Annotated in this window: 60 protein-coding genes and 1 pseudogene (2 of these 61 running past the window's edge); 31 read left to right on the plus strand and 30 right to left on the minus strand. The window is 62.7% G+C overall.

Annotated features, from left to right (window positions below; genetic code table 11):
* The 3 genes in view from NKG60_RS13510 to NKG60_RS13520 are tightly spaced (at most 59 nt apart) and all read left to right on the plus strand, a layout consistent with a single transcriptional unit that may run on beyond the window.
* Positions 1-291, plus strand: the 3' portion of a protein-coding gene (locus NKG60_RS13510; RefSeq protein ID WP_352865921.1) for a hypothetical protein. It extends 210 nt beyond the left edge of the window; only the last 291 of its 501 coding nucleotides appear in the window; the start codon falls outside the window, past its left edge; it ends in the stop codon at positions 289-291.
* Positions 292-350: 59 nt separating this feature from the next.
* A complete protein-coding gene (gene purB / locus NKG60_RS13515; protein ID WP_352865800.1) occupies positions 351-1,658 on the plus strand; it encodes an adenylosuccinate lyase in 1,308 nt (435 codons plus the stop codon).
* Positions 1,658-2,230, plus strand: coding sequence for an alpha/beta hydrolase (locus NKG60_RS13520; protein ID WP_352974998.1), 573 nt, complete (start codon positions 1,658-1,660; stop codon positions 2,228-2,230). The genes purB and NKG60_RS13520 overlap by 1 nt, the downstream gene beginning before the upstream one ends.
* Positions 2,231-2,300: 70 nt before the next feature.
* Here NKG60_RS13520 and NKG60_RS13525 read toward each other — a convergent pair whose 3' ends face one another.
* Positions 2,301-3,113: a VOC family protein gene (locus NKG60_RS13525; RefSeq protein WP_352865794.1), complete on the minus strand. Its 813-nt coding sequence runs from the start codon at positions 3,111-3,113 to the stop codon at positions 2,301-2,303.
* 271 nt (positions 3,114-3,384) lie between these two features.
* Here NKG60_RS13525 and NKG60_RS13530 point away from each other — a divergent pair, with 271 nt between their 5' ends.
* Entirely contained in the window at positions 3,385-3,933 is a 549-nt protein-coding gene (locus tag NKG60_RS13530) for an RBBP9/YdeN family alpha/beta hydrolase (RefSeq protein ID WP_352663339.1), read from the plus strand.
* Here NKG60_RS13530 and NKG60_RS13535 read toward each other — a convergent pair.
* The gene (locus NKG60_RS13535) at positions 3,930-4,703 is read right to left on the minus strand and encodes an HpcH/HpaI aldolase family protein (RefSeq protein WP_352662523.1); all 774 of its coding nucleotides are present in this window, start codon (positions 4,701-4,703) and stop codon (positions 3,930-3,932) included. The genes NKG60_RS13530 and NKG60_RS13535 overlap by 4 nt on opposite strands.
* 120 nt (positions 4,704-4,823) lie before the next feature.
* Complete coding sequence (locus NKG60_RS13540) at positions 4,824-5,144, minus strand: DUF1476 domain-containing protein (protein ID WP_023674726.1); 321 nt, start codon at positions 5,142-5,144, stop codon at positions 4,824-4,826.
* A 269-nt stretch (positions 5,145-5,413) separates the two neighbouring features.
* On the opposite strand from NKG60_RS13540, the gene purC reads away from it, so the two are divergent.
* The 7 genes and pseudogenes from purC (at position 5,414) to NKG60_RS13575 (ending at position 9,190) form a co-directional block, all read left to right on the plus strand.
* Complete coding sequence (gene purC, locus NKG60_RS13545; RefSeq protein WP_023674725.1) at positions 5,414-6,208, plus strand: phosphoribosylaminoimidazolesuccinocarboxamide synthase; 795 nt, start codon at positions 5,414-5,416, stop codon at positions 6,206-6,208.
* Between the two features lie 40 nt (positions 6,209-6,248).
* A complete protein-coding gene (purS, locus tag NKG60_RS13550) occupies positions 6,249-6,491 on the plus strand; it encodes a phosphoribosylformylglycinamidine synthase subunit PurS (RefSeq protein WP_352865917.1) in 243 nt (80 codons plus the stop codon).
* A gap of 18 nt (positions 6,492-6,509) precedes the next feature.
* Positions 6,510-6,764, plus strand: coding sequence for a hypothetical protein (locus NKG60_RS13555; RefSeq protein ID WP_352492450.1), 255 nt, complete (start codon positions 6,510-6,512; stop codon positions 6,762-6,764).
* A complete protein-coding gene (gene purQ / locus NKG60_RS13560; RefSeq protein ID WP_352662532.1) occupies positions 6,761-7,429 on the plus strand; it encodes a phosphoribosylformylglycinamidine synthase subunit PurQ in 669 nt (222 codons plus the stop codon). The genes NKG60_RS13555 and purQ overlap by 4 nt, the downstream gene beginning before the upstream one ends.
* Before the next feature lie 31 nt (positions 7,430-7,460).
* Positions 7,461-8,126 (plus strand): glutathione S-transferase family protein, encoded by a 666-nt coding sequence (locus tag NKG60_RS13565; protein ID WP_352662535.1) that lies wholly within the window; start codon positions 7,461-7,463, stop codon positions 8,124-8,126.
* Positions 8,127-8,128: 2 nt separating this feature from the next.
* Positions 8,129-8,539, plus strand: coding sequence for a hypothetical protein (locus NKG60_RS13570; RefSeq protein ID WP_352662538.1), 411 nt, complete (start codon positions 8,129-8,131; stop codon positions 8,537-8,539).
* Between the two features lie 4 nt (positions 8,540-8,543).
* Positions 8,544-9,190: pseudogene (locus NKG60_RS13575) on the plus strand (Pr6Pr family membrane protein).
* 22 nt (positions 9,191-9,212) lie between these two features.
* On the opposite strand, the gene NKG60_RS13580 reads toward NKG60_RS13575, so the two are convergent.
* From NKG60_RS13580 to NKG60_RS13590, 3 genes are all read right to left on the minus strand, one after another.
* Positions 9,213-9,620 carry a hypothetical protein gene (locus NKG60_RS13580; protein ID WP_352662544.1) on the minus strand — a complete coding sequence of 136 codons (408 nt, stop codon included), beginning with the start codon at positions 9,618-9,620 and terminating at the stop codon, positions 9,213-9,215.
* The gene (locus tag NKG60_RS13585) at positions 9,613-9,864 is read right to left on the minus strand and encodes a type II toxin-antitoxin system prevent-host-death family antitoxin (protein ID WP_352662547.1); all 252 of its coding nucleotides are present in this window, start codon (positions 9,862-9,864) and stop codon (positions 9,613-9,615) included. Before NKG60_RS13585 ends, NKG60_RS13580 begins: the two co-directional genes overlap by 8 nt.
* A 135-nt stretch (positions 9,865-9,999) precedes the next feature.
* On the minus strand, positions 10,000-10,245 hold the full coding sequence (locus NKG60_RS13590; protein WP_352467262.1) for a DUF1127 domain-containing protein: 246 nt from the start codon (positions 10,243-10,245) through the stop codon (positions 10,000-10,002).
* Positions 10,246-10,338: 93 nt separating this feature from the next.
* Here NKG60_RS13590 and NKG60_RS13595 point away from each other — a divergent pair, with 93 nt between their 5' ends.
* From NKG60_RS13595 to NKG60_RS13610, 4 genes are all read left to right on the plus strand, one after another.
* Entirely contained in the window at positions 10,339-11,751 is a 1,413-nt protein-coding gene (locus NKG60_RS13595; protein WP_352865789.1) for an aminotransferase-like domain-containing protein, read from the plus strand.
* Positions 11,752-11,900: 149 nt separating this feature from the next.
* Positions 11,901-14,138 carry a phosphoribosylformylglycinamidine synthase subunit PurL gene (gene purL / locus NKG60_RS13600; RefSeq protein WP_352865915.1) on the plus strand — a complete coding sequence of 746 codons (2,238 nt, stop codon included), beginning with the start codon at positions 11,901-11,903 and terminating at the stop codon, positions 14,136-14,138.
* Positions 14,139-14,224: 86 nt separating this feature from the next.
* Positions 14,225-14,458, plus strand: a complete 234-nt coding sequence (locus tag NKG60_RS13605) for a BolA/IbaG family iron-sulfur metabolism protein (RefSeq protein ID WP_023674714.1) — start codon at positions 14,225-14,227, stop codon at positions 14,456-14,458.
* Positions 14,459-14,478: 20 nt separating this feature from the next.
* Positions 14,479-15,213, plus strand: coding sequence for a class I SAM-dependent methyltransferase (locus tag NKG60_RS13610; RefSeq protein ID WP_352865787.1), 735 nt, complete (start codon positions 14,479-14,481; stop codon positions 15,211-15,213).
* 7 nt (positions 15,214-15,220) lie between these two features.
* Here the strand turns inward: NKG60_RS13610 and NKG60_RS13615 are convergent, their stop codons facing one another.
* The gene (locus NKG60_RS13615) at positions 15,221-16,015 is read right to left on the minus strand and encodes a phosphodiester glycosidase family protein (protein ID WP_352865785.1); all 795 of its coding nucleotides are present in this window, start codon (positions 16,013-16,015) and stop codon (positions 15,221-15,223) included.
* Between the two features lie 162 nt (positions 16,016-16,177).
* On the opposite strand from NKG60_RS13615, the gene grxD reads away from it, so the two are divergent.
* Positions 16,178-16,513, plus strand: coding sequence for a Grx4 family monothiol glutaredoxin (gene grxD, locus NKG60_RS13620; protein ID WP_023674712.1), 336 nt, complete (start codon positions 16,178-16,180; stop codon positions 16,511-16,513).
* Positions 16,514-16,713: 200 nt separating this feature from the next.
* Positions 16,714-17,913, plus strand: a complete 1,200-nt coding sequence (locus tag NKG60_RS13625) for a multidrug effflux MFS transporter (protein WP_502911895.1) — start codon at positions 16,714-16,716, stop codon at positions 17,911-17,913.
* Positions 17,914-17,932: 19 nt separating this feature from the next.
* Here the strand turns inward: NKG60_RS13625 and NKG60_RS13630 are convergent, their stop codons facing one another.
* From NKG60_RS13630 to rpsD, 4 genes are all read right to left on the minus strand, one after another.
* On the minus strand, positions 17,933-18,340 hold the full coding sequence (locus NKG60_RS13630; protein WP_352865780.1) for a UCP034077 family protein: 408 nt from the start codon (positions 18,338-18,340) through the stop codon (positions 17,933-17,935).
* Between the two features lie 50 nt (positions 18,341-18,390).
* Positions 18,391-19,218 (minus strand): inositol monophosphatase family protein, encoded by an 828-nt coding sequence (locus NKG60_RS13635; RefSeq protein ID WP_352662567.1) that lies wholly within the window; start codon positions 19,216-19,218, stop codon positions 18,391-18,393.
* Positions 19,208-20,089 carry a tRNA 2-thiocytidine(32) synthetase TtcA gene (ttcA, locus tag NKG60_RS13640; protein WP_352662570.1) on the minus strand — a complete coding sequence of 294 codons (882 nt, stop codon included), beginning with the start codon at positions 20,087-20,089 and terminating at the stop codon, positions 19,208-19,210. Before ttcA ends, NKG60_RS13635 begins: the two co-directional genes overlap by 11 nt.
* A 137-nt stretch (positions 20,090-20,226) precedes the next feature.
* Entirely contained in the window at positions 20,227-20,844 is a 618-nt protein-coding gene (rpsD, locus tag NKG60_RS13645; protein WP_352865777.1) for a 30S ribosomal protein S4, read from the minus strand.
* Between the two features lie 378 nt (positions 20,845-21,222).
* Here rpsD and NKG60_RS13650 point away from each other — a divergent pair, with 378 nt between their 5' ends.
* A complete protein-coding gene (locus NKG60_RS13650) occupies positions 21,223-21,435 on the plus strand; it encodes a hypothetical protein (protein WP_023674706.1) in 213 nt (70 codons plus the stop codon).
* A gap of 87 nt (positions 21,436-21,522) precedes the next feature.
* On the opposite strand, the gene NKG60_RS13655 is transcribed toward NKG60_RS13650, so the two are convergent.
* From NKG60_RS13655 to NKG60_RS13670, 4 genes are all read right to left on the minus strand, one after another.
* Entirely contained in the window at positions 21,523-21,711 is a 189-nt protein-coding gene (locus NKG60_RS13655; protein WP_023674705.1) for a DUF3008 family protein, read from the minus strand.
* A gap of 76 nt (positions 21,712-21,787) precedes the next feature.
* The gene (gene murI / locus NKG60_RS13660) at positions 21,788-22,600 is read right to left on the minus strand and encodes a glutamate racemase (RefSeq protein ID WP_352865774.1); all 813 of its coding nucleotides are present in this window, start codon (positions 22,598-22,600) and stop codon (positions 21,788-21,790) included.
* 156 nt (positions 22,601-22,756) lie between these two features.
* On the minus strand, positions 22,757-23,401 hold the full coding sequence (locus NKG60_RS13665) for a DUF805 domain-containing protein (protein ID WP_352865771.1): 645 nt from the start codon (positions 23,399-23,401) through the stop codon (positions 22,757-22,759).
* Positions 23,402-23,480: 79 nt separating this feature from the next.
* Positions 23,481-24,347 (minus strand): RNA methyltransferase, encoded by an 867-nt coding sequence (locus tag NKG60_RS13670; RefSeq protein WP_352865769.1) that lies wholly within the window; start codon positions 24,345-24,347, stop codon positions 23,481-23,483.
* A gap of 206 nt (positions 24,348-24,553) precedes the next feature.
* Here NKG60_RS13670 and NKG60_RS13675 point away from each other — a divergent pair, with 206 nt between their 5' ends.
* Entirely contained in the window at positions 24,554-25,765 is a 1,212-nt protein-coding gene (locus tag NKG60_RS13675) for an NADP-dependent isocitrate dehydrogenase (RefSeq protein ID WP_352975000.1), read from the plus strand.
* Positions 25,766-25,776: 11 nt separating this feature from the next.
* Entirely contained in the window at positions 25,777-26,403 is a 627-nt protein-coding gene (locus tag NKG60_RS13680; protein WP_352865766.1) for a glutathione S-transferase family protein, read from the plus strand.
* 279 nt (positions 26,404-26,682) lie between these two features.
* Here NKG60_RS13680 and NKG60_RS13685 read toward each other — a convergent pair whose 3' ends face one another.
* The 3 genes from NKG60_RS13685 to recA all read right to left on the minus strand — a co-directional run bounded on the left by NKG60_RS13685 (position 26,683) and on the right by recA (position 31,564).
* Positions 26,683-27,477: a PhzF family phenazine biosynthesis protein gene (locus NKG60_RS13685; protein ID WP_352662585.1), complete on the minus strand. Its 795-nt coding sequence runs from the start codon at positions 27,475-27,477 to the stop codon at positions 26,683-26,685.
* A gap of 63 nt (positions 27,478-27,540) precedes the next feature.
* On the minus strand, positions 27,541-30,207 hold the full coding sequence (gene alaS / locus NKG60_RS13690; protein WP_352865913.1) for an alanine--tRNA ligase: 2,667 nt from the start codon (positions 30,205-30,207) through the stop codon (positions 27,541-27,543).
* A gap of 259 nt (positions 30,208-30,466) precedes the next feature.
* Complete coding sequence (gene recA, locus NKG60_RS13695) at positions 30,467-31,564, minus strand: recombinase RecA (RefSeq protein ID WP_023674696.1); 1,098 nt, start codon at positions 31,562-31,564, stop codon at positions 30,467-30,469.
* Between the two features lie 277 nt (positions 31,565-31,841).
* On the opposite strand from recA, the gene NKG60_RS13700 reads away from it, so the two are divergent.
* The gene (locus NKG60_RS13700) at positions 31,842-32,774 is read left to right on the plus strand and encodes a PfkB family carbohydrate kinase (protein ID WP_352865762.1); all 933 of its coding nucleotides are present in this window, start codon (positions 31,842-31,844) and stop codon (positions 32,772-32,774) included.
* 34 nt (positions 32,775-32,808) lie between these two features.
* Here the strand turns inward: NKG60_RS13700 and NKG60_RS13705 are convergent, their stop codons facing one another.
* Complete coding sequence (locus NKG60_RS13705) at positions 32,809-33,132, minus strand: TfoX/Sxy family protein (protein WP_023717364.1); 324 nt, start codon at positions 33,130-33,132, stop codon at positions 32,809-32,811.
* A gap of 91 nt (positions 33,133-33,223) precedes the next feature.
* Here NKG60_RS13705 and NKG60_RS13710 point away from each other — a divergent pair, with 91 nt between their 5' ends.
* Positions 33,224-33,721, plus strand: coding sequence for a GFA family protein (locus NKG60_RS13710; protein ID WP_352865759.1), 498 nt, complete (start codon positions 33,224-33,226; stop codon positions 33,719-33,721).
* 232 nt (positions 33,722-33,953) lie between these two features.
* On the opposite strand, the gene sufA is transcribed toward NKG60_RS13710, so the two are convergent.
* The 7 genes from sufA to NKG60_RS13745 all read right to left on the minus strand — a co-directional run bounded on the left by sufA (position 33,954) and on the right by NKG60_RS13745 (position 41,175).
* Positions 33,954-34,334 carry a Fe-S cluster assembly scaffold SufA gene (gene sufA, locus NKG60_RS13715; RefSeq protein ID WP_006206001.1) on the minus strand — a complete coding sequence of 127 codons (381 nt, stop codon included), beginning with the start codon at positions 34,332-34,334 and terminating at the stop codon, positions 33,954-33,956.
* Positions 34,335-34,445: 111 nt separating this feature from the next.
* The gene (locus NKG60_RS13720; RefSeq protein WP_292663164.1) at positions 34,446-34,838 is read right to left on the minus strand and encodes an SUF system Fe-S cluster assembly protein; all 393 of its coding nucleotides are present in this window, start codon (positions 34,836-34,838) and stop codon (positions 34,446-34,448) included.
* Between the two features lie 5 nt (positions 34,839-34,843).
* Positions 34,844-36,085 (minus strand): cysteine desulfurase, encoded by a 1,242-nt coding sequence (locus NKG60_RS13725; RefSeq protein WP_352975012.1) that lies wholly within the window; start codon positions 36,083-36,085, stop codon positions 34,844-34,846.
* 123 nt (positions 36,086-36,208) lie between these two features.
* Positions 36,209-37,477: a Fe-S cluster assembly protein SufD gene (sufD, locus tag NKG60_RS13730; protein WP_352662594.1), complete on the minus strand. Its 1,269-nt coding sequence runs from the start codon at positions 37,475-37,477 to the stop codon at positions 36,209-36,211.
* A gap of 43 nt (positions 37,478-37,520) precedes the next feature.
* A complete protein-coding gene (gene sufC / locus NKG60_RS13735; RefSeq protein ID WP_023674687.1) occupies positions 37,521-38,276 on the minus strand; it encodes a Fe-S cluster assembly ATPase SufC in 756 nt (251 codons plus the stop codon).
* Positions 38,277-38,305: 29 nt separating this feature from the next.
* Positions 38,306-39,823 (minus strand): Fe-S cluster assembly protein SufB, encoded by a 1,518-nt coding sequence (sufB, locus tag NKG60_RS13740; protein ID WP_352662597.1) that lies wholly within the window; start codon positions 39,821-39,823, stop codon positions 38,306-38,308.
* 188 nt (positions 39,824-40,011) lie between these two features.
* The gene (locus NKG60_RS13745) at positions 40,012-41,175 is read right to left on the minus strand and encodes a cysteine desulfurase family protein (protein ID WP_352662600.1); all 1,164 of its coding nucleotides are present in this window, start codon (positions 41,173-41,175) and stop codon (positions 40,012-40,014) included.
* Positions 41,176-41,412: 237 nt separating this feature from the next.
* Here NKG60_RS13745 and NKG60_RS13750 point away from each other — a divergent pair, with 237 nt between their 5' ends.
* Both NKG60_RS13750 and NKG60_RS13755 read left to right on the plus strand, forming a co-directional pair.
* Complete coding sequence (locus tag NKG60_RS13750) at positions 41,413-42,087, plus strand: alpha/beta hydrolase (protein WP_023674683.1); 675 nt, start codon at positions 41,413-41,415, stop codon at positions 42,085-42,087.
* 6 nt (positions 42,088-42,093) lie between these two features.
* The gene (locus NKG60_RS13755; RefSeq protein WP_352865754.1) at positions 42,094-42,762 is read left to right on the plus strand and encodes an FMN-binding negative transcriptional regulator; all 669 of its coding nucleotides are present in this window, start codon (positions 42,094-42,096) and stop codon (positions 42,760-42,762) included.
* Positions 42,763-42,803: 41 nt separating this feature from the next.
* On the opposite strand, the gene NKG60_RS13760 is transcribed toward NKG60_RS13755, so the two are convergent.
* From NKG60_RS13760 to NKG60_RS13770, 3 genes are all read right to left on the minus strand, one after another.
* Entirely contained in the window at positions 42,804-43,136 is a 333-nt protein-coding gene (locus tag NKG60_RS13760; RefSeq protein WP_023674681.1) for a lipid-A-disaccharide synthase N-terminal domain-containing protein, read from the minus strand.
* A complete protein-coding gene (locus NKG60_RS13765) occupies positions 43,129-43,857 on the minus strand; it encodes a glycosyltransferase family 2 protein (RefSeq protein WP_352662606.1) in 729 nt (242 codons plus the stop codon). The genes NKG60_RS13760 and NKG60_RS13765 overlap by 8 nt, the downstream gene beginning before the upstream one ends.
* 78 nt (positions 43,858-43,935) lie before the next feature.
* The gene (locus NKG60_RS13770; protein ID WP_352865751.1) at positions 43,936-44,160 is read right to left on the minus strand and encodes a hypothetical protein; all 225 of its coding nucleotides are present in this window, start codon (positions 44,158-44,160) and stop codon (positions 43,936-43,938) included.
* On the opposite strand from NKG60_RS13770, the gene tyrS reads away from it, so the two are divergent.
* Positions 44,147-45,400: a tyrosine--tRNA ligase gene (tyrS, locus tag NKG60_RS13775; protein WP_352865749.1), complete on the plus strand. Its 1,254-nt coding sequence runs from the start codon at positions 44,147-44,149 to the stop codon at positions 45,398-45,400. The genes NKG60_RS13770 and tyrS overlap by 14 nt on opposite strands.
* A 77-nt stretch (positions 45,401-45,477) precedes the next feature.
* Here tyrS and NKG60_RS13780 read toward each other — a convergent pair whose 3' ends face one another.
* The gene (locus tag NKG60_RS13780) at positions 45,478-48,855 is read right to left on the minus strand and encodes a hypothetical protein (RefSeq protein ID WP_352865746.1); all 3,378 of its coding nucleotides are present in this window, start codon (positions 48,853-48,855) and stop codon (positions 45,478-45,480) included.
* A gap of 96 nt (positions 48,856-48,951) precedes the next feature.
* On the opposite strand from NKG60_RS13780, the gene NKG60_RS13785 reads away from it, so the two are divergent.
* The 6 genes from NKG60_RS13785 to NKG60_RS13810 all read left to right on the plus strand — a co-directional run.
* Positions 48,952-49,419 carry a peroxiredoxin gene (locus NKG60_RS13785; protein WP_352566127.1) on the plus strand — a complete coding sequence of 156 codons (468 nt, stop codon included), beginning with the start codon at positions 48,952-48,954 and terminating at the stop codon, positions 49,417-49,419.
* Positions 49,420-49,534: 115 nt separating this feature from the next.
* A complete protein-coding gene (locus NKG60_RS13790; RefSeq protein WP_352865743.1) occupies positions 49,535-50,827 on the plus strand; it encodes a M23 family metallopeptidase in 1,293 nt (430 codons plus the stop codon).
* A 222-nt stretch (positions 50,828-51,049) separates the two neighbouring features.
* On the plus strand, positions 51,050-52,486 hold the full coding sequence (locus NKG60_RS13795; RefSeq protein WP_352865740.1) for an FAD-binding oxidoreductase: 1,437 nt from the start codon (positions 51,050-51,052) through the stop codon (positions 52,484-52,486).
* The gene (locus NKG60_RS13800; protein ID WP_352865737.1) at positions 52,483-53,223 is read left to right on the plus strand and encodes a FadR/GntR family transcriptional regulator; all 741 of its coding nucleotides are present in this window, start codon (positions 52,483-52,485) and stop codon (positions 53,221-53,223) included. Before NKG60_RS13795 ends, NKG60_RS13800 begins: the two co-directional genes overlap by 4 nt.
* A 2-nt stretch (positions 53,224-53,225) precedes the next feature.
* Positions 53,226-53,663, plus strand: coding sequence for a VOC family protein (locus tag NKG60_RS13805; RefSeq protein ID WP_352865735.1), 438 nt, complete (start codon positions 53,226-53,228; stop codon positions 53,661-53,663).
* Positions 53,664-53,742: 79 nt separating this feature from the next.
* On the plus strand, positions 53,743-54,524 hold the 5' portion of the coding sequence (locus NKG60_RS13810) for an ABC transporter substrate-binding protein (RefSeq protein ID WP_352865911.1). 247 nt of this gene lie beyond the right edge of the window; 782 of the gene's 1,029 nt are visible here — the first part of the coding sequence; the start codon lies at positions 53,743-53,745; its stop codon lies beyond the right edge, outside the window.

Raw genomic sequence — 54,524 nt, forward strand, 5'->3', positions numbered from 1 at the left:
GCGCGGCTCGTCTCGCTCGGACGCCACTGGGAGATCGCCCTCGCGGCCGCCTTCGTCTGCTTTCTCGCAGCGACGATCGCCGTCACCGGCGGCCTGTTTGGGCTGCAATACCGCTCCTACTACGTCCAATGGCATGCACCCGCGCTTACCATCACCTGGGTTTTCCAGTTCGTGTTCACGATGTTGACGGCACTCTATCAGTTTGTCGTCCTCGGCATCCGGCTGTATTTTCCGCTAGGTTTCATCGCGCTCGCAATTGCCAGCATCTGGTTTGCGCGCCAGCAGCGTTGAGCATTCCATCTCGCTCTGTTAGGACGCTGGCGAACGCTCCCGCAAGTCAGGACTGACCGATGATCCCTCGCTACTCCCGGCCGGAAATGGTGGCCATCTGGTCGCCCGAAACCCGGTTCCGCATCTGGTTCGAGATCGAGGCCTACGCCTGCGACGCATTGGCCGAGCTCGGCGTCATCCCGAAGGGGGCCGCCAAGACCATCTGGGAGAAAGGTGGGGCGGCGAAGTTCGATGTCCAAGCGATCGACGAGATCGAGCGCGTCACCAAGCACGACGTCATCGCCTTTCTCACGCATCTTGCCGAATTCGTCGGGCCGGATGCCCGCTTCATCCACCAGGGCATGACATCGTCCGATGTTCTCGACACCTGTTTTGCCGTGCAGCTCACCCGGGCCAGCGACATCCTGCTGGCCGACATTGACGGGCTGCTTGCGGCGCTCAAGCGCCGCGCGTTCGAGCACAAGGACACCATCACCATCGGCCGCAGCCACGGCATCCATGCCGAGCCGACCACCTTCGGCATCAAGCTGGCACAGGCCTATGCCGAATTCTCGCGTTGCCGCGAGCGGCTGGTGCACGCACGCGAGGACATCGCCACCTGCGCCATCTCGGGTGCGGTCGGCACCTTCGCCAATATCGATCCTTATGTCGAAGAATACGTGGCCAAGAAACTCGGACTGAAGCCCGAGCCGGTGTCGACGCAGGTGATTCCGCGCGACCGCCATGCGATGTTCTTCGCCACGCTCGGCGTCATCGCCTCGTCGATCGAGCGGCTGGCGATCGAGGTGCGCCATCTGCAGCGCACCGAGGTACTTGAAGCAGAAGAGTACTTTTCACCCGGACAGAAGGGCTCGTCGGCGATGCCGCACAAGCGCAACCCTGTGCTGACCGAGAACCTCACCGGCCTTGCCCGCATGGTGCGCTCCTTCGCATTGCCGGCAATGGAGAATGTGGCGCTCTGGCACGAGCGCGACATCTCGCATTCCTCGGTCGAGCGCATGATCGGGCCCGACGCGACGGTGACGCTCGATTTCGCGCTCTCACGGCTGACCAGCGTCGTCGACAAACTGCTCGTCTACCCCGACAACATGCTGAAGAACATGAACAAATTCCGCGGCCTTGTGCATTCGCAGCGCGTGCTGCTAGCGCTGACGCAAGCCGGCGTTTCGCGCGAGGACGCCTACCGGCTGGTGCAGCGCAATGCGATGAAGGTGTGGGAGCAAGGCGCTGATTTTCTTGAGGAACTTCTGGCCGACAAGGACGTTGTCGCAGCCTTGCCCGAGGCCGAGATCCGCGAGAAATTCGACTTGGGCTACCATACCAAGCACGTCGATACGATCTTCAGCCGAGTGTTCGGAGAAGCCTGATGATTTCGTCGGCCGGAGATTTCGATTTCCTTGCCCTGCCCGGGCGCGGCAATTCCGGGCCGGATCATTGGATGTCGCATTGGTGCCGGGTGTTCCCCAATTCGAGCCGCGTGCTGCAGGCTGAGTGGGACCGGCCGAAGCCTGAAGACTGGATCGGCCAGGTGGATGCCGCGGTGGCCGCCGCACCCCGCCGCATCGTGCTGCTTGCGCATTCGCTGGCGGTGGCGACGGCGGTGAAGTGGGCTGCCGGCGCCAGTCAAAGCCAACTCGACAAGGTCGCGGCGGCACTCCTGGTTGCCGCGACCAATGTCGAGGATGCCGATCCCTCATTCGACGCGGTGCGCCCGTTCGCGCCGATGCCGCTGAAGCGCCTGCCCTTCCCAACATTGGTGGTGGCGAGCCGCAGCGACCCCCGCGTCACCTTCGACAAGGCGACCGCTTTTGCCGCCGCCTGGGGCGCGGATTTCGCCGATGCCGGCGATCTTGGCCATATGGGGAACGAGGCCGGCCTGGGCGTATGGCCAGCGGGCCTGCTCATGCTTGGACGCCTGCTTGAGAAGGCGAACCTCTAATCTATATTCTTGTTTTTATGCATGTCGTTATCGCAAAACCGCTGCACACTTTTGCGCGACATGCATTGGCCTACGCCTTGCCGGGAACCGTCCTTATCACTGTGCCCCACGGGTCCTCGCGGGTGGTCTCGCTTGCGGCATTGTCCGAACGCATCTCGACCCAGGCCAAGCCGGAGCGGGAGGGATCTCGGCGACCGGCGCCCGCGCTCTGCCACGCATTTGCGCCAATGTGGTGATGATAGCCGCCGGACGACAGGAACACCGCCGCGCCGCCGTACTTTGCCACGGTGTCGAAACCGAACTCCTGATGCCACCATGCTTCGGCTTCTTCCGGCCTGCCGACCCGCAAATGGGCGTGACCGATAATGCTGTTTTCCGGCGCGCCCTGCCAGCCGGTGTCGCCGGCCGGCACTTCGGCAACGACCGACTGAATGTTCAGCCGCTCCGTCGCCATCGCGATCTTGTCCCCGTTCCATTTCCAGTCCTGCGGACGGCGGTCGGCATAGATCTCGATGCCGTTGCCTTCCGGATCGGTTAGATAAAGCGCCTCGCTGACCAGATGATCGGATGCACCCTCGATGCCGATCTTGCCGGCGATGGCGTGATTGATCCAGCGGCCGAGATCGGCCCGACTGGGTAGCAGGAAGGCGGTGTGGAAAAGACCGGCGCTGCGCGGGTCATCGGGTTTCGCGGCCGGATCCGCTTCGATGTCGAGCAAAGGGCGATTGACTGCGCCGAGCGTAATCGTGCCGCCGGCGCGGCTCAGTTCCTGCAAACCGACGACTTTGCGATAGTAGGCAGCGAGATTTTCTGCTTCGCGCGCCCGCAAGCCGACGCGGGCAACGCTGACCGGGGTCGTCGCGGCAAAAGGCAGTTCGCTCATCAAAGTGCTCCGTTCAAGCGGCGCTCGACAAGCTTCCAATGGAGGAACCCGGCGCCATCAATCATTCTACGCCGTGTCCGTGCCAAAATCTCGGAACAGCCATTCTTTCCCGGCGACAGATCATCGATCGCGATCGTTCACACAAGAGTGCAAGAAGCGAACATGGTGTTCACAATAACGAGCAGAACCGGGCTCGTGAGAGACCGTTTGCGTGTCGCTGTTGAGTTTATACCCGGTTGCACCCGACAGCGCCTCTCGCTACATGCGCGCCATGAAAGTCAGGGAAGCAGATATTCTCATCGTGCCGGGCTACACAAATTCCGGCCCCGATCATTGGCAGAGCCGCTGGCAGTCGAAACTGTCGACAGCGCGCCGCGTCGAACAGACGGAATGGTCGAAGCCGGTGCGCGAGGATTGGACGGCCGGTGTCGCCAAGGCGGTCAACGAGGCCGAGCGGCCGGTCGTCATCGTCGCTCATTCGCTTGGCGTCGCCGCGGTCATCCAGGCCTTGCCTCGGTTTGAGCGGCAGGTCGCCGGCGCCTTCTTCGTGGCGCCGCCCGATGTCGCCAATCCAAAGATAAAGCCCAGGCACCTGATGACCTTCGGCCCCTATCCGCGCGACCCGCTGCCGTTTCCGTCGGTGGTGATCGCCAGCCGCAACGACCCGTTCTGCGCCTTCGGCGTCGCCGAGGACATTGCCGCGGCGTGGGGCTCGCTGTTCATCGACGCCGGCGATGCCGGCCATCTCAACGCAGATTCCGGCTTCGGCCCTTGGCCCGAAGGATCGATGACCTTCGCGAAATTCCTGACGGATCTCTAGGAAGCGATTGAGCCCCTGACGCTGTTCAGCAGGGTCTTTGCCCCAAGCGAAATCAGCGAATGCTCGGAACCCATCGCCAGCAGCCGGTAGCCCATCGACACCACGCGACCGGCAATGGCCGGTTCCATCACATAGATCGCCGCATGCTTCCCGGCTTTACGGGTGCGCTCGGCGATCGAGGCGACGGTCTCCATCATGCTCTCCAGCGTCGAACTGACGGTGGTCCCCTTCGACCAGGCGATCGAGAAATCCGAAGGGCCTAGGAAGATACCGTCGATGCCCGGCGTGTCGAGGATGCCGTCGAGTGCCTCAAGCGCGGCGCGCGTTTCGACCATGGCGAACGCCATGGTGCGCTGGTTGCTGTCGCGCAGCCAGTCGGCATGATCGCCCTTGCCATGGCGCGGAAAGGCATAGGTGGGGCCCCAGGAGCGCTCGCCGAGCGGCGGGTATTTCATGGCGGCGGCAAACAGCTTTGCGTCCGCCACTGAATTCACCATCGGCGCGATCACCGCCTCGGCGCCGAAGTCGAGCGCGCGGCTGGCCATGTCGAAGCGGCCGACCGGAATGCGCACCAAAGCCGGCTTGTTGGCGGCCAGCACCGGCACAAGCCCGCGCAGTACGCTGTCCTCGTGATGGCCACCATGCTGCATGTCGAGCGTAACCGCGTCGAACCCTTGCCTGGCCAGTATCTCGACCGTCAAAGCATCCGGCACGCCGGACCATGCGGTGAACAGCGTCTCGTCGGCCGCAAGGCGTGACTTCAGGGACATTGGCGATTTCCTCTTTGCTTGCAGCAATTCAGCCGGAAACGACCGCAAAGGCAAAGAAAAACCGCCCGGCTGGGCCGGGCGGTCGATTGGTCCAGCATTCTATCGATACCGGCGGAAAGATCAGGTGTTCTTGATCTGCTCGATCGCCTGCGCCATCAATTCATCCATGGTGCGGCGGATCTGATGGTCCGACTGGTCGATGCCGGCCGCATCGAAATCCTTGCGTATCTTGCGGAAAACGTCGTGATCGCCGGCTTCCTCGATGTCGCTGACGACCACTTCCCTGGCATAAGCGTCGGCGTCGGCGCCTGACTTGCCTAGCTTTTCGGCAGCCCACAGGCCGAGCGCTCTGTTGCGGCGTGCCGCGGCCTTGAACCGAAGTTCCTCGTCGAATGCGAATTTGCGCTCAAAGCCTTCTTCGCGGTCTTTCATGCTGCTCATGGCATCCCTCCGTGAAATCCGATTCGTTGCGCCAATATGTGTTGCCGGAGCACAAACCAAAAGGGCGCCGGCCGGTCAATATGCTACATTGGTTGCTGCGCTGCGGCATTTCGGTCCCCGAAAGCGGTTGATTGAAAGGATTTGCCGATTGAGCAAACAGTGCGATTGGGATAGACACCGGCATTGAACCCCACCGTCGCCATCTTATTTTAGGCAGACGGACAGTACTGGTCGCTTGCCGCCTGCCCGCAAATCCAGAGAAAAATCAGATGAAAAATCGCCGCCGCATTTATGAAGGCAAGGCCAAGATCCTTTATGAGGGACCGGAGCCTGGCACGCTGATCCAGTTCTTCAAGGACGACGCTACCGCTTTCAACAAGAAGAAGCATGAAATCGTCGATGGCAAAGGCGTGCTCAACAACCGCATTTCCGAGCACATCTTCAATCATCTCAACCGGATGGGCATTCCGACCCACTTCATCCGCCGGCTCAACATGCGCGAGCAGCTGATCAAGGAAGTCGAGATCATACCGCTCGAAGTGGTGGTGCGCAACGTCGCCGCCGGCTCGCTGGCCAAGCGCCTGGGCATCGAGGAAGGCACCGTGCTGCCGCGCTCGATCATCGAATTCTATTACAAGGCCGATGCGCTCGACGATCCGATGGTATCGGAAGAGCACATCACCGCCTTCGGCTGGGCGAGCCCGCAGGAGATCGACGACGTCATGGCGCTGGCCATTCGCGTCAACGACTTCCTTTCCGGCCTGTTCATGGGGGTCGGCATCCAGCTCGTCGACTTCAAGATCGAATGCGGCCGCCTGTTCGAAGGCGATATGATGCGCATCGTCGTCGCCGACGAGATTTCGCCGGACTCATGCCGGCTGTGGGACGTGGCGACCCAGGACAAGCTCGACAAGGACCGCTTCCGCCGCGACATGGGCGGGCTCGTCGAAGCTTATCAGGAAGTTGCCCGCCGCCTCGGCATCATGAACGAGAACGAGCCGCCGCGTCCGGCCGGACCGGTGCTCGTCGCATCGACCGACGGCGTCAAAGGCAAGCCGCACTGACGGCTTGCCCGCTCAACAGGTGAACAGGAGCATGTCCAGCGTGATCAAGGCCCGCATTACCGTAACCCTCAAGAACGGCGTGCTCGATCCACAAGGCAAGGCAATCGAGCATGCGCTGTCCGCAATGGGTTTCGGCGGCGTTGGCCAGGTGCGGCAAGGCAAGGTTTTCGATGTCGAGCTTGCCGAGGGCGACAAGGCCAAGGCCGAGGCCGATCTGAAAGCCATGTGTGACAAGCTTCTGGCGAATACGGTGATTGAGAACTATAGTGTGGCCATTACCTGAGGTTGTACCGGAGGGCAGATGACGGAAGCCACGAATGAGTTGATGTATGAGCTCCTCAAGCGTGTGCATCACGAAGTCGCTGAACTTCGCCAAGATGTTTCCGAAGTGAAGCGGGAGTTGAACGTAGTTCGGGGTCACATGGTCGCAACGCAAAGCGACATTCACAACATCTATGGCATTCTCGGCCGTCAAGACGATCGCCTTGAGCGCATAGAACGCCGCCTAGAATTGCGCGAACTCGCCGAAGCCCAGAGGCCCTACGAACCAAAATGAAATCAGCCGTCGTCCTGCTCCCCGGCCTCAATCGCGACCGCGACATGATCGCGGCGCTGACCAAGATTTCCGGCACGCCGCCGGTCACCGTCTGGCAGACCGACACCGAAATTCCCGATGTCGACCTGATCGCCATTCCCGGCGGCTTTTCCTTTGGCGATTATCTGCGCTGCGGTGCCATTGCCGCGCGCATGCCGGTGATGCGGGCTGTGGCCGAAAAGGCGGCCAGGGGCGTCACGGTCATCGGCGTCTGCAACGGTTTCCAGATCCTGGTCGAGGCAGGCTTGCTGCCGGGCGCATTGATGCGCAACACCTCGCTGAAATTCGTCTGCCGGCAAGTCAAGCTGCAGATTGCTAATGCCAACACGATGTTTACCCGCCGCTATCAGCCGGGCCAGGTCATCCGCGCGCCGGTGGCGCATCATGACGGCAATTATTTTGCCGACGTGGAAACGCTGGCTCGCCTCGAGGGCGAAGGCCAGGTGGTGTTCCGCTATGCCGAAGGCACCAATCCCAACGGCTCGATCAACGACATTGCCGGCATCGTCAACGGCCGCGGTAACGTGCTCGGCCTGATGCCGCATCCGGAAAACCTGATCGAAGCGGCGCATGGCGGCAGCGACGGCCGGGCGCTGTTCGAAAGCGCGCTGGGCATCGCCGCTTGATGCCTTCAATTTTCCTCCTGGAGCGACGGTCATGAAACTCTATTCGCGGCCGTTGTCGCCCTATTCGTCGATCGTGCGGGCGCTGGCCTATATCAAGAACGTGCCGCTCAAGGTCATTGCACCACCGCCGGGGTTTCCCATCCCCGAAGCCTTTCGTGCCATCTCGCCGCTCAACCGGATTCCGGTGCTGATCACCGGCTCGGGCGAAACGATCGTCGAATCGGTGGTCATTGCCGAATATCTGGAGGAGCGCTTTCCCGAGCCTGCATTGCTGCCCAAGGATTCGAAAGACCGGGCGCTGGTGCGCATGTTCGCCCGCATCACCGACCTCGACGTGCTCGCGCCGATGATGAAGCTGTTCGAGCTCTATTTCGTGCCGCAGCGCAATGAGGCGGAGATCAAGGCCCAGTTCGCCCGATTGCATCACGGGCTTGCTGCAATCGAGACCCGCATGGCGCATGGCCCGTTCGCGCTCGGCGACGACATCTCCTTCGCCGATGCCTGGCTGACGCCGACCCGCTTCATCTTCAACAATTTCAGGACAACGATCGGCCGCCCCGACCTGCTTGACGCCTATCCGAAATTCGATGCCTACGAGCAAATCGCCTTGCAGCATCCGGCGCTGTCGCGCGTCTGGGGTGAGATGACAGACGGTCTGAAGATCTTTCTGTCCGAACTCGAGATGGGCGCCGCTTGAACATGAGACTGACGACCACGCGCCTCGCCGTCGCTACTGTCGCCGGGCTTGTACTCGCCTCATGCCAGTCAGGCCCGAAGAGCACGCCGGCGCCGGCGGGCAAGAGCGCGTCACTGCTTGCCATGGAACAGGTGGCAATCGCTGCCCACAAATGCTGGATCGCCAGCAAGGACCCTGCCTTCAAATCTTACCAGATGGCCAACGAACTGAATTCGTTTAGCGGCACGCCCCGCTTCCTGCTGGTGCCGGCCAAGCATTATGGCGGAAAGCCGCTGCTGGTCGTGCAGGCGCAAGGCAATTCGAGCCGCGTCGACGTGTTCGGCCCGCTGATGGCGGAACCGCTCGGCGCGCGCATCGGCTCGGACATTGCCCGCTGGCAGGCGGGCAATCCGGCCTGCGGCGCTGCTGCCTAGCCCAGTGGGTCGCTTGCTGCAGATCACCGGTCTGGTTATCGGCCTGGCCGGACTCGTCCTGCAGATCTGCATCACCGTCCCGGCATCAATGGCGGCCGGCCGCGGCTTTGTCGGCTCGCTGGTCTTCTATTTCAGCTTCTTCACCGTCCTGACCAACATCGGCGCGGTGCTTGTCCATGCCTCGTTGCTGTCATCGACGGGTTACGCCTGGTTTCCGGCCTTTGCCGGGCCACGGATGCGAGCGGGCGTAGCCGTCGCCATACGCTGGTTCTCATCGTTTATGCAACGGTCCTGGCGCAGCTCTGGCAGCCGCAAGGGCTGTTCCTGCTCTGCGACGTTCTTCTGCACTATGTGACGCCGGTGCTGTTTGTGCTGTGGTGGCTTGTGGCGGGAGCTGACGGCTCGACGCGGTGGCGCGACATCTCCTGGTGGATGATCTATCCGATCGCCTACCTGGCCTACGCGCTGCTACGGGCGCCGATTGCCGGTGAAGTGCCCTACCCGTTCCTCGATCTCGCTAAGAACGGTGCGACCAGCGTCGCCGTCTCAGCTCTGGCCATCACCGGGCTTTTTCTGATGCTGTGCATTGTGGCGGTGCTTGTGGACCACGGTGTCACGCGGATCAGGGCGGAACGCATGCATCCGCGATGACGTTCTCCCGCCCTGGCTGCCTTTAGCGTCTTGGCACGGTTCGCGCGGCGCCTGCACGGATCGCCGCAGCAGCTTCACCGGCGATCCGTGACATGAACTTGCGCGTGAATTGGCCAAGCGGCTTGGCATCCTCGAGCGCCCAGCTCGTCGCGAGATCATCGGTGTTGAACTCATCGACGATAACCCAGGCTGGCGTATAGAGCGTGGCGCGACGGGCCTCCGTCTCAGGAACCTCGACATAGTACGCGTCAGGGCGTGGCGGCTGACTCGTGACCGGAAAGAGCAGCGCCTGCTTGCGGCCATTCTTACCGGCAACGATCAGCATGACGCAAGCCGGCCGCGCCTTGCGTCCGCTCTCCTCGCCGCGGTCATATTCCCTTGCCCACAGATAGGAGTAGAGAATGATCTGTCCGTGACCAAGCTCAGTCATCCCGGACATCATCTCGCGCAATTGCGTCGAGGCCGGCCAGAAGCTCGTCGCGTTCCTCGGCCGACAGATCCTCAACGCGGTGTGCCCGCTGAGCGCTGCGGCCGGTGATGCGGTCAAACTGCTCCGCCGTGAGGAGCACGAACTTTCGCTTGCCGCGCTTGGTGATGTCGACGGGACCACGGAACGCAGCCTCGACGACCTCGCCAGACTTATTGCCGAGATCTGTGAGCGTGAAACTCGCCATGGTAATCTCCTTCACGCCGGAAAATAGGTGAAATAGCTGTTTTCAGCAATACCCCTATTTATCGGAGGCGTCGCAGGTGAGAATCCTGTGAAGGCAAGAAGGAGGTCGCATCTCCGCGATGACCAGCGTGGCGGCTCAGTCCCAGAACGGCCTCAGACCCTCACGATGGGCATCGCAGCGCGAAATGCCGATATCCTTGAGCTGGGCGTCGGTCATCTCGAGCAGAACTAGCCGACTGCGTCGGCGATCCAGCAGGCTGTCGATCCATCGGACGAATGACGTGACCACTTGCACAAGCCGGCGAACATAGGATCTCCGGCCCGACGAGCGGCTTCCGGTCAATTCAACTGCCGCGTAGCGGATTGTCTCTATTGTACCCATTTTCTTTCTGCCAAGATTGCAATTGTGCCGTTTTGGACGGCTTGCTTCATATGTATTGACTCCCAAATCGGTGCAATGTACAAAATTGTCACCATGACAACTTGGCTTCCAGACCTTACCGCCGGCACCGGCCCGCTCTATCAGCGGCTTGCCGATTCCATCGAGACGGACATCGACCGCGGCCTGATCGGTGCAGGGGCAAAGCTGCCGCCGCAGCGCGATCTGGCATACGACATCGGCACGACCGTCGGCACGGTCGGCAGGGCCTATCAACTGCTGCGCGAGCGGGGATTGGTCAGCGGCGAGGTCGGCCGCGGGACCTATGTTCTCGCTCAACAGTCGGAGAGCGCGAAGCCGGAGTTCCTGGGGCCGGTCGAACAAGGCACGCGCTATATGGATGCGCCCGGCGACAAGCTGCGCTTCGATAGCACGGCCGCACCGGATGTCGGCCAGGGTGCCATCGTCGCCGATGTGTTGACACGCACGGCGCAAGACCATCCGCATGAGATTTCAAGCTATACTCGTGATTTCCCGGACCGCTGGTTCGAAGCCGGCAGGCGCTGGCTGTCACGCAATTCCTTTCGCCCAGCCGCAGATGCGATCGTACCCACGCTCGGCACCCACGCCGCGGTGATGGCAACCATTGCGGGGCTCACCGCCCCAGGCGACTATGTCGTCTTCGAGCACCTCACCTATTCGCAGATTTCCCGCAGCGCCGGCCTTATCGGTCGCCGGACCGCATTGGTGGCGGCTGACGACGAGGGCATCGATCCCGAGGATTTCGAACGCGTCTGTGCACAAAAGCATCCGAAGATGATGTTTTTGATGCCGACGGCCAAAAATCCGACGCTGACAACGCTGTCGGCCTCGCGCCGCGAGGCAATCGCGCAAGTCGCCCGTCAATACAACGTCGTCCTGATCGAGGACGATCTCTATGGCGGACTGACCGATGATCCGACACCTTTATTGGCCGAATATGCTCCCGAACGGACCATCGTTGCCGGCGGCCTGTCGAAATCGGTCGCGGCGGGTGTTCGCGGCGGTTGGCTCGCCTGCCCGCCGGCCTATCGTCATCGCATCCGGGTCGCCCACAAGATGATGACGGGCGGCCTGCCCTTCCTGCTGGCGGAGGTGGGCAGCCGACTGGTGCTGTCCGGTCAGGCCGCCGAGATGCGCAAGCGCAGCATTGGCGAGATCGGTGCGCGCATTGCGATCGTGCGCGAGACACTCGACGGATTCGACTTCAAGGCGCTGGATAATGTGCCCTTCGTCTGGCTCACTTTGCCGGACCCATGGCTTTCCGGCACTTTCAAACAGGCTTGCCTCGAACATGGCGTGCTCATCGACGACGAGGACGAGTTCAAGGCGGGACGTTCCGAACAGGCCTTTCACGGCGTGCGGTTTGGCATCTCGCAGCCGCGACAGCGGGGCGATATCGCGCACGGCGTCGCGGTGATCCGGCGGCTTCTGGACGAAGGCCGCGCCGGCTATGACAGCTTTTCCTGAACCGGCTTGAAACCGGCGGGTCGAGTGGCGATCTTTCGCTACTTGCGGCCAGCTGTTGCTTTCCGTTGTTTTAGTCATCGGACGGGGTGTATCGGCTGCAAAGCTTGCGATAAGACGGGACTCGATCCCAAGGACACAAATTGCCGACCATGACCATTTCCAATTCCGTGCCGATCACTCCGGAACTCATTGCCGCGCACGGGCTGAAGCCCGACGAGTACCTGCGCATCCTCGACCTGGTCGGGCGCGAACCGAGCTTTACCGAACTCGGTATTTTTTCCGCGATGTGGAACGAGCATTGTTCCTATAAATCCTCGAAGAAGTGGCTGCGCACGCTGCCGACCACCGGGCCGCAAGTCATCCAGGGCCCGGGCGAGAATGCCGGCGTGGTCGACATCGGAGATGGCGACTGCGTCGTCTTCAAGATGGAGAGCCATAACCATCCCTCCTACATCGAGCCTTATCAGGGAGCGGCGACCGGCGTCGGCGGCATCCTGCGCGATGTCTTCACCATGGGCGCGCGGCCGATCGCGGCGATGAACGCGCTGCGCTTCGGTGCGCCGGACCATCCCAAAACCAGGCACCTCGTTGCCGGCGTCGTTTCCGGGGTCGGTGGCTACGGCAATTCCTTCGGTGTGCCGACGGTCGGCGGCGAGGTCAATTTCGACGCCCGCTACAATGGCAATATCCTGGTCAATGCGTTTGCCGCGGGCCTCGCGAAGACAGACGCAATCTTTCTGTCCGAGGCCAAGGGCGTCGGCCTTCCGGTCGTCTATCTCGGCGCCAAGACGGGGCGCGATGGTGTCGGCGGCGCCACCATGGCCTCGGCTGAGTTCGACGACAAGATCGACGAGAAGCGGCCCACCGTGCAGGTTGGCGATCCGTTCACCGAAAAATGCCTGCTCGAAGCCTGCCTCGAACTGATGGCGTCCGGCGCAGTTATCGCCATCCAGGACATGGGTGCCGCCGGCCTCACCTGCTCGGCAGTCGAAATGGGCGCCAAGGGCGACCTCGGCATCGAGCTCGATCTCGACAAGGTGCCGGTGCGTGAAGAGCGCATGAGCGCCTATGAGATGATGCTTTCGGAGAGCCAGGAGCGCATGCTGATGGTGCTGCGCCCCGAAAAGGAAAAACAGGCCGAGGCGATCTTCCACAAATGGGGCCTTGATTTTGCCATCGTCGGCAAGACCACCGACGATCTGCGCTTCCGCGTGCTGCACCAGGGCGACGAGGTCGCCAACCTGCCGATCAAGGATCTCGGCGACCAGGCGCCGGAATATGACCGTCCCTGGGTCGAGCCGAAGAAGCCGGCGCCATTGGCTGGCGATGCACCGCAAGCCGATGTGGCCGACGCACTGCTCAAGCTGCTGGGCGGCCCGGACCTTTCCTCGCGCCGCTGGGTGTGGGAGCAGTACGACACGCTGATCCAGGGCAATTCGCTGCAGCTTCCCGGCGGCGACGCCGGTGTCGTGCGCGTCGACGGTCATCCGACCAAGGCGCTCGCCTTTTCCTCCGACGTGACGCCGCGCTATTGCGAGGCCGACCCTTACGAGGGCGGCAAGCAGGCCGTTGCCGAATGCTGGCGCAATCTTACCGCCACCGGTGCTCTGCCGCTCGCTGCCACCGACAACCTCAATTTCGGCAATCCGGAACGGCCGGAGATCATGGGCCAGTTGGTTGGTGCCGTGAAAGGCATCGGCGATGCTTGCAGGGCGCTCGACTTCCCGATCGTCTCCGGCAACGTCTCCCTCTACAATGAGACCAACGGACAGGGCATCCTGCCGACTCCAACCATCGGTGGCGTCGGTCTGATTGCCGACTGGTCGAAAATGGTGCGGATCGGCTTTGCCGCCGAAGGCCAGATGATCGTGCTGGTCGGCGCACCGACCATGTGGGGCACGCATCTTGGCCAGTCCGCCTATATGCGCGACATCCATGGCCGCGCCGACGGCCAGCCGCCGCCGGTCGATCTCGGCCACGAGAAGCGGGTCGGCGACCATGTGCGGGCGCTGATCGCCTCCGGTGTCGTTACCGCGGCGCATGACGTTTCCGATGGCGGCATCGCGGTGGCGCTGGCCGAGATGGCGATGGCCTCCGGCATCGGCGCGACCATCCCCGGCCTGATCGGCACAGGCCCAATCCCGGTCTGGTTCGGCGAGGACCAGGGCCGTTATCTGCTGACGCTGTCGATCGACCCGCAGAGCGAGCAATGGGACGCCATTCGCGAACAGCAAAACAAGCTCGGCGTTTTTGCGCCGTGGATCGGCTCGACCGGCGGCAGCGAATTGAAGCTGGGTGAGGCGCGTGCCATACCGGTCAGCGAATTGACCGCCGCCCACGAATCCTGGTTCCCTCGCTTCATGGCAAATGAGGTCGTGGATCCGTGATGTGATCGAGCGGGGCCCTTTCTCTGTGGTTCGTCCGCCTTTTCGACCATATCTATGAGATCACGACCTGAACAAGGAATCCTCGCATGGCAATGGACGCCCACGACATCGAACGGCTGATCAAGGAAGGCATTCCGGACGCCAAGGTTACGATTCGCGACCTGGCCGGCGACGGCGACCATTATGCGGCCGAGGTTGTGGCCGAAAGTTTTCGCGGCAAAAGCCGCGTCCAGCAGCACCAGATGGTCTATGACGCGCTGAAGGGCAACATGGGCGGCGTGCTGCACGCGCTTGCCCTGCAGACCAGCGTGCCGGACTAATTCTACGCAAGCGGGAAGTCATGGCCAAAGGCGACAGCGATCCGGTTGCAGTGAGTGCCTATGCTTCCTTTGCCGAGCGCTATGATGCGCTGGCGCCGATCAAGCCGCACAACGCCCTCTATGAACGGCCGGCCTCGCTGGAGTTGCTGGGCGACGTGAAGGGTCTGAACATACTGGACGCCGGTTGCGGCTCCGGTATCTGCTCGGAAAAGCTGGCTCGCTCAGGTGCGCGGGTAAGTGCCTTCGACATTACGCCGGAAATGCTGGCTTTGGCACGTCAGCGCTGCGCTGGGCTCAATGTCGATATGCGGCTTGGCAATCTCGAAAGGGCTCTCGACTGGCTCGCGGATGGCAGTTTCGATCGCATACTTTGCTCGTTGGCGCTCGACTATGTCGAAAAACTGGGCCCGGTATTCGCTGAGTTTCATCGCGTCTCCTGCCCGGGCGGCTGGCTGGTGTTCTCTATGAGCCATCCAATGCGCGACTGGCAGGACACGCGCACGCGCGGGACGAAAACCTATTTTGAAACGAATCGCTGGGGCATGCATTGGGGAGGTTTTGGCGAACCAAATCCCTATGTTGAATCCTATCGTAGACCGCTCGGCGATATCCTCAATGGCCTTGCCGATACGGGCTGGACGCTCGACCGCTTCGTCGAGCCACTTCCCGCGCCTGAGATGGAAATGGTCGACCCCAGGCATTTTGCCGACCTGAGTTTGGCGCCTGCATTCATATGCGTGCGTGCGCACAAATAACCCTCCCTCACCTTTTCGCCGAAACGGCAATGATCGGCCCGGCCGGATAGTTTCCACCAACAATCATCCGCTCGCCGTTCGACAGCGCCGAAACGACGCCGTCGAAGAAGAGCGCGTTGGCGCAGTCGAGCCCATCGCGAAACAGCCGTGCAAAGCTGCCGAGGCTGACTTCAGAGCGCGAGATCGCCAGCACGACGGTGTTTTCGTCACGCATACCGACGCCGTTGCGGATATAGCGCGATGTGCCGTTCTGCTCGAAGCGGGGATGAAGCCGGCCGTCGATCACCAGCATCGGGCCGGATTGCGTGGCAAACATCACGTCCGGCCTGGCGGCGGCATAGGCGCTTGTCTCCATGACCGCCGCCTTGCCGTCCTTGCGGACCAGGAACACGCCGTTCGGTTTCAGGAAGAAATTGCCTTCGCTATCGGCGACGTTGATCGGCGCCTTCTCCCGGCCGTCTTCGACGAGAAGGCCGACCGGAGTCAGGTCTTGGTGATACATGCCGGCGTTCATGGCGAGCAGCACCGGGCGGCCCTGATCCGCCATCGCCTTGTCGAATTTGTCCAGTGAACCGAAAGCCTTGCCATCGAGGCCTGTGTGGAACACACCGACGTCATAGCGGCGCAGATCGATCTCGCAGATGACATAGGCGACCGCCTCGAAGCTCGCATCGCGGCACGGCGCCGGCAATTCACCGCCGACGACCAGCGGTGGCTCTCTCGGCGACTTGGCCCACCAGATCAAGATCAATGCGGCGACCAGAACGGCGAGGAGGAACCCGGCGGGATATCGTCTTTTCATCGCGCCTCGGGGAAGATGGTGGCCAACGGCTTGGCCCAAGATCGGACGTTCCTTTGCGCCATTTGCATGGCAAGGCGGCAAACATCTTGTTTCGCGCAATCCATGGGTTTATTTGAAGGGTAATGTTCGAGCCTGACTCCCACAGGCATGAAAGGGTTTTCCATGAGCGGCATCAACGACTACATCGACAATGAAGTGAAGGGCAACGACGTCGTTCTCTTCATGAAGGGCACGCCCGGCTTCCCGCAATGCGGATTTTCCGGCCAGGTCGTGCAGATCCTCGACTATATCGGCGCTGACTATAAAGGCGTCGACGTGCTGACGTCGGCCGAACTGCGGCAAGGCATCAAGGACTACTCCAACTGGCCGACCATCCCGCAGCTCTACGTCAAGGGCGAGTTCGTCGGCGGCTGCGACATCATCCGCGAGATGTTCCAGGCAGGCGAATTGCAGACCTTCCTCGTCGAAAAGGGTGTCAGCGTCAAAGGCGCCGCCTAACTTCTGTTTCTGCGTATGAGCTTCCGATTGCGATTTTCGGGGTTCATGCGCTAAGCGCCGGGGCAGCTTGGCAAAAAGTTCTGCCCGATATCGGGTAATCAACGAATGGATGCGTCGGCCAGCCGGCGCATTTTCGTTTGGGGATCGGACTGGCCGTGGATCAGCAAGCACAAGCGCAGCAAAAGGCAAGCACCTTGCCCATTCCGCGCTGGGAATTCATTGCGCTGTGCGCGGCGCTGATGGCGCTCAATTCGCTGGCCATCGACATTATTTTGCCGGCGCTGCAGCAGATCGGCGCTTCGCTTGGCGTCGAAAATGAAAACCACCGGCAATATGTGGTCACCGCCTATATCCTTGGCTTTGGCGGCGGACAGCTGTTCTTCGGGCCGATCTCGGACCGTTTCGGGCGCCGCGCGCCGCTTGTCGCAGGGCTGGTGATCTACGTCGTGGCGGCCGGCGCTGCGGCAATCGCCCCGTCATTCGCCACGCTTCTGCTATGCCGCACCGTGCAAGGCATCGGTGCGGCGGCGACGCGCGTCATTGCCGTCTCGATCGTGCGCGATACGTTCGACGGAAGGCGTATGGCCGAAGTCATGTCCTTGATCTTCATGGTGTTCATGGCCATTCCGGTGGTGGCGCCCGGTATCGGCCAGTTCATCATGCTGTTTGCGACCTGGCATGTGATCTTCGTCACCATGGCAGCCGGCGCGCTGATCGTGTCGGCCTGGTCGCTGCTGCGCCTGCCCGAGACACTGCACCCCGAATATCGCCGGCCGCTGACGCTGTCCTCCATCATCGGCGGCTTCCGCATCGTTCTCACCAACCGCATCGCGCTCTGCTACGCCTTCGCCAGCACCTTCATCTTCGGCGCCATGTTCGGCTTCATCGCCTCGGCCCAGCAGATCTATGTCAGCGTGTTCGATGTCGGCGAGATGTTCCCGGTCATCTTCGCGGGGGTTGCGGGCGTGCTTGCTTTTTCGAACTACCTCAACGCGCGCCTCGTCGGCCGTATCGGCATGCGCCGCCTGTCGCAAAGCGCGCTGCTGCTGTTTCTGGCCATCAGCCTTGCCTGGCTGGTCGTTTCCATCGAAATGAAGATGCCGCTCTGGCTCTTCATTACCTTCTTTGCCTGCGCCATGGTCCCGTTCGGCGCGCTCGGCGCGAACTTCAACGCGCTCGCCATGGAGCCGCTGGGGCACCTGGCCGGCACTGCGTCATCGATCCTTGGGTTCATGCAGACATTTCTTGGCGGCATTCTCGGCACGCTGATCGGCCAAGCCTTCAACGGCACGGTGACGCCGCTGGCCGCCGGGTTCTGCAGCGTGTCGGTGGCGGCGCTGCTGATGATCCTCATGGCCGAGCGCGGCAGACTATTCCAGCCGCATAACCCGCCGGTTTAATGCACATTGCCGGGCGCGCCTAGGATGCACCCTCACTGACCGCGGTGAAGCGAGGGAACAGCGTACGTCCTGCGATTGCTCCACCCATGCTGTCCGAAACGGGCAATGGAAGAGCCCTGTCGAGCGCCTCGAGGACGGAAGCCACGAAGGCCCGGTTGAGCGGACCATCGTCGCCTAGATGGGAGTAAGTGGCGCGCGGCTTGCCGATAAGCGTGCCGTTTCGGCGAATTGAGAACTGCAGCGTCAGGGTCATGCCCGCGGTTCCGGGCGGCGGCTCCCAGCAGGCGAAGATCGCGGAGAACATCTCGTCTATGGTGTCGACGGAGTCGGGGCTGCGACATGCGCGTTCCCCAGATCTTGCTTCATTGACACCGGCAACCAAGGCAAGGGCAAAGGCCGTTGCAACAATTGCGGACCGAGGTTTCATTCGAGGTCTCCGGTTTTTGCACAAGATTGGATAACTTTGGCAGCGAAGAGTTATTCCGCCCAGAGCTCGCGGCGCAGCTCTCGCCAGCTTTCCCGGTCCGGCGCGACCAGCAGGCCACCTCCGACATGCGATGGCAGATAGGCGCTGCCGTCGAAGCGCGCGGCATGGCCGCCGGCCTCCGCATGGATCAGCACGCCAGCCAGGTGATCCCAAGGCATCAGCTTGTTGTAGACGACGAAATGGCCGTGGCCGCTGGCCAGCAGGCGGTATTCGTGAGCGGCGCAGCGATAATTGAACTGCGACAGCGACTTGGTCTGGTTGCGCGCCAAACGTGAGCGGTCCGGCTCGGGCACATAGTGCCATGAGACCGCACCGGTCATTTCCGATATCGGCGCCGGTTTGGCGACATGGACCTTTTCCAGATTGCCATGGGCATGGCGGATATGGCTGCCGGCGCCACTAACGCCGATCAGCCAGTCCTTGCCGACGGGATCGTGGATGATGCCGGCGACGGTCTCGCCCTTGACCACGACGCCCAGCATGACGCCGAACAGCGGCACGCCGGAAGCGAAGTTGAAGGTGCCGTCGACCGGATCGATGACGAAGGCGAGATCGGCATCGCCGAGGCCCTCAAGCAGCGCCGGATTGTCGGAGCACGCCTCCTCGCCAACGATCATCGCCTGGGGGTAACGTTCGCGCAGCTTGACGGTGATCAGTCGCTCGGCGTTGACGTCGGCCTCCGTCACCAAATCGGCGACCGAAGTCTTCTGGCGAATGTCGCCCTCGTTCAGCCGGCGAAAACGCGGCATGATCTCGGCCTTGGCGACGTCGGACAGAAGTTCAGCGAGCCAGTCGATCGCGGTATCGTCAAATGTCATCGGCTTGCCTTGCGGTGAGGGTGTCGTTGAGGGCGGTAAAATCGAAGAGTTTGCGGTCGAGCAGATGCGAGGGCCTCACATTGGCCATGGCGCGGATCATCGTGTCCTTGCGGCCGGGCATGCGCTTTTCCAGATCGTCGAGCATCGCCTTCATGGCATTGCGCTGCAGGCCTTCCTGGCTGCCGCAGAGATCGCAGGGGATGATCGGGAACCTCATGGCGCCGGCGAATTTTTCGAGATCGACCTCGGCGCAATAGGCGAGCGGCCTGAGCACCATGACGTCGCCCTCGTCGTTGATGAGCTTTGGCGGCATGGCGGCGAGGCGTCCGCCATGGAACAGGTTCATGAAGAAGGTTTCGAGGATATCCTCGCGGTGGTGGCCGAGCACCAGGGCCGAACAGCCCTCCTCCCGCGCGATGCGGTAGAGATGGCCGCGCCTCAGCCGCGAGCAGAGCGAACAATAGGTGCTGCCCTCGGGGAGCTTGTCGGTGACCACCGAATAGGTGTCCTGATATTCGATGCGGTGCGGGATGCCATGGCTGTCGAGATAGTCGGGCAGGATGTGTTTGGGGAAGTTCGGCTGACCCTGGTCGAGATTGCAGGCCAGCAACTCGACCGGCAGCAGGCCGCGCCATTTGAGATCGAGCAGCAGAGCAAGCAGGCCGTAGGAATCCTTGCCGCCCGACAACGCCACCAGCCAGCGAGCGCCGGGCCTTGCCATCGCGAAATCGTCGATCGCCTGACGGGTAAGCCGCAGCAGCCGCTTGCGCAGCTTGTTGAACTCGACAGAAGACGGCACATCGGCAAACAGCGGATGAAAGCCGCCTTCGGCATCGGCAACCGGTTCGAGTGTTTCTGGCAGCATGTTCATGGCGCGTCGGCCCCAAAATCCTTGTTGCCGCCCGGAGTAGCGCATCGGCCTGAAAATCGAAATCGATTTTCGGATGCCTAAAAGAAAAGGCCGCCTCGACGGGCGGCCTTCGATGGTGTCGCAGACGAAGAAATCGATCAGCGCGAATAGAATTCGACGACCAGGTTCGGTTCCATCTGTACGGCGAACGGAACGTCGGCCAGGCCGGGGATGCGCGTGAAGCTCGCGGTCATCTTGTTGTGGTCGGCTTCGATGTAATCCGGGACATCGCGTTCGGCCAGGCCCACCGATTCGAGGACGATCACCAGCTGCTTCGACTTCTCGCGCACTTCGATGATGTCGCCCGGCTTGCAGCGGTACGAGCCGATGTTGACGCGCTTGCCGTTGACATTGACGTGGCCGTGATTGACGAACTGGCGCGCCGCAAAGATTGTCGGCACGAACTTGGCGCGGTAGACGACCGCGTCGAGACGCGATTCGAGCAGGCCGATCAGGTTCTCCGAGGTGTCGCCCTTGCGGCGGTCCGCCTCTTCATAGACCTTGCGGAACTGCTTCTCCGAAACGTCGCCATAGTGGCCCTTCAGCTTCTGCTTGGCGCGCAGCTGCAGGCCGAAATCGGAAAGCTTGCCCTTGCGGCGCTGGCCATGCTGGCCGGGGCCGTATTCACGCTTGTTGACCGGGGACTTCGGGCGGCCCCAGATGTTTTCGCCGAGACGGCGGTCGATCTTGTACTTCGCGGATTCGCGCTTGCTCATCGCATTCCCTTTCAAAACAACACACCCGGAGCCTCATGGTCCGGGTGAAGGAAACGCGCCCTCCTCTGGCCTCCGTTTTCGAGACCTGACAGGGTTTTCCACGCAACGCGACGGAAAACCCACGGGACACGTCATTTCAAACAAGACATAGGGAAAGTAAAACCGGCTTCCCAAACGCCTTGCACATAAAGAAAACCACCGGGCATTGCGGCCCGGTGTTGGTGGGCTGGTTAAACGGAGATTTAACCGCTGTCAAGCTTCTGGCTGGCGCGAATCGCCGAAGCGGGTAGTGTTATGGTTGTAGAACGTGCCGGATGTGGCGGGAGGTTGCGCCAGCGGCATCAGGAAGCGACTGAAGTCAGAGGAGCTGAAATTCGCATGAAGAAGTTCTTCCTTACGTTGGTAGGTGCCGCGGTGATGGCCGGCACGATGGCGGTCGCGCCCGAGCCGGCGCAGGCCCGGCATTGGCATGGGCACAGGCATCACCAGGTCTGCCGCATCGTGGTCAAGAAGAAAGTGGTATGGCGCCACGGTCATCGCAAGGTCATCCGCTACAAAGTGCGGCGCTGCGGTTGGGGCTGGAACTGGTAATTTTTCGCCCTCGCCCGTTGAGACTTCAGGGCCCGCGGCTCAGCCGCGGGCCTTTTGTTGACCGGCATCGCCAGAATGGTCAGTCGATCAGTGTTTCGACTTCTTTTCCGGCAGGCCCTTGCGCTTGGTCTCGGCGAATTCCTCGAGCTGTTTTTCGCTCATGGATTTATACATTCCCTTCGACGCGCCTTTGAGCGCGCCCTTCTTGGTCTCGCCGCGCTTGGCTGACAATGCCGCGCCGGCCGCTTTCTGCTGGGCTTTTGAGGTGGCTGGCATGATGGTTTCTCCCGTTTCCAATGAGAGGAAAACGCATTGTCTGGTGCGATGTTCCCAAAGCGACAATTGCCTGCGGTCAGGATATCGCCAGGCCAAATCCCTGCATCAGCCGGCGCGTCGGAAAATCGGCGCTGTTCGAGGTGAAGAACGCAAGGTCGGCGCCCTCCGGCAGCGCCTCTCTGCGATAACCGGCCTCGGTGTCCGCCAGCAGCGAAAGCGCCCGGCGTGCGATAGCCTCGGCCGGGTCCAACCAGTCGACCGGCCAAGGTGCTGTCTTGCGCATGCGGTTGGCCAAAAAAGGATAATGGGTGCAGGCAAGCACGACGATGTCTGTGCGCAACCCGTCATGCTCGACGAAGCACGGCGCGATCTCGGAGCGCACGGCGTCCTCGTCGACAAAACCGTCGCGCATATAGGCTTCGGCCAATCCAGCCAGCCTGTCGCTGCCGACCAGGCGGACGTGGCATTTCTGCGCCCATTTGCTGATCAGATCGCGCGTGTACTGGCGCTTGACGGTGCCGGGCGTCGCCAGCACCGAGACCAGACCTGAGCGCGTGCGTTCCGCCGCCGGCTTGATGGCCGGCACGGTGCCGACGAAAGGGTGGCCGGGAAACCTCTCGCGCAAGGCATCGATGACCAGTGTCGAGGCGGTGTTGCAGGCGATGACCGAAATGGCCGGCGAAAACCGGTCGAGCAGCCTGGCGAACAACTCCAGGATATGTGTTCTCAGCGCCGGCTCCTCCCAGGCGCCGAAGGGGAACGCCGCGTCGTCGGCGACATAGATGAAGCGGCGATCAGGCATCAGGACGCGCGCCTCACGCAGCACGGTGAGGCCGCCAATGCCGGAATCGAACATCAGGATCGGACGGGCGCTCGATGGATCGGTCATTGTCATTGAGTCACTAAGGGCTGGGAATCACTGAAGGCTGGTGAATCACAAACGAGATCACGAGAGAAGGCCGGCCCAAGCATTTTGCTTCGGCCAATGATGCATTATCCCGGATGCTTCTATGTGGAGCCATCGTGGCCTTGATGCGGCAGCCGCTCACACAAGGCCGCGCTTGCCGAAGCCGCCTGCCCGCGGCCGGCCGGTCGCCGGAGATACAGGTTGAGATGCAGGGTGGCTCGACGGCACCGGTGCGGCCCGCATGGCGTAGGGCGGAGCCTGGGCGGTGACGCCGGCGGCCGACGCTGAATGGAGCGCCGCGGTGCCGCGCAGCGGCCCGGGTGGGTCGAAATCGTCGAAACTCAGGGATGACGCCATATCCGAAGAGCCGCCACCCGCCGGCCTGGCCGCCAAGATGACGGCCCACAGCCCGACAAGAGCTAATCCCAGCAGGTTAAGGCCGGAATGCGAATCTTCGCCGTCGAATTTTACGACAAGAACAATGCCGGCCTGCAGGATCGCGAACAGCGTCGAGAACACGATATACGACCAAAGGATCCAACCCGACCCTTGCGCGTCGCGGCTTCGACGCCAGGCGAAATTCGCGCGGAATAGAACGATCACCAGCGAGGCGACGAGAACGGCCGCGGCCAGTCCTTCCCTGGAAGGACCAGGTTGCGAATTGGCCAAGCCCTCGATGCCGATGGTCCACAAGACGCACAGCACAAAGGTCACGATTTCCGCGACCAGCAGAGCCACGGAATAGAAGAAAAAGCGAAGACGACCGATATTTGAGCTAAACATCCCAGAATCCATCGTTTTGAAAATCATGGATCAAACCAAATAAAATTCGGTTACTGGTGAGGTATGGGAAGTTCCGAGGCTAGTCTTTGCCTTTCGCCCTCGCAGCGCGTGCTGCGGCCGCCGGGAGCCGCCTTGGATCGTCGCCGGGCGATCCGTCGCCGCGCGGCATGGCCGGCGAGAACCTGTCCAGCGATGATATTATTCCGCGCAGCACCTTGAGCTCCGGCTCGGCGAAGCCGGGGCGGGTCAGCACGGCGCGCAAATTGTCGACCATCTTCGGCTTCTTCGCTGCCGGGCGGAAATAACCGCGCGCCTCCAGTGCACCTTCCAGATACGCAAACAGGCCGTGCAATTCTTCCTTGGCAGCAGGCGGCATTTCGGGGCCGGAGAAGTTGGTTTTGGTCTCGTCTTCCAGGCCGGACTTCATCCATTCATAGGACATCAGCAGGGCCGCCTGGGCGATGTTGAGCGAGGAGAAGGCTGGATCGACGGGGAAGGTGACGATCTCGTCGGCAAGGCCGACCTCGTCATTATAGAGGCCGAAGCGCTCGCGGCCGAACAGGATGCCGGTGCGCAGGCCGGCCCGCTGCCGCGCCCGCAGCGCCCTGCCCGCCTCGACCGGGCCGCGCACCGGCTTGAAATTGTCGCGCGCGCGCGCCGTGGTGGCGAAGACGAAGTTCAAATCGGCAACCGCCGAGGCGAGGTCATCGAACACCGTGACGGCATCGATGACGTGGTCGGCGCGGCTTGCGGCGGCACGCGCCTTCTCGTTCGGCCAGCCGTCGCGCGGATTGACGAGCCGCAGCTCGGCAAGGCCGAAATTGGCCATGGCGCGCGCGACCATTCCGATATTCTCGCCGAGCTGCGGCTCGACCAGGATGATCGCCGGTCCGGACGCAGGCGTTCCGGAGGCAAGAGGGATATCGGGATCCTGGGTAGCGGCCATGATTGTCAATGAACTGCTGTTTGCGGCATTTCGCAGTCCCCTGCCACATTTGGCGGCGAAAATGAAGCTTTCGCAAGGAATGCCGTCACTGCGGCGCGGTTCGCCGTTTGCGCGGCCAAAAAGCCTTTGATATACGGGCCGCATCCCAGGGCCGGCAGCCGTGCGGGCAAGGCCGTTCCGTTCCCCAAAAGCGAGGCATTCTTTCCATGGCGAAGATCAAGGTGGCGAACCCGGTCGTCGAACTCGACGGCGACGAGATGACCCGCATCATCTGGCAGTTCATCAAGGACAAGCTGATCCACCCTTATCTCGACCTCAAGCTCGAATATTACGACCTCGGCATCGAGCACCGCGACGCCACCAACGACCAGGTGACCATCGATTCGGCCAACGCCATCAAGAAATACGGCGTCGGCGTGAAATGCGCGACGATCACGCCCGACGAGCAGCGCGTCGAGGAATTCAAGCTGAAGAAGATGTGGAAGTCGCCGAATGGCACCATCCGCAACATTCTCGGCGGCACCATTTTTCGCGAGCCGATCATCATGAAAAACGTGCCGCGGCTGGTGCCCGGCTGGACCAAGCCGATCATCGTCGGCCGCCACGCCTTCGGCGACCAGTACCGCGCCACCGACTTCCGCTTCCCCGGTAAGGGCAAGCTGACGATCAAATTCGTCGGCGAGGACGGCCAGGTGATCGAGCACGACGTCTTCGATGCACCCGGCGCCGGCGTCGCCATGGCCATGTACAATCTCGACGAGTCGATTCGCGAATTCGCCCGCGCCTCGCTGAACTATGGCCTGCTGCGCAATTACCCCGTCTACCTCTCGACCAAGAACACCATCCTCAAAGCCTATGACGGCCGCTTCAAGGACATCTTCCAGGAGGTCTACGAGGCGGAGTTCGAAGCCGAATTCAAGGCGAAGAAGCTCTGGTACGAGCACCGGCTGATCGACGACATGGTGGCCTCCAGCCTGAAATGGTCGGGCGGCTATGTCTGGGCCTGCAAGAATTATGACGGCGACGTGCAGTCCGACACGGTGGCGCAAGGCTTCGGCTCGCTCGGCCTGATGACCTCGGTGCTGATGACGCCGGACGGCAAGACCGTCGAGGCGGAAGCCGCGCACGGCACCGTTACCCGCCACTATCGCCAGCACCAGAAGGGCGAGGAGACCTCGACCAATTCGATCGCCTCGATCTTCGCCTGGACGCGCGGCCTCGCGCATCGCGCCAAGCTCGACGACAATGCCGAACTGAAGCGCTTTGCCGAGACCCTGGAAAAGGTCTGCATCCAGACGGTCGAGTCCGGCTTCATGACCAAGGACTTGTCGCTGCTGATCGGCCCCGACCAGCCATGGCTTTCGACCATCGGCTTCCTCGACAAGATCGACGAGAATTTGCAGAAGGCGATGGCCTGAGCCCAACCCACATGGGCAAGCCCGTCGTCTACGGCGCGGACTACAGCGTCTATGTGCGCATCGTCCGGCTGGTATTGGAGGAAAAGGGCGTCGGCTACGAGCTCGTTCCCGTCGACATCTTTGCGGCGGACGGCATTCCCGGCTGGTACTTCGAGCACCAGCCGTTCGGCCGCATCCCGGCCTTCGAGCATGACGGCTTTCGCCTCTACGAGACCGGCGCGATTGCCCGTTATGTCGACGAAGCCTTTGACGGCCCGGCGCTGCAGCCGGCCGGAGCCCGGCCTCGAGCACGCATGAACCAGATCACCGGCCTGCTCGATGCCTACGCCTACAGGGCCATGGTCTGGGATGTGGCGGTCGAGCGGCTGGAAAAAACGCCGCCCGACGAAGCCGTGATCGCCAACGGTTTGCGGCAGGCGAGAACAACGCTGCAGGCGCTCTCTTCGCTGAAAGCCGAAGGGCCTTGGCTGTTGGGGACGGACCTGACGCTGGCCGACCTGCACGCCGCGCCAATCATCGGCTATTTCGTCAAGGTGGCCGAGGGGCGAAAATTGCTGGCCGAGTTTGCCGATATTCGGGATTGGTATGCGCGCATCACTCAACGCGCGAGTTTTGCGAAAACCGAAAAGGCAGGGTGAGGAGACAAGCGTTCGGCAATAGGCCCCTCTGGTGACTAGCGAAAGCCGAAGTGACATCCAATCTCCCCCCTTGCGGGGGAGATGTCCGGCAGGACAGAGGGGGGTATGAAGGATCGCCAACCTTCGACTGATCCTTCCAACTGGGAACGGCCTGAGAACATGGCTCCGATTGGGCTGGCAAGCCGGAGGGACAGCACCCCCCTCTGCCCTGCCGGGCATCTCCCCCGCAAGGGGGGAGATCGGCAGCTTCGCCGAAGGCGACCCACTGCGAAATACCGCTCAATCGGGAAGGTAGACCTCCGCCTTCATGAAGGTCCTCGCACGGCCTGTGATCAGCACGCGATCTCCGGCCAGCTCGCATAGCAAATGCCCGCCGCGCTGCGAGCATTGGAATGCCGACAGATGCGTCTTGCCGAGCTTTTCAGCCCAGTACGGCACCAGCGTCGCATGAATGGAGCCGGTTACCGGATCCTCGGGAATGCCTGCTCCGGGCACGAAGTAACGGGAGACGAAATCGTGGACTCGCCCAGGCGCGGTAATGACCAGGCCGAGAGGATGAAAACGTCCGATCCTGAGCAGATCGGGAACGAAAGATCGCACGGTTGTCTCGTCGGCAAGCTCGACAAACAGGTTCTCGAAATTGCGGAAGCTCGCAACCGGCCGCTGAGGCAATATTGTTTGCAGCGCCGAGTTCAGCTCTTCCTCGATGGGCTGCGGCGGAAAACACGGCAGATCGAGCTGATAGGTCCCTTCCCGCCGGGAAACCCGCAGCTCGCCCACCCGGGTGGCGAAGGCCATTTCGCCCTGACCATTGTATTCGGTAGCCAGCACATGGGCGGCCGCAAGAGTGGCATGGCCGCAGAAGTCGACTTCATGGACCGGCGTGAACCAGCGCAAATCCCACCCTTTGCCATTCGGCCGCACGAACGCCGTTTCAGCAAGATTGTTTTCGTTGGCAATGGCCTGCATTACCTCCTCCGACAGCCACTCCTCCAGAAGGAGAACGGCGGCAGGGTTGCCCTGGAAGGCCCGTTCGGCAAAGGCATCGACCTGATACATCGTCAGCGTCGGCATATCGGCCCTCAAAGATCTCCGCTGGGCGGCGCGCCAGTTCGGCCGTGCCGCCCCGGTGCAGGTTCACGCCGCTTCGAGAGCCGCTTTCACCGCAGCGATCGCGTCTTCGGCCTTCGAGGCGTCCGGCCCGCCGGCCTGAGCCATATCGGGTCGGCCGCCGCCGCCCTGCCCGCCCAATGCCGCGGACGCGACGCGCACCAGATCGATGGCGCTGAAGCGGCCGGTCAGATCATCGGTGACGGCGACGACGACGCTCGCCTTGTTGTCCTCGCCGGCGCCGACAAAGACGACGATGCCGGAGCCGAGCGACTTCTTGCCGGCATCGGCCAGCGGCTTCAGATCCTTTGGCGAGACGCCCGATACCGCCTTGCCGAGAAAACCGACACCGGCAATGGTTTCGTTTTCCGCAGGCACACCGGCTGGCGAGCGATCGCCGAGCGCCAGCTTCTTGCGCGCCTCGGTCAGCTCCTTTTCGAGCTTCTTGCGCTCGTCGAGCAGCGCCTCGACGCGGGCCGGCACATCCGCCGGCGAAATCTTCAGCGCGGCGGCGGCTGCCTTCAGCCGCTTGTCCTGTTCGTCGAGATGCTTTCTGGCCGCCTCGCCGGTCAACGCCTCGATGCGGCGCACGCCGGCAGCGACCGCACTGTCGGATACGATGCGCACCAGACCGATATCGCCGGTTGCCCTGACATGGGTGCCGCCGCATAGCTCGACCGAATAGGGCCGGTTGGCCTTGGCGCCATGCAAGCCCGTGCCCATCGAAACGACGCGCACTTCGTCGCCATATTTCTCGCCAAACAGCGCCATGGCGCCTTCGGCAATGGCGTCGTCGACCGACATCAGGCGCGTGGTTACAGGGCTATTCTGAACGACGATCTCGTTTGCCATGCGCTCGACCTCTTCGAGCTCGTCCGGCGAGATCGGCTTGTTGTGCGAAATGTCGAAGCGCAGACGCTCGGGCGCGACCAGCGAGCCCTTCTGCGCGACATGCGTACCCAGCACCTCGCGCAGCGCCTCATGGATCAGATGCGTGGCGGAATGGTTCGCGCGCAGCCTGGAGCGACGCGCGTGGTCCACCTTCAGCTCGACGGTCGCACCCGTCTTGACGGTGCCGTTGGCCACCTTGCCGAGATGGACGAAAAGCCCATCGGCCTTCTTTTGGGTATCGGATATCTCGATCGAGAACCCGTCGCCCGAAATGACGCCGGTATCGCCCATCTGGCCACCGGACTCGCCATAGAACGGCGTCTGGTTGACAACCACGGCAACGGCGTCGCCCTTGCCGGCACTGTCGACGGTCTTGCCGTCCCTGACCAGCGCCTGGATGAGGCCTTCCGCCTGCTCGGTCTCATAACCCAGGAATTCGGTGGCGCCGTTCTCCTCACGCACCGCGAACCATACCGTCTCGGTTGCGGCCTCACCGGAACCAGCCCAGCTTTTGCGCGCCTCCGCCTTCTGCCGCTCCATCGCCTCGGTGAAGCCGGCAAGGTTGACCGAGATGTTGCGCTGGCGCAGCGCATCCTGCGTCAGATCGAGCGGAAAGCCATAGGTGTCGTAGAGCTTGAACGCTGTTTCGCCATCCAGCATGTCGCCGGAGGCCAGCTTTTCCGTCGCCTCCGAAAGCAAGCCCAAGCCGCGCACCAGCGTCTTGCGGAAACGAGTTTCCTCAAGCTTCAGCGTCTCGGTGATCATCTGTTCGCCGCGCACCAGTTCCGGGTAGGCTTGGCCCATCTCGCGCACCAGCGCCGGCACCAGGCGCCACATCAGCGGATCGCGGGCGCCGAGCAACTGCGCGTGGCGCATGGCACGGCGCATGATGCGGCGAAGCACATAGCCGCGGCCTTCGTTGGACGGCAGCACGCCGTCGGCGACCAGGAAGCAGGACGAACGCAAATGGTCGGCGATGACGCGGAACGATGCGACGGTGTCCGCATCCGGACCTTTGCCAAGCGCCGACGATGCAGCGTCGATCAGGTGGCGGAACAGGTCGGTTTCGAAGACGCTTTCAACCCCTTGCAAGATAGAGGCCATGCGCTCGAGGCCCATGCCCGTGTCGATGGACGGACGCGGCAGGTCGACGCGCTCGTCCTTCGTCACCTGTTCGTACTGCATGAACACCAGGTTCCAGAATTCAAGGAAACGGTCGCCATCCTCCTCGGGGCTGCCGGGGGGGCCGCCCCAGATGTGCTCGCCACGGTCGATGAATATCTCCGAACACGGCCCGCAAGGTCCGGTGTCACCCATTGCCCAGAAGTTGTCCGAAGTCGCGATGCGGATGATGCGATCGTCCGAAAGGCCGGCGATCTTCTTCCAGTACGAGGCCGCCTCGTCGTCGGTGTGGTAGACGGTGACCAGCAGCTTGTCCTTCTTCAGCCCGAACTCCCTGGTGATCAGGTTCCAGGCAAGCTCTATGGCCCGCTCCTTGAAATAGTCGCCGAAGGAGAAATTGCCGAGCATCTCGAAAAAGGTCAGGTGGCGCGCGGTGTAGCCGACATTGTCGAGGTCGTTGTGCTTGCCGCCGGCGCGAACGCTCTTCTGGGCGGTCGTGGCGCGCGAATAGGGCCGCTTCTCCAGACCGGTGAAAACGTTCTTGAACTGCACCATGCCGGCGTTGGTGAACATAAGCGTCGGATCGTTGCGCGGCACCAGCGGGCTCGACGCGACGACCTCGTGACCTTCCTTGCGAAAATAGTCGAGAAATGCCGACCGGATCTCGTTGACGCCACTCATGAATACTGCCTTTTCGAGAGAACCGCCGGCTGCCGGCGGAAAATAGACATGGCCTTTTAGCGGTCGCACCGCAGCCTGTCCAGAAACACCAAATGGGCTAAAATCCCGGCTTTCACCAGCGCTTTGAAACGCGTCTGCCCCGCCGTCAAACGCGAACCGCCGGCACGGAGCCGGCGGTTCGAAACGCATCGATTACACAAACTCAGAATCAAAACATCAAATCCAAACCTGTCTGATGCTCCGCGAGATGTCGCTTGCCCTACATCACCCCGGCGTCGTCCTCGAAACCGTCGTCGCTGCTTTCGGAGCCGCCGTTCTCGAGGAATTTCTCGGCGATCAGCCCGGCATTCTGCCGCAGCGCCAGCTCGATCTCGCGCGCCGTGTCGGGATTGTCGCGCAGGAACAGTTTTGCGTTTTCGCGGCCCTGGCCAAGACGCTGCGAATTATAGGAGAACCAGGCGCCCGACTTTTCGACCACGCCCGCCTTGACGCCGAGATCGACCAGCTCGCCGGTCTTGGAGACGCCCTCGCCATACATGATGTCGAACTCAACCACCTTGAAGGGCGGCGCCAGCTTGTTCTTGACCACTTTGACGCGGGTCTGGTTGCCGACGACCTCGTCGCGATCCTTGACCGAGCCGATGCGGCGGATGTCGAGGCGGACCGAGGCATAGAATTTCAACGCATTGCCGCCGGTCGTCGTCTCGGGCGAACCGAACATGACGCCGATCTTCATGCGGATCTGGTTGATGAAGATGACCATGGTGTTGGAGCGCGAGATCGAGGCGGTGAGCTTGCGCAGTGCCTGGCTCATCAGGCGGGCCTGCAGGCCGGGCAGCGAATCGCCCATCTCGCCTTCGATTTCCGCCCGCGGCGTCAACGCCGCCACCGAATCGACCACCAGCACGTCGATGGCGCCGGACCGCACCAGCGTGTCGCAGATTTCTAGCGCCTGCTCGCCGGTATCGGGCTGCGAGATCAGCAGGTTTTCGAGATCGACGCCGAGCTTGCGGGCATAGACCGGGTCGAGCGCGTGCTCGGCATCGACGAAGGCGCAGATGCCGCCCTTCTTCTGGGCTTCGGCCACCGTGTGCAGCGCCAGCGTCGTCTTGCCCGAGCTTTCCGGCCCGTAGATCTCGACGATGCGGCCGCGCGGCAGGCCGCCGACGCCAAGCGCGATGTCCAGCCCAAGCGAGCCGGTCGGCACCGTTTCGATCTCGACGACCTGCTCGTTCGCGCCGAGCCGCATGATCGAGCCCTTGCCGAAGGCACGCTCGATTTGCGACAGCGCCGCATCCAGAGCCTTTGATTTGTCCACCGCTTTGTCCTCTACAAGCCGCAAAGAATTCTGAGCCATGATACATCACCCCGTGGTCGTCAATGGAGGCCGGACAATCCCGCAATCCCTAAAAGGAATGTACCTCATTTGTTCTCATTTGTCAATGAGCGCCAAGGGTTTGAAAAATAACGCACATTCATATTTGTTCTATTTTTGTTTCGCAATTTTGCTTCCGGATGTATCCCGCCTCGCATGCGGCGCCGTTGCCGTCACCAACCGAATCGGAGCCGCGATTGCAGGGTTCCGCCCGGCGACCTAGTCTCCTCCCGGGCAACAGCAAGGGGCATTTGCCGGCATGATGAACTCCCCGACGATCCTGGCCGTGGGCGGCGCCTATATCGAGCGGCGCGGCCGGGTTGCCGGCGCCTTCGTGCCGGCCGCTTCCAACGCCGGCACGATGCGCGAGCATGTCGGCGGTGCCGTCTTCAATGCCTTGCGCTGGGCGGTGCGGCGCGGCGCCTCGGCCTCGCTGCTTTCGGTGCGCGGCGGCGATGCCCTTGGCGACAAGGTTTTGCGCGCCGTCGCCGAGGCCGGCATTGCCGATTTGTCGGCGGTTTTTCTCGACCGGGCAACGCCAAGCCATACGATGCTGGTCGATAGCGACGGCGCGCTGATCGCCGGGCTTGCCGACATGGTGCTATACGAGCTGGCGCTTCCCAAGCAGATCCGCCGCGCCAAGGTGCGGGAAGCGATCGGTTCGGCCGACGCGGTGCTGTGCGATGCCAACCTGCCGTCTTCCGCGCTGGAGCGGCTGGCGGCACTCGCCGCCGGCAAGCCGGTGTTTGCGCTTGCGGTCTCGCCCAGCAAAGCGGCGCGGCTGACGCCAGTGCTCGACCGTCTGGCCGTGGCGTTCATGAACCGGCACGAGGCCGGCGTGCTTGCCGGCACCGATATCGATGCTGGCGATCAAGGCATCGTCGACGGCCTGAGACGCGCCGGCCTGAAAAGCGGCGTGATCACTGCCGGCGACGGACCGGTGCTCGGTTTCGACCAAACCGGCGCGTTCTCGATCTCGCCACCGCCGCTACAGAAGCGGACCGATGCTGCCGGCGCCGGCGACGCATTGGCCGGTGCGACGATCGCCGCCCTGCTGCGCGGCCTGACGCTGCGCGCAGCGCTACGGGAAGGCGTTGCCGCCGCGATGCTCGCCGTCGAGAGCGCCGCCTTCACCAGCGCCAGCTTTGCCGAGGCGCTGGCGCTCGTGCCCGAGGCGCGCGAACTGGCGTGAAATGCGGCCCGGACTTGCCGAAGCATGACGCAGCCTATTTGCCGGCGCGCCGTCCTGCCTCGTAGGCACGCCGCGCCCAGATCGCCATCTCGTCGGGATCGTCGAACGCGCTGTCGGGAACGCTCCAATAGGGCATCGACACGAGCTTGCCGTGGCGCGAGCCGGTATAAGTCCATTGCCGGCAGCCGGCCGCTTCGAAATCCGGGGCGCTTTCCGCGTCGGCCTTCAGCATCAGTTCGCCACGGATGACGATGGCGACGATGACGCCGTCGAAATAGATGCCCTTGCCGCCGAACAGCTTGCGGATGCTGACCGGGCCGAGGCCTTCGAAAAGCTCTTCTATGCGCTCGTTGTCCATGCGGCGATCATGTCACCAGGATTTCCCCTTGTCATCGACGCAACCGGCACCATTCTGACAAGTTCAGAATCAATTTCGTCGGAGTTTTTTCATGCCGCTTCTGCTCAAGGGGTCCTGCCGGTGCAATGCCGTGCGTTTCGAGGTGGAAAGCCACACGCCGGTGCCGTTCATGCTGTGCTATTGCTCGATCTGCCGCAAGCAGCAGGGCGGTGGCGGTTTCGCCATCAATCTCGGCGCCGATTACGAGACGCTGAAAATCCAGGGCAAGCGCGATCTCGGCGTCTACCGCGCCGAGATCGAGGACGACGAGCACCCGCAACGCGAGATCTCGACGGGCGAACGGAATTTCTGCACGAAATGCGGGACGGCGCTCTGGCTCTACGATCCGACCTGGCCGGAGCTGGTGCATCCGTTTGCCTCGGCGATCGACACCGACCTGCCGAAGCCGCCGGAGAAGGTGCATCTGATGCTGAAATACAAGGCGAACTGGGTCGAGCCGGATATCGGCAAGGGCGACAAGGTTTTCGATGTCTACCCGGAGGAGTCGATCGCAGACTGGCACAAGCGAACGGGGATGTGGGTGGATTAGCGTTCTTCTCCCCGTTTACGGCAGAGCTATCGCATATGGACAAGCGCCCCCTCACCCGGATTGCCAACCGAATTGCGAAGGGCAATTCGGGGCAATCAGACCTCTCCCCGAGGGGAGAGGAAGTCGCCAGCGCTGGCGCCAGCCTCTTCTCCCCATCGCGGAGAAGGTGGCCCGAAGGGCCGGATGAGGGGGCTCTCCGTATGCGATTGCCGCCGGGAACGGCGAAGGAAAATCAAGCCGAAGCGCGTGCTTCGGCCAGTGCCTTCAGATCAGCCGGCTTCAGCTCGACCGATTCGCCGCAGCCGCAGGCCGAACTCTGGTTCGGGTTGCGGAAGGTGAAGCCGGTGCGCAGCGTCGTCTGCTCGAAGTCCATCTCGGTGCCGAACAGGAAAAGCGCTGCCTCCGGCGCGACATAGACGTGGGCGCCGTCGCGCTCGATATGATCGTCTTTGGTGTTGGGTTCGGTCACCAGATCGACCGTATATTCCATGCCGGCGCAGCCGCCCTTCTTGATGCCAAGGCGAATGCCGTGCGCATTCTCACGGGTCGCGACTATCTCGCGCACCCGGTCGGCGGCCTTTTCGGTCATCGTGATGACGGCGAAGCGTCCCATCTTTTTCCTTCTCCATTGCGCGCAGGTTCAAGGCCTGCCGAATGATTCCTCACCTAAAATGGTGAAGTTTTGTACCCGGCGCAAGTGCGTCAGCCTCTGGCTGGTCGGATGCTAGTACCACCCAACCGCCACCTGCGCCTCTTCCGACATACGGTCGGGCGACCAGGGGGGATCGAAGGTCATGTTGACCTCGACGCCGGAGACGCCTTCGACGGCACCGACGGCATTCTCCACCCAGCCCGGCATTTCGCCGGCCACCGGGCAGCCCGGCGCGGTCAACGTCATGTCGATCTTGACCGAGCGGTCGTCCTCGATGTCGATCTTGTAGACGAGGCCGAGTTCGTAGATGTCGGCCGGGATTTCGGGGTCATAGACCGTCTTCAGCGCCGAGACGATGTCGTCGGTCAGCCGGGCCAGTTCGTCGGCGGGAATCGTCGATCCGGAAACCGCCGCATTGGTCGTCGTTTCCGAAGCGGTCTCGGCGGTGTGGCTGGCATCATCCATGATCGTCACCCGAAGAACTTTCGCGCCTTTTCCAGCGCATCGGCCAAAGCATCGACTTCGGCCCTGGTATTGTACATGCCGAACGATGCCCTGCATGTGGATGTTACGCCGAAGCGTTTCAACAGCGGCTGGGCGCAATGCGTGCCGGCGCGGACCGCCACGCCCTGCCTGTCGATGACCATCGACACGTCATGGGCGTGGATGCCCTGCAGCTCGAACGAGATGATGGCGCCCTTGCTGGGCGCATCGCCGAAGATGCGCAGTGAATTGATGGCGCGCAATTTTTGATGTGCATAATCCTTCAGATCGGCCTCATGCGCGGCGATGCGCTCGCGGCCGATCTTTTCCATGTATTCCAGCGCAGCACCAAGCCCGATCGCCTGGACGATCGGCGGCGTGCCGGCCTCGAAACGGTGCGGCGGGTCGTTGTAGGTGACGATGTCTTGCGTCACCTCCTCGATCATTTCGCCGCCGCCCATGAACGGGCGCATGCGCTCCAGAATGTCCTTCTTGCCGTAGAGCACGCCGATGCCCGACGGGCCGTAGACCTTGTGGCCGGTGAAGACGAAGAAATCGCAGTCGAGATCCTGCACGTCGATCGGCATATGCACGGCGCTCTGGCTGCCGTCGACCAGCACCGGAATGCCGCGGGCGTGCGCGATGCGCACGATCTCCTTGATCGGCGTCACCGTGCCCAGCGCATTCGACATATGGGTGATGGCAACCAGCTTTGTCCGGTCTGTCAGCCGCTTTTCGAATTCCTCGATGTGGAAGACGCCGAGATCATCGACCGGCACCCATACCAGCTTGGCGCCCTGCCGCTCACGGATGAAATGCCACGGCACGATGTTGGAGTGGTGCTCCATGATCGAAAGCACGATCTCGTCGCCTTCGCCGATATTGGGCATGCCGAAGCCGTAGGCGACCGTGTTGATCGCCGCCGTGGTGTTCGAGGTGAAGACGATGTTGTCGGTGCTCGGTGCGTTCAGAAACCTCTGCACTATCTTGCGCGCGTTCTCATAGGCGTCGGTCGCCGCATTCGACAGGAAATGCAGGCCGCGATGGACGTTGGCATATTCCTGGGAATAGGCGTGCTGGATAGCGTCGAGCACGGCCTGCGGCTTCTGCGCCGAGGCGCCATTGTCGAGATAGACCAGCGGTTTGCCGTAGACCTGCCGCGACAGGATCGGGAAGTCGCGGCGGATCGCCTCGACGTCGTAGGGGATGTTTTCGACTTTCTGGTCCATCGTCTCGACCGTCATCCTCGGGCTTGTCCCGAGGATCTACTAGCCCTCGGATTTTGCCAGTTCCTCGTCCACGCGGCAGATCCTCGGGACAAGCCCGAGGATGACGCCGGAGTCTTGAGCCACTCACCCATGCGCCACGAACCAGTTGTCGAGACGTGCTTCCAGCGCCTCGACGATGGCCTCGTCGTCCAGTTCCTCGATCACTTCGGCGACGAAGGCCTTGACCAGCAAGCCGCGTGCGGTCTTCTCGTCGATGCCGCGCGCCATCAGGTAGAACAGATGGCTGTGGTCGATCTCGGTGACGGTCGCGCCATGGCCGCAGACAACGTCGTCGGCGAAGATTTCAAGCTCCGGCTTGGTCGAGAACTCGCCGTCATCCGACAGAAGCAGCGTGTTGCAGGCCATCTTGGCGTTGGTCTTCTGCGCATATTGGTGGACGTTGATGCGGCCCTGGAAGACGCCGCGCGCCTTGCCGGTCACCACGTTGCGGATGACTTCGGTCGACGCAGTATGCGGCACGGCATGGTCGAGCACCATGGTGACGTCGGTATGGGTGTCGCCGGCGAGCAGATTGATGCCGCGCAGCGTGAATTCGGCGCCCTCGCCGGTCGTCTTCACAACGACCTCCTGGCGGACCAGCTTGCCGCCGGCATTCATCACGAACAGCGTCAGTTTCGAATTCTTGCCGAGATGCGCCTTGAACTGGGCGAGATGCGTTGCCGTATCCGGCTGCTCCTGCACGACCAGCCATGTCACCTCGGCGCCCTCGCCAAGCACAAGCTGGCTGACCGAACTGACCAGCGCCGCCCCCTCGCCTGCCTGGCGTTCGACGATGACAGCATTGGCGCCGGCACCGACACGGATGGTCAGGCGTACATGCGTCTGGCCACCGGCCTGCAAATTCTGCAGTTCGAGCGGCTTTTCCAGTTGGGTACCGTCAGCGATGTCGACGAAATAGCCGTCGGCAACAAAGGCAGTGTTCAGCGCGCCTATGGCGTCGTCGCTGCCATAGGAATCCAACCCAGGTGCTGCGCTGCCGTCGGTCAGCTTCTCCGACAGGCGCTGCACGACAACGCCTTCGATATCGGGCAGTTTCGTACTCGAAACGCCGTTCAGCACCGGCAAAACGCTGGAGCCTTCGACGATCGGCGCAATGGCTTTCGCGACCGCTGCCGGATCGAAGTCCGGCACCGAGGTCAGCAGCCGGCGCAGGTCCGTATAATGCCAGGATTCGATGCGCCGCGTCGGCAGGCCGCTCTTGATCGCCTCAATGGCGTCGTCGCGCTTCAGCATCACCGCGCCGTCGCCGGGCAGCAGCGACAGCCGCTCGCCAAAGGCGTCGATCAGCGCCGTTTCGGCCAATGTTCGCTGGGGTGTCGTGTGCATATTCATCAGTATCGCCTTGTTTGGCTTGCCTTCCGGGCCTGCTGGCATCTCACGCGGCTTGCCCGATCACGCCGGCATAGCCATTGGCCTCGAGGTCGAGCGCCAGCGACTTGTCGCCCGACTTGATCACCTGGCCCCTGTAGAGCACGTGCACCGTATCCGGCACGATGTATTGGAGCAGGCGCTGGTAGTGGGTGATGACGACGATGGCCCGGTCCGGCGAGCGCAGCGTGTTGACGCCGTCCGCGACGATCTTCAACGCGTCGATGTCGAGCCCGGAATCGGTCTCGTCGAGGACACACAGCTTCGGCTCCAGCAGCTTCATCTGCAGGATCTCCGCGCGCTTCTTCTCGCCGCCGGAAAAGCCGACATTGAGCGGCCGCTTCAGCATCGCCATGTCCATGTTGAGCGAGGCCGCCGCTTCCTTCACGCGCTTGAGGAATTCCGGGATTTTTAGCGGTTCCTGGCCGCGCGCCTTGCGCTGCTCGTTCATCGCAACTTTCAGGAATTCCATGGTCGCCACGCCCGGTATCTCCATAGGATACTGGAAGGCGAGGAAGATGCCCGCGGTAGCGCGCTCGGCCGGATCCATTTCGAGGATCGACTGGCCGTTGTAGAGGATGTCGCCTTCGGTGACCTCATAGTCCTCGCGGCCGGCAAGGATGTAGGACAAGGTCGATTTCCCCGAGCCGTTCGGACCCATGATGGCGGCAACCTCGCCGGCCCTGACCGTCAGGTTCAGGCCGCGAATGATCTCGGTGCCGTCATCGACGATACGGGCATGGAGGTTTCTGATTTCAAGCATTTTTTTCTTTCCTGAAAATTCTTGTCCGGTCAGCCGACCGAGCCCTCAAGGCTAATCCCGATCAGCTTCTGCGCCTCGACCGCGAACTCCATCGGCAGTTGCTGGATGACGTCCTTGACAAAGCCGTTGACGATCAGCGCGATCGCCTCTTCTTCCGGGATGCCGCGCTGCATGACGTAGAATTTCTGGTCCTCGGAAATCTTCGAGGTGGTGGCTTCGTGCTCGAACTGCGCCGTCGAATTCTTGGCTTCCATGTAGGGCACGGTGTGTGCGCCGCATTGGTCGCCGATCAGCAGGGAATCGCAATTGGTGAAGTTGCGGGCGTTGGTCGCCTTGCGGTGCGCCGATACCTGGCCGCGATAGGTGTTTTGCGAGAAGCCGGCGGCAATGCCCTTGGAGATGATGCGGCTCGACGTGTTCTTGCCGAGATGGATCATCTTGGTGCCGCTGTCGACCTGCTGGTAGCCGTTCGAGACGGCGATCGAATAGAACTCGCCGCTGGAATCGTCGCCGCGCAGGATGCAGCTCGGATATTTCCAGGTGATAGCCGAGCCGGTCTCGACCTGCGTCCACGAAATCTTCGAACGATGGCCACGGCAGTCGCCGCGCTTGGTGACGAAATTATAGATGCCGCCCTTGCCCTCGGCATCGCCGGGATACCAGTTCTGCACCGTCGAATATTTGATCTCGGCATCGTCGAGCGCGATCAGCTCGACCACCGCGGCATGAAGCTGGTTCTCGTCGCGTTGCGGCGCCGTGCAGCCTTCGAGATAGGAGACGTAAGCCCCCTCCTCGGCGATGATCAGCGTGCGCTCGAACTGGCCGGTGTTCTTCTCGTTCATGCGGAAATAGGTCGACAGTTCCATCGGGCAGCGCACGCCCTTGGGCACGAAGACGAAGGAACCGTCGGTGAACACGGCCGAATTCAGCGTCGCGTAGAAATTGTCGGAGGTCGGCACGACCGAGCCGAGATATTTCTTCACCAGTTCCGGATGCTCGCGGATGGCTTCCGAGATCGAGCAGAAGATAACGCCGGCCTGCGCCAGTTCCTTCTTGAAGGTGGTGACGACGGAGACCGAATCGAACACCGCGTCGACGGCGACGCGGCCCGACTTGTAGACGTTGTCGCTGGCTTCCTCGAACTCCGACGCATCGGTCTTCTGCACGCCAGCGAGGATTTCCTGCTCCCGGAGCGGAATGCCGAGCTTCTCATAGACCTTCAGCAGTTCGGGATCGACCTCGCTGAGCGAAGTCGGTCCGGGCGTGCTCTTGGGCGCGGCGTAATAATAGAGATCCTGGAAATCGATTTTGGGATAGTGGACGCGCGCCCATTTCGGCTCGTCCAGCGTCAGCCAGCGGCGATAGGCTTCCAGGCGCCATTCAAGCATCCAGGACGGCTCGTCCTTCTTCGCCGAAATGAAGCGGATAATGTCTTCGCTCAGGCCCTTGGGGGCCTTGTCCATCGCGATTTCGGTCTGGAATCCGTATTTATACTGGTCGACATCGATCTTTCGGACTCGATCGATCGTCTCCTGCACAGCAGGCATCAGCGTTCTCCATCCACGCCGGGGTCAAGGCCCGGCAGTTTTCAAACTATGGCACCGCAAACGAGCACCCTTGGACACCCGAGGCAGCGTAAGTTTCATATAGTGCGTTCATGCCGGAAATTCACCCGGCCAAATGCGAACGCACGGCTCTACCAGGCCACAAGGGCCCAAATATTCCGTTGCCGCGCTCAGGCGGCCTTTTCCCTGTTTGCCCGCCGCGCGACGATCGTCGCCAGCGCCGAACGAAACAGCTCGATGTCTTCAGCGCTGGTCGCGTGGCCGATGGACACGCGCAGCGCGCCAAGGCCGTCGCCGTAACCCATGGCTTTCAGCACGTGACTCGGCCCGACTTTGCCCGACGAACAGGCCGATCCGGCCGACAGCGCCACGCCGGCCAGGTCGAAAGCGATCTGCGCCGTCTCGGCCTTGATGCCGGGAATAGCGAAGAACATGGTGTTGGCAAGCCTCGGAGCGCCGGTCCCGAAGATTTCGGCGTCTGGCACCTGCGTTTTCACCATCGCCTCGACTTCGTCGCGGCGCTGCCGCACCGCATCGATCGTTTGCAACCCGGCAAGCGCCTCGCGCGCCGCCGCGCCAAACCCAGCAATCGCCGCCAGGTTTTCAGTGCCGCCGCGATGGCCTTTCTCCTGGCCGCCGCCGCTGACCAGCGGTTTCGGCATCATCAAGTCCGACGCCGCGACAATGGCGCCGACGCCCTTGGGGCCGCCGATCTTGTGCGAGGAGAGAATCAAATAGTCTGCGTAACCCGCTGACATATCGAGCGGAATGCGGCCGGCCGCCTGCACCGCATCGACAACCAGGATGCCACCCGCCGCCTTGACGATTTCGGCAACGCGGCCAATCGGCTGGATCACGCCGGTCTCGTTGTTGGCGGCGTGGATCGCGACTAGCGGCAAACCGTCGGCCTTGTCATGCGCACTAAGTGCTGACGCCAAGGTGTCGAGCTTGGCGATGCCGTCGGCATCGACGCCGATCCGCGTTACCTGCCCCGCGGGGAAGCGCCCGCCATTGAGCAGGCAGGGATGGTCAGCCTCGGACACGTAAAGCCGGCTCATGCGGACGGCGCCGCGCCCCATCTGCCAGTCCGGCGTCAGCAGCGTCGAGGCCGCTTCCGTCGCGCCAGAGGTGAATACGACATGCTCGGCTTTGGCGCTGACCAGTCGCGCCACGTCGCGCCTGGCGTCTTCGATCAGCCGCCGCGCAGCGCGGCCCTCGGCATGGACCGAGGACGGGTTGGCGGCGATGTCGAGCGCAGCGACCACCGCCGCGCGCGCCGAGGCAAGCAGCGTCACGCTGGCGTTGTAGTCGAGATAGGCGCGTGCTCCGGCCATTTCCGTCCAACTGGTCCCTTCAAAAGCCGTTCCGCGAAGATAGCGCGTTATTTCCTTGAAATTGCAAGGCAAGACGTCCTATTTACGCGGCTTGCGGCGTGGGTGGCCGAGCCACAGCTTTTGGCCGCCCAGTTTTGAACAATTCTAAACTAGCTTCTAGAAAGACGCTCGCCCTGCGTCAAGGCCTAGGGAAAGTTGTTCCGGGCGCCGCGCAATTTATGCCAAGTGGAGTATTTCATGCCTGAGGTCATTTTCACCGGTCCGGCCGGCCGCCTGGAGGGTCGCTATCAGCCCTCGAAGGAAAAGAGCGCGCCGATTGCCATCGTCCTGCACCCGCACCCCCAGTTCGGCGGGACGATGAACAACAAGATCGTCTACGACCTCTTCTACATGTTCCAGAAGCGCAATTTCACCACGCTGCGCTTCAATTTCCGCGGCATCGGCCGCAGCCAGGGCGAGTTCGACCACGGCACCGGTGAGTTGTCCGACGCCGCCGCGGCGCTCGACTGGGTGCAGTCGCTGCATCCGGATTCCAAGAGTTGCTGGGTTGCCGGCTATTCGTTCGGCTCGTGGATCGGCATGCAGCTTCTCATGCGCCGGCCCGAGATCGAGGGCTTTATCTCGGTCGCGCCGCAGCCCAATACCTATGATTTCTCGTTCCTGGCGCCATGCCCGTCGTCCGGCCTGATCATCCATGGCGATGCCGACAAGGTCGCGCCGCCCAAGGACGTGCAGGGCCTGGTCGACAAGCTGCACACGCAAAAGGGCATTACCATCACCCAGAAGACCTTGCCCGGCGCCAACCATTTCTTTGCCAACCATGCGGAGCTTCTGATCGAGGAATGCGCGGACTATCTCGATCGCCGGCTGGCCGGGGAACTGTCCGACCCACGGCCGAAGCGGCTGAGATAATCGGCGATGTACCAACCACCTCACTTTCAGGAAACACGGCCGGACGTCCTGCACGGGCTGATCCGGGCGCATCCGCTTGGCCTGCTGGTGTCGAACGGCACCGAGGGGCCGGTCGCCAACGCAATTCCCTTTCTTCTAGACGCGCCCTCCCTGCTCAACGCGGATGTGCCGCCGAATGGCAGGCTGCGCACACATCTGGCGAAAGCCAATCCGCAATGGCGGCTTTTGGCCGACAATCCCCTGGCGCCGGTGCTGGTCGTCTTCCAGGGCGCCGACGCCTATGTGACGCCGTCCTGGTATGAGACCAAGCGTGAAACCGGCAAAGTGGTACCGACCTGGAACTACGCCATCGTCCAGGTGCGCGGCATCGTCACGGTGATCGAAGACCAGGATTGGCTGGCCGAGCAGATTTCCGATCTGACGATGTCGCAGGAGGGCAACCGCTCGGCGCCATGGGCGGTAACCGACGCGCCGGCGCCCTTCATCCAGTCGCAGATCAAGGGGATCGTCGGCCTGGAAATCGAAATCACCGAAATCAGCGGCAAATGGAAAGTCAGCCAGAACCGCCCGGCCGCCGACCGCGTCGGTGTCGCCGAGGGGCTCGAGAGCGAGACTGCCGATTCGGCCGACATGGTCCGGCTGGTAAGGTCCTACGGCGGGCTGGACGGCAAGTAATCTGGATTGCTTGCTCGACCGGTTTCAGGCCGGTCGTGGGCTCAATCGACCTTGGTCATCGCCGCCTTTCGCTCGTTGGCGATCAGCCAGAGATTGCGGATATAGATCAACAGGCCCATGGCCTGGCCGGCGATGAACACCGGATCCTGACGCTGGATGGCGTAGATCAGCAGCAGGCCACCGCCGAACAGCGAAAAGAACCAGAAGGCGATCGGCACGACGCTGCGCTTGGCCTTTTCCGACGCCACCCACTGCACCAGAAAGCGCATGGTGAAGAAGAACTGGGCGACGAAGCCGAGCAGAACCCAGGCATCGAATTGCTTGACGAAAACATCGTGAAGCCAGGTCGCCAATTCCTGAAGCACGTTACCCATGCTTGATTTCCTCTACTTTGGGCATTCTGCGGCGCCTGCGGCGCAGCCACCAGACGCCGGCAAGATCGAGCACGCCCTGAAGGCCGCGATCGAAGATGCCGTAATTCGATTTGCCGTGACGGCGGGAGCGGTCGACGACGTCGCAATGGACGACGCGGTAGCCCTCCTGGATGACCAGCGCCGGAACAAAGCGGTGGGTGCCGTCGAAGAACGGCAATTTCCGCAAGATGTCGGTGTGGATCGCCTTGAGGCCGCAACCGGTATCCCGCGTCTCGTCGTGCAGGATGGCTTTTCTCAGCCCGTTAGCGAAACGCGACGCCAGTTGCTTGATCTTGCTGTCGCGGCGCTTCAGACGCTGTCCCTGCGCGGCCCCGACTTCGGGACCAGCCTGCCGCAGCGCGTCGATCAACACTGGGATATAACCGGGGTCGTTCTGACCGTCGCCGTCGATGGTGGCGACGATATCGCCGCGCGCCGCCCAGGCGCCTGAACGCACCGAAAGCGACTGTCCGGCGGATTTTTCATGCCTGAGATGGCGCAGCGGAAACCGGCGAAGCGCTGCTTCTGCGGCAAGCACCGAAGGCGTATCGTCGGTCGAGCCATCGTCGACGACAATGACTTCGAAGTCGCGCCCGGCCATGGCAATGCCGATCTCGTCGAGCAGAAGCGGCAGGTTCGCCGCCTCGTTCCGGCAAGGAATGACGATGGATATCTCCGGCATCTCGACTCTGTCACAGGATATGGCATTCGATCGATGCCGCGCGGTCCAGAGGAAGAGCCCCGCTGGCGCGGCGCCTCATTACGCCAGCCGAAACAATGACGCAAGCAGGCCGCACTCTATCCGCGCCGACGCGAAAATCGGATTCCACTTTTGCTGATCGCACAAAGCCATCCGAAGCGCGATCGGACGCAAAACCGGATTCCACTTTTGCTGATCGCGCTTGAGTGCTAAACGCCCGCCTTCATGCATAGCCGGGCCGCGTTCGGCCGGAAGCTTTTCGGGAAAGAAAATGTCCGCCTTCAAATCCGATTTCCTGCGCACCATGAGCGAGCGCGGTTTCATCCACCAGACCTCGGACGATGCCGGCCTCGACCAGCTTTTCGCCACGGAAACGGTGAGCGCCTATATCGGCTTCGACGCCACCGCGAGGAGCCTGCATGCCGGGTCGCTGATCCAGATCATGATGCTTTACTGGCTGCAGCAGACCGGCCACCGGCCGATCGCGCTGATGGGCGGCGGCACCTCGATGATCGGCGATCCGTCGTTCAAGGACGAGGCGCGCAAGCTTTTGACGCCGCGGGACATCGAGGACAATCTCGCCGGCATCCGCCGCAACTTCACGCCTTACCTCAAATTCGGCAGCGGCCCGAACGACGCCGTCATGATCAACAATGCTGACTGGCTGATGGACATCAACTACGTCAATTTCCTGCGCGATGTCGGCCGGCATTTTTCGGTCAACCGAATGCTGGCCTTCGATTCGGTCAAGCTCCGGCTGGATCGCGAGCAGTCGCTGTCGTTCCTAGAATTCAACTACATGATCCTGCAGGCCTACGACTTCGTCGAGCTCTACAAACGCCTCGGCTGCCGGCTGCAGATGGGCGGCTCCGACCAGTGGGGCAACATCGTCAATGGCATCGATCTCGGCCATCGCATGGAAGGCGCGCAGCTTTATGCGCTGACGACGCCGCTGCTCACCACCTCCTCCGGCGCCAAGATGGGCAAGTCGGCCTCGGGCGCGGTCTGGCTCGATGCGGAGATGCTGAGCCCCTACGAGTTCTGGCAATACTGGCGCAACACCGAGGATGCCGATGTCGGCCGTTTCCTGAAGCTCTACACGACCTTGCCGCTCGCCGAGATCGCACGTCTCGAACGGCTCGGCGGCTCGGAGATCAACGAAGCCAAGAAGATCCTCGCCACCGAAATCACCGCCATGCTGCATGGCCGCGAGGCGGCGGAGGAGGCCAGCGAAACGGCGCGTAAGACGTTCGAAGAAGGGGCGCTCGCCGAAACACTGCCGACCGTCGAGGTGGGCAGGGCCGATCTTGAAGCCGGCGTCGGCATATTGTCGCTGTTCGTCACCGCCGGGCTGGCTGGGTCGAACGGCGAGGCACGGCGGCATATCCAGGGCGGCGCCGTGCGCCTCAACGACCAGCCGGTTTCCGACGATCGCAGGATGGTGACGCTGCAGGACCTTGGCCCGGAAAACGTCGCAAAGCTATCGCTCGGCAAGAAGAAGCACGTTCTGGTGCGGCCGGTTTGACGCTCAAAGTTGCTGTCGGCGAAGGATCACTGCAGAGCGATTTTATTCCGAGCCATCGCCGCCTACCTTACCCCGCCTCAGCGATACTCGAAGATCGACCGGAATATCCCGGGCGCGATTACCGATAGCGGATTGACGTCGAGGATTGGCTTGTTGGCGTTGCCCCTGAGTCTGTAGGTGACGCCGATCAGGCCGCGGTCGCGTCCGTTGCCGAGCAGCGCGCCGATCAGCGGCAGTTCGCCGAAGATGCGGTTTACGCCGTAGGCCGGCATGAACGTGCCGGTCATGTCCATGTTGTTGTTCTGGTCGTAGAGCGTGCCCTGGAAGGTGGTGCCGATGCGCGAGCCGCGCAGCACGCCGTTGCGCAGCTTGAGATAGCCGCTGCCCTTGTCGATCTCGCTGAAACCGCGCTCGAACTTCACCCTCGACGTGTCGAGATTGCCTTTGACCGCCTCGTTGAGGCTGCGGCTGTCGCCGGCCGGCGTCGTCGATACGATCGAGGCGAGCTTCGGCTCGTTGACGACAAAGAAGTTCTTGGCGTCGACCTGGCCTTTCATCGGACCGTCGCCGGCCCCGGTGAGCGCCAGCGTGATCGAGCCGCCTTCCATATGCTCGTAGATGTTGAGGAAGCGTAGTATGGCGCCGGCGTCGGCCGACTTCATGTTGAGCGTTCGCAGGCCGTCGCCGGTCGTGTTGCTGACAGTAATCGCGGCTCCCGAACTTGCGGTGGCGCTCACCCTGAGCCCGTTTACCCTGGAGCCGGCGGCGCTGTAGTCGAGCTTCAGATTCGACAGCACCTCGTCATGGAAGCCGGTCAGGGAGCTGACGTCGGCGCTGACCGAGATCGTATCGACGCCGGTGGTCTTGGTGGCGGTATCGACGTCGGACGTGAATTGCTTGATCAGCGAGCGTGCGTCCAGCGCGCTGCCGCTGACCTCGACCGCATAGGCCTTGCCTGACCGCTTCACCGAGACGGCGACGTCGTCGCCCCTGTTCAACGTGACCTTGCTGAACCGGGCCGAGGACAAGGCTCCGTTGACCAGCACCGCGCTGCCGTCGATGGAGAAGGTCTTGCCGTCGAGTTCGAAATTGGACAGCGTCGTGGTGTCGCCGGTCTTCGTCATGGCGAAGACGACCTTGGCGGGAATGCCGGGCCCCTTGCTCCAGCCAGCCCAGGGAATGTCCAGCCTGGCATTGGTCAGGTCGGCCGACACGTTCTGGTTGCCGGTGCCACTCTTGTCGATCGCCACCTTGATGGTTCCGGAAAGCAGCGTCGACAGGCCAGGCATGGCGATGGCGCGCGTCTTGTCGTCGAGCACCAGCGCCACTTTGCGGCTGCGCGGCGGGCCGCCATCCCTGAGCGGCTCAATCAGGTCGAGTTCGGCCGGAATGCCGTTGAGCAGTGCCTTGGCCGAGATCACCGCCCGGTCGGGCGCGACCGTGATCGAGCCGTCGGCATGGCTGACCGTCTGGCCCTCGAACGGCTTGCCCAGCGACAGATCCTTGTAATCGAGCGCCACCAGCCAATCCAGTTTGGACGAGTCGACACCGGACTGCAGCGGAATATCGGCCTTGACGTGGCCGGTCACCGTGCCGGACAGGTCGTCCGGCAGCAGGCCGACATGGCGCATGGCGTTGATCGGGTCAAACGATGCCAGTTCGGCGATTGCCGGCGCCTCGCCGGCGACATCGATGTCGAGCGCGCCGATCACCGGCGGATGGTTCGCCGCCTTGACGGTGAGCGTGCCGTTGCTCGCCGCCACGGTGCGGCCGCTCGGCATATAGACGCTGCCCGAGGACAGCGCGACGTCGACGTCGTTGCCGTGGAAGCCGACGACGCCGACGGCATCGCGGATCGGCGGAATGCGGCCGGCCGTGTCGAAGCGCGATCCTTCGACCTGGAACCGGCCGAACACTTCATCGGCTGAAAGCGGCACGCCGTTGCCGAGCCGCCCGGGTACGACCTGGAACTGCAGGCTGCCATCGACGACGCGGCCGCCGAACAGGTTCTTAAGCACCCACAGCCTGGCATTGCGCGCCGAAAACCATGGCCATAATTGCTTGACGTGCGAGACCGGCATGTCGTGGACGTTGAGCGCCACCGATATGCCCGGCGCCTGGTTGGCGACGAATGCAACCGAAGCCGTGCCCAGCACTTCGCTGCCCGGGCCGGACCGGACGCCGATCTGCTCGGCGACCAGCTTTTGGCTCGTCGGCTGGTAGACGCCTGCAATACGGGCAATGAAGCTGAGCGCCGGCTCCGGCGAATCCGAAGGCGCCAGGGTCGAACCGTCGCTGGTCAGGTCGTAACGATAGGATGGCTCCTCGCCCGCTGTGCCGGTAACCGGCTTCGGCCCGATCGAACCGGCGAAATCGAAGGTCGAGCGGCCGGTCTTCACCAGCAAGCTGTCGACCTGGATCTTGTTCGAGCCGGCGACGAGCGTCGCATCGAGATCGATGTCGGCCGGGAGCAGGCCGCGCGAACCGAGATCGAGCACCGACCCGGTCAGCGACAGGGCAGCGGTCAGCCGCGAGCCGTTGTCGCCGGCTCCTTCCGACCCCGTCAGCTTCAAGGCGATCGCGCCCAATTTGCCACCTGCTGCCGCAGCGTCGGCATCCGCCGCCAGGATACTGGCGTCCAGCGTGGTGATGCGTCGCGTCGCCGGATCGCGGGTGGCGGAAGCGGCGATGGTAAGCGCCCTGCCGTCGACATCGGCGTCGGATGAAAACTCCATGCTTCCCGGTCCCGACTGCGAGACGGAGGCGTCGGCGATGGTGACCGACTTGACCGATCCGGTCTCGGGCAGTGCCAGCTCGACATTGCGCAGATCGATCTGGCGCATCGAATCCTCGCGCACCGCATCGAGTGCGCGGTTGAGATTGGCGAAGACGGCGGCGGAAAGTTTTTCCGGATCGATGAGGCCGTCCTGGTTGCGCAGCCCGGCCGTCCAGTCGCCGCCGGACGGCATCGCCGCCATGACGATGTGCGCGTCGGAAATCCGGGCGCTGGTCAGCCGTACCTCGCCCGAAAGCAGCGGGATCAGCCGGATGCCGAAGCGGACCCGGCCGGCATCGGCCATCGGTTTTCCGTCGGCGGTCTTGAGGCTGATGTCGCTCACCTGCAGCGCAATGAAGCTCGACCCGTCAAGCGTCAGCCGGGCCGGCCCGACGGCAACGTCGACATCGAAGCCGGCCAATTTCTCGATTGCCGTTTCGGCTTCCGCGCGAAGCCGCTCCGAGCCGAAGCCGGACACGCCGATCGCATAGACGCCGGCGGCGGCCAGCAGCACAAGGGCGAAGAGGCCGGCAAACAGCCGCGCCATCAAACGAACGCCGCGACCGATCGACGCCTGCCCAAGCGGCGGGACGCGGCACGCGGACGGAAAGGTTCCCAGGTCGGTGATCTCGTCACGCCTGAACCTGATCTTCTCGTGCTGCGGTAGCTCCTGATCCACGCAATCTTCCGTTGAAACGAATTCGATCGTGGACGAATCCCCGCTCGACATTATATCGATGCAGCCTGGCGCGTAACCTCAAACAAGGGCATCGGTATGGCTGACCTCGACGTGGGCGATGTTGCGCCGCAATTCGATCTTCCGCGCGATGGCGGCGGTTCACTCAGCCTCGCCGCACTGCTGGGAAAGCCCATCGTACTCTATTTCTACCCACAGGACGACACCACAAGCTGCACCAACGAGGCGATCGGCTTTTCGCAGTTGAAGCCGGAGTTCGAAAAGGCCGGCGCTGTCGTCATCGGGCTGTCGCCGGACAGCATCAAAAAACATGACAAATTCAAGGCGAAATACGATCTGAGCGTCGACCTTGTCGCCGACGAGGAGCGCAAGGTGATCGAGGCTTACCATTTGTGGGTGGAAAAGAAGCTCTACGGCCGCACCTATATGGGCGTCGAGCGGGCGACGTTCCTGATTGGCCGCGACGGACGCATCGCCAGGATCTGGCGCAATGTCCGCGTCAAGGGGCACGCCGAAGACGTGCTGGAGGCGGTTCGCGCAATTTGAGAGCTGCGGCAGGCCGCTGCAATTCGATACCCGTTTTGCGCGAAGACAAAACTTTGTTAACCCTAATAATGTGTAATCAGGCTCGTCGTTGGTGTCGTAACGAAAGCTTGGTCCCGTGAACGTAGCCAGTCAGTCAGCGGTCTTCGGCAGACGCAAAGAGCCCCACACGGTGATCATCGCCCGGGGCGACCAGATAAGGCATTTCACCATACGCCCGTGGCTTGCGGCATTTTGCGGCTCGGCGCTGGCGGCGATCGTCATTGGCTACCTGCTGGCGACCTCTTATCTGGTGCTGCGTGACGATCTGATCGGCGCCACGACGGCGCGGCAGGCGCGCATGCAGCAGGCCTACGAAGACCGCATCTCGGCACTGCGCAGCCAGGTCGACCGCATCACCAGCCGGCAGCTACTCGATCAACAGCTGATGGAAACCAAGGTCAGCGAGCTGCTGGAACGGCAGAGCCAGCTCAGCCTGCGTCACGGCCGCCTCGGCCCGATCCTCGAACGAGCCGAAAACGAGGTCGCGACGCCGCCCGTTCCGACGGCAAAGCCGGACGAACATGCCGACGCGACCGGCAGCATCCAGCCGACGGCCTATTCCGTCGCCAGCCTTGCCGCCCCGCTTGCCGCTCCTGTGGGCGATGACGACACCAGGCCGTTCTCGCTGTGGTCGACCCGCGCCGATCCGCTGCCGAGCGAAAGCACGGCCGACCGGGCAGACAAGCTCTTCGTTTCGATCAACAACTCGCTGAAGGCCATCGAGAGCCAGCAGCTCACGCGTATCGCGACGCTCGCCGACAATGCCTACAAGAGCGCCGACGCAATCTCGCAGGCGCTCGAGGCCGCCGGCTTGCCGGTCGACAGCGAATTCGAAAAGAGCGATGTCGGCGGGCCACTGATACCGCTCGACAGCTCGTTGGTCTTCGATAGCAAGGTCAAGGAGTTGGACGAAGCACTTGACGCGCTGGATCACCTTAAAAAGGAAGCGCGTCGGCTGCCGCTCGCCAACCCCGCCCCCGGCCATAGCGTCACCAGCCCGTTCGGCGTGCGCACCGACCCCATCCTCGGCACGGCCGCCTTGCATTCCGGCATGGATTTCAGGGCGCCGGTCGGTATGCCTGCCAAGGTCACGGCAGCCGGCGTCGTCGTCAAGGCCGGCTGGAACGGCGGCTACGGCCGCATGGTCGAGGTCGACCACGGCAACGGTTTTGTGACGCGTTACGGGCATCTCAGCGAAATCGACGTCGCCGTCGGCCAGAAGCTCGATGCCGGAGACGTCATCGGCAAGACCGGCAATAGCGGCCGCTCGACCGGCCCGCATCTGCACTACGAGGTTCGCCACAACGGCGAGGCGATCGACCCGCTGCGGTTTTTGACCGTCGGCAAGAAGGTCGAGCGGTACCTCTAGGAGCCCGGCTGCTCCCCAGACGAACCAGCAATTGACCGGCATCGGCCGGCGCAGCCACGCTAGGCAGCCTCGCGTAAGTATCCTCCGGCGACCGCCCTTCGCTCTCTTCTCCCAACAAACATTTCGGCTCCAGCCTTTGATGGCTTGCGCCTCACAGCGTTGACTCGAGCGCGGTTGTAGGATGATATGTATAAGCCTATGCCTTAGCCCAACAGGCTTGTAATGACCGTTCATGGTATCCCGCCTGAAATTCTGAATGCCCTGGAGGGCGCCGTCGGACGAAGCGGCGTGGCTGCCGACGCTGCCGGCATGGCGAAGTATCTTGGGGACTGGTCCGGGGATCATCGCGGCGGAGCCCTTGCGGTGCTGAAGCCTGCTTCGGTCAGCGAAGTCCAGGCCGTGGTGCGGCTCTGCGGTACGCTCGGGCTCGGAATCATCCCGCAAGGCGGGAACACAGGGCTGGTGGCGGGCGCGATCGACATCGACAGCCGTGGCGCGGTTGTCGTCAGTCTGGAGCGGTTGAACGGCATCCGTCTCGTCGACGCCGACAATTTCATCCTGCAGGCCGACGCCGGCTGCATCCTGCAGCACATCAAGGATGCGGCAGAGGCACAGGATTGCCTGTTTCCGCTGGCGCTCGGCGCGCAGGGAAGCTGCCAGATCGGCGGCAATGCGGCCAGCAATGCCGGCGGCACCAACGTGCTGCGCTATGGCATGGCGCGCGATCTCATCCTCGGCCTCGAAGTCGTCCTGCCCGACGGCGAGTTGTGGAGCGGCTTTTCCGGCCTGCGCAAGGACAATCGCGGCTACGACCTGAAGCAGCTCTTCATCGGCAGCGAAGGAACGCTCGGCATCATCACCGGCGTCGAGCTCAAGCTGTTCCCGAAACCGGCCCGGGTCGAGACCGCCTATCTCGGTCTCGCCTCGTTCGAAGCGGCCATCACCCTGTTCCGGCAGGCTCGCCGGGCATCATCCGATCTGATTTCGGCCTTCGAGATCATCGGTTCGGAGTGCATCGACCTCGCCCGCATGATCGATGCCGACACGGTTTCGCCGGTCGAAGCTCCCGTCCACGTGCTGATCGAACTCTCCGCAAGCGCCGCGGTCGATCTGCACTCCATGCTGGTCGATTTCCTGGCCGGAGCCATGGAGAGCGGCCTGGTTGCCGACGCCGTCCTTGCTGAAAGCATCGCGCAGGCCAGGGCGTTCTGGGCCATTCGCGAGGGTTTGGTCGAGGGCCAGGCAAGACGCGGCTATCATGTGCGCACCGACCTTGCGGTCAGGATATCGGACATCCCTGCCCTCATCGATCAGGCCCGCCAATTCGTGGCGCTGGAACATCCCGGCTGGCTGCCGCAGGCCTATGGCCATGCCGGCGACGGCAATATCCATTTCAACGTCCTGCCACCGCCTGGGCTCGCCGAGCGTGAAGCTCGTGCCCAAGGCGCGGAGATCACCGCCGGACTCTACCAGATCGTCGGCGCGCTTGGCGGCTCGATCAGCGCCGAGCACGGTATCGGCCGCACCCGTCATCGCACTTTCTGGGCCGGCCTGACACCTGCCCATCGCCGGCTCGTCACGGCGCTCAAGAGAACGATCGACCCCCAGGGATCAATGAACCCCGGCTGCCTGCTGCCACCGACGGAGACCTTTCCATGAAGCAAAGACTGGCCGCTATCGGCACGGTGGAGGCGCTGCCGCATCGCGTCGCCGCATTCCTCAGCCGCGAGATCGAATCCGGCGAGCTCAATCCGGGCACGCGGCTGCCGACCGAGCAGCAGCTCTCGGAAAAATTCGGCGTCAGTCGCAATGTGGTGCGCGAGGCGATCGCTCAACTCAGGGCCGATGGCATGATCGAAGCCCGGCAAGGCGTCGGCGCCTTCGTGCTGGCGCCGGAGCAGCGCGCGTCGATCCGGATCGATGGCGAGGCGCTGAAGGCGACCGGGAATATGGAGCGGCTGTTCGAGCTGCGTTGCATACTGGAAGCCGAGTCAGCCGCGCTCGCCGCCGAACGGCGCGGGCAGGAGCACCTCGACGCAATCAAGGCGGCGCTAGACCGGATGAGCGGCGAGGAGCGCTGGGAAGAAGGCAGCATCGACGCCGACCTTTTGTTCCATCGCGAGATCGCGCGGGCGACCGGCAACAATTACATCCACACCTTTATCTCCTTCGTTTGCGAGCAGATCCGCCGCTCGATCCACTACGCCCGCCTCACCAATCCGCTGCACGACCTGGTCGAAATCAATGTCGGGGAGCATGTGCGTATCTACGAGGCGCTGGTCGCGGGCGATCCCACGGCCGCCGAGGCGGCGATGCGCGCCCACATCATCGGCGCCGCCGACCGCGTCGGCGTCAAGCTGCCGGCATCGCGCGCCGCGCACAGCACAGGGAGATAGCCATGCCGCTCGGAGGCGCATATGCGATTTCGGACGTCTGCCTGCTCGTCGAAAACATCGAGCGGACGGTTGAATTCTATGTCGAGAAACTCGGCTTTCGCCTGCGGCGCCGCGCCGAGGGCTTTGCCGACTTCCATGGCGAGGGCGTCACGCTGGCGGCGTGGGAGATCGATCACATCAACCGGCACACCGGCGTCTCGAAGTTGAGGTCGCCGCGCCAGGCGCACAAGGTCTGCATGGCGGTCAGGCTAGACGCGCCCGGCGAGATCGACCGGCTCCATGGCGAACTGGCGGCCAAGGGCGTGCCCTTCTACGGCCCGCCGGAGGATTATGTCTGGAACGCGCGCTGCGCCTATTTCACCGATCCCGACGACACGCTTTGGGAACTATACGCCTGGCTCGACGGCGGCCCCGGCGACTACCACGACGAACAGCCGTAGACGACGCCGCGCCACGGGAACGGCGCGCAACGAAGAGACGCAACAGGAGCGAAAAATGAGTGGGAACAGAGACTACGACATGAACCGGCGCAGCTTCGTGAAAGCCGGCTTCGCCGCCGTCGCGGCAGCTTCGGCCGGAATGCAGCTCGTGCTGACGCCCGGCGCCAGGGCTGCCGGAAAGGTCGTCATCCAGTATGACTGGCTGATGTCCAACGGACAGATCGGCGACATCGCGGCCGTCGCCAACGGCTATTTCAAGGACGTGGGCCTCGAGGTGGAATTCAGCCCCGGCGGCCCCAATGCGGCGACGGTGCCGCCGGTGATTTCGGGCGCCGCACAACTCGGCCAGTTTTCCGAAACACCGCAGCTCTACGCGGCGCGTGCCAGCGGCGTGCCGGTGAAGATCATCGCCTGCGGTTTCCGCACCGGTCCCTATGCCTTCACCTCGAAGCCTGCCAAGCCGATCCGCGGCGTGGCCGACCTCAAGGGCAAGAAGATCGGCATCCAGCCTACGGCGCGCTTCGTCATCGACGAGATCCTGGCCAAGAACGGCATTGATCCGTCCGAGGTCACCGTCGTCAATGTCGGCTTCGACAAGGCGCCGCTGGTGCGCGGCGACGTCGACGCGATTGGCGGATGGATCACCAACACCCAGGCGCTGAGCGTCGTCGGCGACGACAGGATCGATCTTCTGGTGCGCGATCTCGGGCTGAACTCCTATGCCGACGTCTATTTCGCTACCGACACCGCGATCGAACAGGATGCGGAAACGCTGGCGAAATTCATCGGCGCCGTCGCCAAGGGCTGGGGCTGGGTGCACGCCAATCCGCAGGAAGCCGTCAAGAAAATGGTCGAGGCCTA

Origin of the sequence: Mesorhizobium sp. M1428, from assembly GCF_040317515.1 — a bacterium.
Classification (GTDB): domain Bacteria; phylum Pseudomonadota; class Alphaproteobacteria; order Rhizobiales; family Rhizobiaceae; genus Mesorhizobium.

Bases quoted from the DNA above. Each gene is read 5' to 3' on its own strand.
- purB (WP_352865800.1), top strand. From the start codon at position 351: ATGATCCCTCGCTACTCCCGGCCGGAAATGGTGGCCATCTGGTCGCCC.
- NKG60_RS13520 (WP_352974998.1), top strand. From the start codon at position 1,658: ATGATTTCGTCGGCCGGAGATTTCGATTTCCTTGCCCTGCCCGGGCGC.
- NKG60_RS13525 (WP_352865794.1), bottom strand. From the start codon at position 3,113: ATGAGCGAACTGCCTTTTGCCGCGACGACCCCGGTCAGCGTTGCCCGC.
- NKG60_RS13530 (WP_352663339.1), top strand. From the start codon at position 3,385: ATGAAAGTCAGGGAAGCAGATATTCTCATCGTGCCGGGCTACACAAAT.
- NKG60_RS13535 (WP_352662523.1), bottom strand. From the start codon at position 4,703: ATGTCCCTGAAGTCACGCCTTGCGGCCGACGAGACGCTGTTCACCGCA.
- NKG60_RS13540 (WP_023674726.1), bottom strand. From the start codon at position 5,144: ATGAGCAGCATGAAAGACCGCGAAGAAGGCTTTGAGCGCAAATTCGCA.
- purC (WP_023674725.1), top strand. From the start codon at position 5,414: ATGAAAAATCGCCGCCGCATTTATGAAGGCAAGGCCAAGATCCTTTAT.
- NKG60_RS13555 (WP_352492450.1), top strand. From the start codon at position 6,510: ATGACGGAAGCCACGAATGAGTTGATGTATGAGCTCCTCAAGCGTGTG.
- purQ (WP_352662532.1), top strand. From the start codon at position 6,761: ATGAAATCAGCCGTCGTCCTGCTCCCCGGCCTCAATCGCGACCGCGAC.
- NKG60_RS13565 (WP_352662535.1), top strand. From the start codon at position 7,461: ATGAAACTCTATTCGCGGCCGTTGTCGCCCTATTCGTCGATCGTGCGG.
- NKG60_RS13570 (WP_352662538.1), top strand. From the start codon at position 8,129: ATGAGACTGACGACCACGCGCCTCGCCGTCGCTACTGTCGCCGGGCTT.
- NKG60_RS13580 (WP_352662544.1), bottom strand. From the start codon at position 9,620: ATGACTGAGCTTGGTCACGGACAGATCATTCTCTACTCCTATCTGTGG.
- NKG60_RS13585 (WP_352662547.1), bottom strand. From the start codon at position 9,864: ATGGCGAGTTTCACGCTCACAGATCTCGGCAATAAGTCTGGCGAGGTC.
- NKG60_RS13590 (WP_352467262.1), bottom strand. From the start codon at position 10,245: ATGGGTACAATAGAGACAATCCGCTACGCGGCAGTTGAATTGACCGGA.
- NKG60_RS13595 (WP_352865789.1), top strand. From the start codon at position 10,339: ATGACAACTTGGCTTCCAGACCTTACCGCCGGCACCGGCCCGCTCTAT.
- purL (WP_352865915.1), top strand. From the start codon at position 11,901: ATGACCATTTCCAATTCCGTGCCGATCACTCCGGAACTCATTGCCGCG.
- NKG60_RS13605 (WP_023674714.1), top strand. From the start codon at position 14,225: ATGGCAATGGACGCCCACGACATCGAACGGCTGATCAAGGAAGGCATT.
- NKG60_RS13610 (WP_352865787.1), top strand. From the start codon at position 14,479: ATGGCCAAAGGCGACAGCGATCCGGTTGCAGTGAGTGCCTATGCTTCC.
- NKG60_RS13615 (WP_352865785.1), bottom strand. From the start codon at position 16,015: ATGAAAAGACGATATCCCGCCGGGTTCCTCCTCGCCGTTCTGGTCGCC.
- grxD (WP_023674712.1), top strand. From the start codon at position 16,178: ATGAGCGGCATCAACGACTACATCGACAATGAAGTGAAGGGCAACGAC.
- NKG60_RS13630 (WP_352865780.1), bottom strand. From the start codon at position 18,340: ATGAAACCTCGGTCCGCAATTGTTGCAACGGCCTTTGCCCTTGCCTTG.
- NKG60_RS13635 (WP_352662567.1), bottom strand. From the start codon at position 19,218: ATGACATTTGACGATACCGCGATCGACTGGCTCGCTGAACTTCTGTCC.
- ttcA (WP_352662570.1), bottom strand. From the start codon at position 20,089: ATGAACATGCTGCCAGAAACACTCGAACCGGTTGCCGATGCCGAAGGC.
- rpsD (WP_352865777.1), bottom strand. From the start codon at position 20,844: ATGAGCAAGCGCGAATCCGCGAAGTACAAGATCGACCGCCGTCTCGGC.
- NKG60_RS13650 (WP_023674706.1), top strand. From the start codon at position 21,223: ATGAAGAAGTTCTTCCTTACGTTGGTAGGTGCCGCGGTGATGGCCGGC.
- NKG60_RS13655 (WP_023674705.1), bottom strand. From the start codon at position 21,711: ATGCCAGCCACCTCAAAAGCCCAGCAGAAAGCGGCCGGCGCGGCATTG.
- murI (WP_352865774.1), bottom strand. From the start codon at position 22,600: ATGACCGATCCATCGAGCGCCCGTCCGATCCTGATGTTCGATTCCGGC.
- NKG60_RS13665 (WP_352865771.1), bottom strand. From the start codon at position 23,401: ATGTTTAGCTCAAATATCGGTCGTCTTCGCTTTTTCTTCTATTCCGTG.
- NKG60_RS13670 (WP_352865769.1), bottom strand. From the start codon at position 24,347: ATGGCCGCTACCCAGGATCCCGATATCCCTCTTGCCTCCGGAACGCCT.
- NKG60_RS13675 (WP_352975000.1), top strand. From the start codon at position 24,554: ATGGCGAAGATCAAGGTGGCGAACCCGGTCGTCGAACTCGACGGCGAC.
- NKG60_RS13680 (WP_352865766.1), top strand. From the start codon at position 25,777: ATGGGCAAGCCCGTCGTCTACGGCGCGGACTACAGCGTCTATGTGCGC.
- NKG60_RS13685 (WP_352662585.1), bottom strand. From the start codon at position 27,477: ATGCCGACGCTGACGATGTATCAGGTCGATGCCTTTGCCGAACGGGCC.
- alaS (WP_352865913.1), bottom strand. From the start codon at position 30,207: ATGAGTGGCGTCAACGAGATCCGGTCGGCATTTCTCGACTATTTTCGC.
- recA (WP_023674696.1), bottom strand. From the start codon at position 31,564: ATGGCTCAGAATTCTTTGCGGCTTGTAGAGGACAAAGCGGTGGACAAA.
- NKG60_RS13700 (WP_352865762.1), top strand. From the start codon at position 31,842: ATGATGAACTCCCCGACGATCCTGGCCGTGGGCGGCGCCTATATCGAG.
- NKG60_RS13705 (WP_023717364.1), bottom strand. From the start codon at position 33,132: ATGGACAACGAGCGCATAGAAGAGCTTTTCGAAGGCCTCGGCCCGGTC.
- NKG60_RS13710 (WP_352865759.1), top strand. From the start codon at position 33,224: ATGCCGCTTCTGCTCAAGGGGTCCTGCCGGTGCAATGCCGTGCGTTTC.
- sufA (WP_006206001.1), bottom strand. From the start codon at position 34,334: ATGGGACGCTTCGCCGTCATCACGATGACCGAAAAGGCCGCCGACCGG.
- NKG60_RS13720 (WP_292663164.1), bottom strand. From the start codon at position 34,838: ATGGATGATGCCAGCCACACCGCCGAGACCGCTTCGGAAACGACGACC.
- NKG60_RS13725 (WP_352975012.1), bottom strand. From the start codon at position 36,085: ATGGACCAGAAAGTCGAAAACATCCCCTACGACGTCGAGGCGATCCGC.
- sufD (WP_352662594.1), bottom strand. From the start codon at position 37,477: ATGAATATGCACACGACACCCCAGCGAACATTGGCCGAAACGGCGCTG.
- sufC (WP_023674687.1), bottom strand. From the start codon at position 38,276: ATGCTTGAAATCAGAAACCTCCATGCCCGTATCGTCGATGACGGCACC.
- sufB (WP_352662597.1), bottom strand. From the start codon at position 39,823: ATGCCTGCTGTGCAGGAGACGATCGATCGAGTCCGAAAGATCGATGTC.
- NKG60_RS13745 (WP_352662600.1), bottom strand. From the start codon at position 41,175: ATGGCCGGAGCACGCGCCTATCTCGACTACAACGCCAGCGTGACGCTG.
- NKG60_RS13750 (WP_023674683.1), top strand. From the start codon at position 41,413: ATGCCTGAGGTCATTTTCACCGGTCCGGCCGGCCGCCTGGAGGGTCGC.
- NKG60_RS13755 (WP_352865754.1), top strand. From the start codon at position 42,094: ATGTACCAACCACCTCACTTTCAGGAAACACGGCCGGACGTCCTGCAC.
- NKG60_RS13760 (WP_023674681.1), bottom strand. From the start codon at position 43,136: ATGGGTAACGTGCTTCAGGAATTGGCGACCTGGCTTCACGATGTTTTC.
- NKG60_RS13765 (WP_352662606.1), bottom strand. From the start codon at position 43,857: ATGCCGGAGATATCCATCGTCATTCCTTGCCGGAACGAGGCGGCGAAC.
- tyrS (WP_352865749.1), top strand. From the start codon at position 44,147: ATGTCCGCCTTCAAATCCGATTTCCTGCGCACCATGAGCGAGCGCGGT.
- NKG60_RS13785 (WP_352566127.1), top strand. From the start codon at position 48,952: ATGGCTGACCTCGACGTGGGCGATGTTGCGCCGCAATTCGATCTTCCG.
- NKG60_RS13795 (WP_352865740.1), top strand. From the start codon at position 51,050: ATGACCGTTCATGGTATCCCGCCTGAAATTCTGAATGCCCTGGAGGGC.
- NKG60_RS13800 (WP_352865737.1), top strand. From the start codon at position 52,483: ATGAAGCAAAGACTGGCCGCTATCGGCACGGTGGAGGCGCTGCCGCAT.
- NKG60_RS13805 (WP_352865735.1), top strand. From the start codon at position 53,226: ATGCCGCTCGGAGGCGCATATGCGATTTCGGACGTCTGCCTGCTCGTC.